At 29.1% G+C, this 41,416-nt stretch carries 36 protein-coding genes and 1 tRNA gene (1 of these 37 cut by a window edge); 21 read left to right on the forward strand and 16 right to left on the reverse strand.

Features of this window, described 5'->3' with window-relative positions:
• From DS884_RS11915 to folK, 4 genes are all read left to right on the forward strand, one after another.
• Nucleotides 1–95 carry the end of a hypothetical protein gene (locus tag DS884_RS11915; protein WP_093870260.1) on the forward strand. Its footprint begins 586 nt before the window's first position, so 95 of the gene's 681 nt are visible here — the last part of the coding sequence; the start codon falls outside the window, past its left edge; its stop codon occupies nt 93–95.
• Between the two features lie 81 nt (nt 96–176).
• The gene (locus tag DS884_RS11920) at nt 177–719 is read left to right on the forward strand and encodes an RNA polymerase sigma factor (protein WP_113786905.1); all 543 of its coding nucleotides are present in this window, start codon (nt 177–179) and stop codon (nt 717–719) included.
• Nucleotides 712–1,914, forward strand: coding sequence for a hypothetical protein (locus DS884_RS11925; protein ID WP_113786906.1), 1,203 nt, complete (start codon nt 712–714; stop codon nt 1,912–1,914). Before DS884_RS11920 ends, DS884_RS11925 begins: the two co-directional genes overlap by 8 nt.
• A 575-nt stretch (nt 1,915–2,489) precedes the next feature.
• Nucleotides 2,490–3,620 carry a 2-amino-4-hydroxy-6-hydroxymethyldihydropteridine diphosphokinase gene (gene folK / locus DS884_RS11930; protein ID WP_113786907.1) on the forward strand — a complete coding sequence of 377 codons (1,131 nt, stop codon included), beginning with the start codon at nt 2,490–2,492 and terminating at the stop codon, nt 3,618–3,620.
• A 28-nt stretch (nt 3,621–3,648) separates the two neighbouring features.
• On the opposite strand, the gene gldC is transcribed toward folK, so the two are convergent.
• Together gldC and gldB are read right to left on the reverse strand one after the other, a co-directional pair.
• Complete coding sequence (gldC, locus tag DS884_RS11935; RefSeq protein WP_093870256.1) at nt 3,649–3,987, reverse strand: gliding motility protein GldC; 339 nt, start codon at nt 3,985–3,987, stop codon at nt 3,649–3,651.
• Nucleotides 3,987–4,946: a gliding motility lipoprotein GldB gene (gene gldB / locus DS884_RS11940; protein ID WP_113786908.1), complete on the reverse strand. Its 960-nt coding sequence runs from the start codon at nt 4,944–4,946 to the stop codon at nt 3,987–3,989. Before gldB ends, gldC begins: the two co-directional genes overlap by 1 nt.
• A gap of 92 nt (nt 4,947–5,038) precedes the next feature.
• Here gldB and nadE point away from each other — a divergent pair, with 92 nt between their 5' ends.
• A complete protein-coding gene (nadE, locus tag DS884_RS11945) occupies nt 5,039–5,827 on the forward strand; it encodes an NAD(+) synthase (RefSeq protein ID WP_113786909.1) in 789 nt (262 codons plus the stop codon).
• A gap of 237 nt (nt 5,828–6,064) precedes the next feature.
• On the opposite strand, the gene dnaG is transcribed toward nadE, so the two are convergent.
• Nucleotides 6,065–8,044 (reverse strand): DNA primase, encoded by a 1,980-nt coding sequence (gene dnaG / locus DS884_RS11950; protein ID WP_113786910.1) that lies wholly within the window; start codon nt 8,042–8,044, stop codon nt 6,065–6,067.
• Nucleotides 8,045–8,173: 129 nt separating this feature from the next.
• Here dnaG and DS884_RS11955 point away from each other — a divergent pair, with 129 nt between their 5' ends.
• Nucleotides 8,174–9,481, forward strand: a complete 1,308-nt coding sequence (locus tag DS884_RS11955) for a leucine-rich repeat domain-containing protein (RefSeq protein ID WP_113786911.1) — start codon at nt 8,174–8,176, stop codon at nt 9,479–9,481.
• A gap of 71 nt (nt 9,482–9,552) precedes the next feature.
• Here the strand turns inward: DS884_RS11955 and clpX are convergent, their stop codons facing one another.
• From clpX to DS884_RS11975, 4 genes are all read right to left on the reverse strand, one after another.
• Nucleotides 9,553–10,791, reverse strand: coding sequence for an ATP-dependent Clp protease ATP-binding subunit ClpX (gene clpX, locus DS884_RS11960; protein ID WP_093870251.1), 1,239 nt, complete (start codon nt 10,789–10,791; stop codon nt 9,553–9,555).
• A 79-nt stretch (nt 10,792–10,870) separates the two neighbouring features.
• The gene (gene clpP, locus DS884_RS11965; protein WP_093870250.1) at nt 10,871–11,530 is read right to left on the reverse strand and encodes an ATP-dependent Clp endopeptidase proteolytic subunit ClpP; all 660 of its coding nucleotides are present in this window, start codon (nt 11,528–11,530) and stop codon (nt 10,871–10,873) included.
• A 124-nt stretch (nt 11,531–11,654) separates the two neighbouring features.
• Nucleotides 11,655–12,986, reverse strand: coding sequence for a trigger factor (gene tig / locus DS884_RS11970; RefSeq protein WP_093870249.1), 1,332 nt, complete (start codon nt 12,984–12,986; stop codon nt 11,655–11,657).
• Nucleotides 12,987–13,126: 140 nt separating this feature from the next.
• A complete protein-coding gene (locus DS884_RS11975; RefSeq protein ID WP_113786932.1) occupies nt 13,127–13,474 on the reverse strand; it encodes a phage holin family protein in 348 nt (115 codons plus the stop codon).
• Between the two features lie 444 nt (nt 13,475–13,918).
• Here DS884_RS11975 and DS884_RS11980 point away from each other — a divergent pair, with 444 nt between their 5' ends.
• Together DS884_RS11980 and DS884_RS11985 are read left to right on the forward strand one after the other, a co-directional pair.
• Nucleotides 13,919–14,482 (forward strand): Crp/Fnr family transcriptional regulator, encoded by a 564-nt coding sequence (locus tag DS884_RS11980; protein WP_113786912.1) that lies wholly within the window; start codon nt 13,919–13,921, stop codon nt 14,480–14,482.
• Between the two features lie 63 nt (nt 14,483–14,545).
• Nucleotides 14,546–15,124: an NAD(P)H-dependent oxidoreductase gene (locus tag DS884_RS11985; protein ID WP_113786913.1), complete on the forward strand. Its 579-nt coding sequence runs from the start codon at nt 14,546–14,548 to the stop codon at nt 15,122–15,124.
• A 16-nt stretch (nt 15,125–15,140) separates the two neighbouring features.
• On the opposite strand, the gene DS884_RS11990 is transcribed toward DS884_RS11985, so the two are convergent.
• On the reverse strand, nt 15,141–15,512 hold the full coding sequence (locus DS884_RS11990; RefSeq protein ID WP_113786914.1) for a hypothetical protein: 372 nt from the start codon (nt 15,510–15,512) through the stop codon (nt 15,141–15,143).
• A gap of 144 nt (nt 15,513–15,656) precedes the next feature.
• Here DS884_RS11990 and DS884_RS11995 point away from each other — a divergent pair, with 144 nt between their 5' ends.
• On the forward strand, nt 15,657–15,914 hold the full coding sequence (locus tag DS884_RS11995) for a hypothetical protein (RefSeq protein WP_113786915.1): 258 nt from the start codon (nt 15,657–15,659) through the stop codon (nt 15,912–15,914).
• Between the two features lie 140 nt (nt 15,915–16,054).
• Here the strand turns inward: DS884_RS11995 and DS884_RS12000 are convergent, their stop codons facing one another.
• Entirely contained in the window at nt 16,055–16,825 is a 771-nt protein-coding gene (locus DS884_RS12000) for an alpha/beta fold hydrolase (protein WP_113786916.1), read from the reverse strand.
• 34 nt (nt 16,826–16,859) lie between these two features.
• Nucleotides 16,860–17,576, reverse strand: a complete 717-nt coding sequence (locus DS884_RS12005) for a pyridoxine 5'-phosphate synthase (protein ID WP_093870243.1) — start codon at nt 17,574–17,576, stop codon at nt 16,860–16,862.
• An 82-nt stretch (nt 17,577–17,658) separates the two neighbouring features.
• Here DS884_RS12005 and DS884_RS12010 point away from each other — a divergent pair, with 82 nt between their 5' ends.
• The 8 genes from DS884_RS12010 to murI all read left to right on the forward strand — a co-directional run bounded on the left by DS884_RS12010 (nt 17,659) and on the right by murI (nt 25,629).
• The gene (locus tag DS884_RS12010; RefSeq protein WP_093870242.1) at nt 17,659–18,318 is read left to right on the forward strand and encodes a CBS domain-containing protein; all 660 of its coding nucleotides are present in this window, start codon (nt 17,659–17,661) and stop codon (nt 18,316–18,318) included.
• A gap of 31 nt (nt 18,319–18,349) precedes the next feature.
• Nucleotides 18,350–19,246, forward strand: a complete 897-nt coding sequence (locus tag DS884_RS12015; protein WP_113786917.1) for an NAD kinase — start codon at nt 18,350–18,352, stop codon at nt 19,244–19,246.
• Nucleotides 19,247–19,353: 107 nt separating this feature from the next.
• Entirely contained in the window at nt 19,354–20,034 is a 681-nt protein-coding gene (locus DS884_RS12020) for a DUF6089 family protein (RefSeq protein WP_113786918.1), read from the forward strand.
• Between the two features lie 4 nt (nt 20,035–20,038).
• On the forward strand, nt 20,039–20,791 hold the full coding sequence (locus DS884_RS12025; protein WP_113786919.1) for an isoprenyl transferase: 753 nt from the start codon (nt 20,039–20,041) through the stop codon (nt 20,789–20,791).
• Complete coding sequence (gene bamA, locus DS884_RS12030; RefSeq protein WP_093870238.1) at nt 20,784–23,351, forward strand: outer membrane protein assembly factor BamA; 2,568 nt, start codon at nt 20,784–20,786, stop codon at nt 23,349–23,351. Before DS884_RS12025 ends, bamA begins: the two co-directional genes overlap by 8 nt.
• 62 nt (nt 23,352–23,413) lie before the next feature.
• Nucleotides 23,414–24,205 (forward strand): OmpH family outer membrane protein, encoded by a 792-nt coding sequence (locus tag DS884_RS12035; protein ID WP_093870237.1) that lies wholly within the window; start codon nt 23,414–23,416, stop codon nt 24,203–24,205.
• Nucleotides 24,206–24,244: 39 nt separating this feature from the next.
• Entirely contained in the window at nt 24,245–24,754 is a 510-nt protein-coding gene (locus DS884_RS12040) for an OmpH family outer membrane protein (protein WP_093870236.1), read from the forward strand.
• A gap of 80 nt (nt 24,755–24,834) precedes the next feature.
• On the forward strand, nt 24,835–25,629 hold the full coding sequence (murI, locus tag DS884_RS12045) for a glutamate racemase (RefSeq protein WP_113786920.1): 795 nt from the start codon (nt 24,835–24,837) through the stop codon (nt 25,627–25,629).
• Here murI and DS884_RS12050 read toward each other — a convergent pair.
• Complete coding sequence (locus DS884_RS12050; protein WP_093870234.1) at nt 25,626–26,600, reverse strand: type IX secretion system membrane protein PorP/SprF; 975 nt, start codon at nt 26,598–26,600, stop codon at nt 25,626–25,628. The genes murI and DS884_RS12050 overlap by 4 nt on opposite strands.
• Before the next feature lie 183 nt (nt 26,601–26,783).
• Nucleotides 26,784–27,623: an AraC family transcriptional regulator gene (locus DS884_RS12055; protein WP_093870233.1), complete on the reverse strand. Its 840-nt coding sequence runs from the start codon at nt 27,621–27,623 to the stop codon at nt 26,784–26,786.
• A gap of 145 nt (nt 27,624–27,768) precedes the next feature.
• Here DS884_RS12055 and DS884_RS12060 point away from each other — a divergent pair, with 145 nt between their 5' ends.
• From DS884_RS12060 to DS884_RS12075, 4 genes are all read left to right on the forward strand, one after another.
• On the forward strand, nt 27,769–28,698 hold the full coding sequence (locus DS884_RS12060) for a dihydrodipicolinate synthase family protein (protein WP_093870232.1): 930 nt from the start codon (nt 27,769–27,771) through the stop codon (nt 28,696–28,698).
• Between the two features lie 77 nt (nt 28,699–28,775).
• The gene (locus tag DS884_RS12065; RefSeq protein WP_113786921.1) at nt 28,776–30,380 is read left to right on the forward strand and encodes an aldehyde dehydrogenase (NADP(+)); all 1,605 of its coding nucleotides are present in this window, start codon (nt 28,776–28,778) and stop codon (nt 30,378–30,380) included.
• Between the two features lie 91 nt (nt 30,381–30,471).
• Nucleotides 30,472–31,479 carry a 4-hydroxyproline epimerase gene (locus tag DS884_RS12070; RefSeq protein WP_113786933.1) on the forward strand — a complete coding sequence of 336 codons (1,008 nt, stop codon included), beginning with the start codon at nt 30,472–30,474 and terminating at the stop codon, nt 31,477–31,479.
• A 3-nt stretch (nt 31,480–31,482) separates the two neighbouring features.
• Nucleotides 31,483–32,730: an NAD(P)/FAD-dependent oxidoreductase gene (locus DS884_RS12075; protein WP_113786922.1), complete on the forward strand. Its 1,248-nt coding sequence runs from the start codon at nt 31,483–31,485 to the stop codon at nt 32,728–32,730.
• A 72-nt stretch (nt 32,731–32,802) separates the two neighbouring features.
• Here DS884_RS12075 and DS884_RS12080 read toward each other — a convergent pair.
• From DS884_RS12080 to DS884_RS12095, 4 genes are all read right to left on the reverse strand, one after another.
• Nucleotides 32,803–32,875 (reverse strand) — tRNA-Met (locus tag DS884_RS12080).
• A gap of 101 nt (nt 32,876–32,976) precedes the next feature.
• On the reverse strand, nt 32,977–33,603 hold the full coding sequence (locus DS884_RS12085) for a 4'-phosphopantetheinyl transferase family protein (protein ID WP_093870229.1): 627 nt from the start codon (nt 33,601–33,603) through the stop codon (nt 32,977–32,979).
• A gap of 70 nt (nt 33,604–33,673) precedes the next feature.
• Nucleotides 33,674–34,612, reverse strand: coding sequence for an ornithine carbamoyltransferase (locus tag DS884_RS12090; protein ID WP_199488207.1), 939 nt, complete (start codon nt 34,610–34,612; stop codon nt 33,674–33,676).
• A gap of 146 nt (nt 34,613–34,758) precedes the next feature.
• Nucleotides 34,759–41,409 (reverse strand): non-ribosomal peptide synthetase, encoded by a 6,651-nt coding sequence (locus tag DS884_RS12095; protein WP_233487153.1) that lies wholly within the window; start codon nt 41,407–41,409, stop codon nt 34,759–34,761.
• Nucleotides 41,410–41,416: the final 7 nt, after the last annotated feature.

A 41,416-nucleotide genomic window follows, 5' to 3' on the forward strand; every position in this document is an offset into this window, starting at 1 on the left:
ATATATACACAGGAACACTAGATGAAATGACATTAAGAGGTACATATAAACATGTGTATCTTTCACCAGGTATATGGAATGCTGTAAAACTATAAATCATTTCTCTATTTAATATTATTTATATTGTATCTCTTCTTAATTAAAATTACATATATATATGTTAAAGAAATAAAACATTGGAATTAGAAAAATTAATTAATTCTTGTATAAAAAAAGAGCATCAAGCACAGAACGCACTTTATAAACTATATAAAGATGTATTATTTGGTGTATCCTTAAAGTATTGTATAAATAGAGAAGAAGCACAAGACAATCTTCAAGATTCATTCATTGAAATTCTAAATAATATAAAAAAATTTAATAACAAAGGATCTTTTGAAGGTTGGATGAAAAGAATTACAATTAATAAAGCTATTGACAAATACAAAAAAAACATAAAATCAAACACTCCTCTAAAAGACATACATTTAAAAGCTAATATAGAAATACCTCCAATAAAAGAAATACCATTGTCCATCATATTAAAATTCATTCAAGAATTACCAGATCAATATAGAATCTGTTTCAATTTATATGAACTAGATAATTACTCACATAAAGAAATATCTACAATGCTTTCTATATCAGAAGGAACTTCTAAATCTAATTTATTTAGAGCAAAAAAAGTATTAATAAACAAAGTTCTAAACTATAAAAAAACAAACAATTCACATGAATAATAATAAAGAGATAGGTGCTGTTTTTAAAGATAGGTTAGAAGGCTACAAAGATACTCCTGATGATTTTGTTTGGGCAAATATTACATCAGAACTTAATCAAAAAAAGAAAAACTGGACAAAAAGAATAATCATCATATTAATTTTAGTAAGCTTGTTAGCGTTAACAATACATTTAAAACTAAAGAAAACAGCTTTAAAATCGATAGATAAAACAGAAAAACTCAACAATAATAATCCACTTAAAATCATACAAAAAGAAAAAGCACTAGCCAGCTATATAAGCATAGAAGACAAGAGAAAAGGGAAAGAAAATAATTTAGCTTCTAAAAAAGCTAAACATAAAAGTATTGATAAGAAAGTTGCTCTAACACATGAAACAACACTAATATTTAAACATGGTATTAATACTAAAAAAAGTTATACTAAGCTTAAAGCCATGGGTATAAAACCATATAAGAACACAAACTCTATTTACATACTAAATAAAAACACCTATAAAAATCAATCAAAAAAAAGTAAAAGTAAAATAAGTATCACTGCAAATTTTGGAGTTAACCACTTTAGTTCATTAAGTAATTTAAATGATATTTATAGCAATAAACTTGGATCAAATACAACAAATAATTCCTTCTCCTATAACTATGGAATGTATTTTAATTACAGAATTAACAATAATATTTTAATAAGGCTTGGTATACAAAAGCTAAGATTAAAAAACAGTATCAACAACATTCAAACAAAAAACATCAACAATCAAATTTCAACAACTCTAAAACAATCTGGAATATCATTCATTAGCAACAATAATGATATTTTTAATTTTATTGGCAATGATAATTTATTTAATATAACTCAAGAGCTTAACTATTTAGAATTTCCATTAGAAATGAAGTATCAAATTTTAAAAGGGCGTTATAATTTAAGTACCATAATTGGATACAGCATGATATATCAAGAAAACAACACCATATATATAAGTACTTCTAAAAATGAAAAACTCGATATTGGTTATAACAATTTATTTAATGATAAAGCGAGCTCATTAAACCTAGGAGTTTCTTCAGAGTTGAATTTATTTAAAAATACTTATTTAAATTTGGAATTAAATTATAAAAAGTACTTCAACTTACAAAATAAATCAGCAGGCCTACCTTACAGTATAGGTCTGCAAATTGGCTTTAACTATAAATTTTAATTAATTTTTTTACTTTAAAAAAATTAAAAAGCTAAAAGGCTACCAAGAATTGGTAGCCTTTTGAATTAAGAGATTTTTTTATAAATCAAGATCTAATTCCCCAATTACGATCTTAGCAAAAAACCTTACTCTATTAAGAAATTCAATTATAAAACAATTAAATTTTACTTTACCCTACCTAAAAAGCAATTTTTTTTAATCTAAATAAACTTAAATTAGTTTAGTAGAGATTAGTTGTTTTTTTATTTCTCTGTATGCTCGTTTTTTTTGCCCATTAGAGATTTTAAAAGGCAAGGATATAATTAACCCGATTAATTCAAGTAATTGCGATATTTTTTTCATTATTTTCATTCTTACTTCCATTTAAATTAGTAAAACAGTTAAAAACTAATTATAGTAGTATAACTAATTAAAAGTGTTTTACCCTACTTTTATAAAGTTAGCATAATGGTATTTAAGCATTACTTATTAATTGAATCAATTAGAATAAAAATCATACTTTAATATTCTAAAAAAATAAAACTCTTCTTTATCTCTATATTCTTTTATATTTTATTTTTCTTTGCATTCTACAAATGAAAATACAACGAATTACATACCTTTCATTAGGAACTAACCAAGGAGACAAGTTAAAAAACCTTCAAAATGCAATTGATGTAATTGCAAATAAAGTTGGATCAGTACTAAAAGTTGCTTCTATATATGAAACTCCTTCCTGGGGGTTTAGTAGTAATAACTTTTATAATACTAGCATTAAAGTCTCTACCTATCTACCTCCAGAAACATTAATAACAACACTTCTCAAAATCGAGAATGATTTAGGTAGAGTAAGGAATGATAATAATGGATATTCTGATAGAGTTATTGATCTTGACATTCTTCTTTTTGACGATGAAATTATTTTTTCAAAAAACTTAATAGTTCCTCATCCAAGAATGTTAGAGCGAAAATTCGCCCTTGCTCCACTGGTAGAGATTGCAAAAAATGTAATTCATCCTATTGAAAAAATAAAATTAACTGATTGTTTAAATAACTGTTCAGATACTTCAGATATAAAGACTATTCCTGAAAAGCTAAACAGACCTATACCAATTACCGAAAAATATAATTACATAGCTATTGAAGGTAACATTGGAGCAGGTAAAACATCGTTAACAAAAATGATGGCAGATGAATTTAATGCAAAAATAGTATTAGAACGTTTTGCTGACAATCCGTTTTTACCTAAATTTTATAGCGACAATGAACGATATGCTTTTCCTTTAGAAATGAGCTTTTTAGCAGATCGTTATCAACAACTTTCAGAAGATTTAGCTCAGTTTGATTTATTTAAAAACTTTATAGTTTCAGATTATTATATCTTTAAATCATTAATTTTTGCTCAAATTACTCTTCAGAATGACGAGTACACTTTATACAGGAAGATGTTTGACATGATGTATAAAGAAATTACAAAGCCAGATCTTTATGTTTATTTGTATCAAAACACAACACGTTTACTACAAAACATAAAGAAAAGAGGACGTGATTATGAACAAAATATAGAAGCAAGTTATTTACAAAAAATCCATGACGGTTATAGTAATTTTATAAAAACTCAATCAGATCTTAATATTTTAATTATTGACGTTTCTAATTTAGATTTCGTTAATAATACAGAAGATTATGAATTTATAATTAACAAAATAAAAAACCATACTTCATAAAAAAAAGCAACTTAAAAGTTGCTTTTTTTTATTTCTTTACTAATTCCAATTTTTCTGCAAAATAATCGCAAAAATCTCTCATAGTAGCACTCATTTTCTCATCATTTGTAGCTCTTTCAAATGATCCTGCCATAGATACTAAGGTTTGATGAAAAAACTGCTTCATTTCATCAACTGGCATGTCTTTAGTCCACAAATCCATGCGTAAAGTGTCTTTTTTCTTATGATCCCAAACAGATAACATAATTGCTTTAGATTCTTCATTTTTAATTCCACCGTCTTCAGCATTCCATGAAATTTCTTCAGGGATTCTATTTTCGTCTAATCCTACTGTAAATGCTATTTCTGATTTATGTACTACACTCATTATCTCCTTGGTTTATATTTAGATTTTTTAAAGATTTCCTCTTCGCTTGTTCGTATTAACTGATGCAAAGATACATCATTCTTATCCATATATGACCTAACAATTTGCCATCCAATCCACTCTCCTATCCTTCCTGGTGACAAGTTATCTTCCTCTTTATAAAATTTAGAAAATGGAGCTATTTCCAAAAATCTTCTGTCCAAACTTTTATCGGTACTAAACAACAAATCTTTTTCTATAAAATACTGCCATATTTCTTCTTCATTATTTTTTGCCCAACTATATTTCAACGCATTATAACCTATCTTTATTCTATCATCAATCATAGGCACATAGGCATCTAATAAGTACATCTTTTTTCCTTTGCCTACCATCTTATCTACAAAAGTTCTTCCCTTCCCTATCAATACTTGTTTATTTATAATAGAATTAGCAACATCTATTATTATTCGATCTTTAGTATTATTTTGCTTAATATATGCTGGATATTCTCCATAAAACTCATGTTTTTCTCCTAAATAAGAATCTAATGAAATTAACATCAAACTATCAGCATACACAACTCTATGATCATAATCAATATTTGTAAGCATGGTAACTACCTTAGGACTCTTAAATTTCGTGTTATAATATTTTACATACTTAAACAATAACGCTAACTCATTTTTTAAAACATCTATATTATTGTACTTTTTTTGAACTTCAACAAATAATTCTTGTTCATCTTTATCTTTCCTTTTCTTTAACCAAACACTATCATGTACACCAAAAGGAAATAAAAAAGGATAATATTGTTTCAACTCATTTAGCTGTTTTCCATGTGAATTGTAAAAATCTACATCAAACCTATCAAGCTTAAAATTTATTGAAATATTAGACACATCAACCTCATCTTTACTTCCATTTTTACAAGAAAAAAACAACACTGTTATCAAAAAAAGGGCTAAAAACTTTTGCATTAACTTTAGTATATTTACATTCAAATTTACAACGTCGAAATTACTAAAATAGTTTCACCAAGTAAAAACTTATACACACAAATACTTATAGAATGGATACACCTAAAGTTGCTGAGCATATTATTAAATGGTTAAAAGATTACGCTACTAATGCAAAAGTTAGTGGTTTTGTTGTTGGAATTTCAGGAGGAATAGATAGTGCAGTAACATCTACCCTATGCGCTGAAACGGGTTTAACAACATTGTGTGTCGAACTACCAATACACCAAGCTACTTCTCAAGTAAATAGAGCTAATGAACATATAAAACAACTAAAAGAACGATTTAAAAATGTTAGCGAAACTGAAGTTAATTTAACAAGTACTTTTGAAAATTTTAAAACAGTAGTTCCACAAATCACTTCATCTCCTAAAGTAGATTTAGCACTGGCAAATACACGTGCTCGTTTACGTATGACTACGTTATACTATTTTGCTGGATTACACGGTTTATTAGTTGCTGGAACTGGTAATAAAGTAGAAGATTTTGGAGTAGGTTTTTTTACTAAATATGGTGATGGTGGTGTAGATTTAAGCCCCATTGCAAATTTAGTAAAATCAGAAGTTTACAAACTTGCTGAATATTTAGAAGTTCCAACATCAATTCAAAAAGCACAACCTACAGATGGCTTATTTGGAGATAGTAGAACCGATGAAGATCAAATTGGAGCTTCATATGATGAATTAGAATGGGCTATGGACATGCAGGAAAATGATAAAATTAGCACTGATTTCACTGGTAGAAAGTTAGAAGTATACAAAATATACACCCGACTTAACCGAATAAACCAGCATAAGATGATACCTATACCTGTTTGTGAGATTCCAAAAGACTTAAAGTAAATTTGCAGATACCATCTGCTGCTTTATTCTCTTGTACGCTCGTTTTTTTTGACCATTTGAAATTTTAAAGGGGAGTAAAATAATTAGCCTAATTAATTCGAAAATTTGTAAAAATTTTCTCATGATTATTTGTTATGATTAGTTTTCTTTATTCTTTTCGAGGGCAATTTACAAAAAAAAAGATAAAACGTATTTTTTTACACAAAGGAAAAACACCTTTTATCTTTTTTTAATTTTTTAAACTACTCTATTAAGTTTTTCAAAAAGAAGTTTTTTAAGCTCTGTATAATTACTAATCTCTTCTAAGTCAGGAACTGCTTGCTTTTCTTGTATATCCTGAAGTATACCCTCTATTTTCTTTTCTATTAACACTCTTCTTAAATTCAAAATAGCATCAGTAACTAATTTTGGCAATATTTTAGCAGTTTCGGTAACAAAAACTTCTTTTCGTTCCCAACTACTTAATGTATATTTTTCTTCATCCATTAAAATATTAGTTACTAAACTCGAGATATTAGTATTTTCATGCATTATTAGCTGATCAATTACTATTTTTTCTTTTTGATTTAATTGATGTACTAATTCATAATAGGTTAACCTAAACAATTCATTTGAAAATTCAATTTCATCTTCTTGTAAATTCAGGTACAATTCATTTGATACTGAATTTTGGTATTCTTCTTTTTCTAGCATAGGTCTTCCATGCTTATCAACAACATCTACCCAGTTAATAAAATCAATCACCTCGTTTCCATACAACAACAAAATTCGTATAATTTCTTTTTCTAGAATTGTTAATTGATCTATTTTTTGAGCACCTTTACCTGAAGCTTTCCCTTTAACAAGCTCCATTTTTGTTTTTTCAGAAGCTCGTTGAGTAGATTGAGTAGAGTTTTTACTTGCTCCTTTATTTATTAACTGAGCTAACTCACTAAATAAAACTCGTTCGGAAATATCCATAATTCTGGCACATTCTTGTACATACACCTCTCTCTGGATACCATCTGGAATTTTAGAAATACTAGTAACAATATCTCGAATTAAACCTGCTTTTTTTACTGGATCATTTTTTGCCTCCTCCATTAAAAGAGACACTTTAAATTCAATAAAATCTTGTGATTTTTCTTCTAAGTAACTTTTCAACTCTGCTGTAGAATGTGCTTTAGCAAAACTATCAGGGTCTTCACCTTCAGGGAAAGAAACAACTTTCACATTCATTCCTTGCTCCAAAATTAAATCTATACCTCTAAGAGAAGCTCTAATTCCTGCAGCATCTCCATCAAAAAGAACCGTTATATTTTTTGTTAATCTATTTACCAATCGAATTTGATCGGGAGTTAATGCTGTACCAGAAGAAGCTACTACATTTTCAACCCCTGACTGGTAAAAAGAAATAACATCAGTATACCCTTCTACTAAGAAACAATTATCTTGCTTTGCTATTTCTTTTTTAGCATGATAAAGTCCGTATAAAATTTTACTTTTATGATAAATTTCACTTTCTGGTGAGTTTAAATATTTAGCTGCTTTTTTATCATTAGTAAGTATTCTTCCTCCAAATCCTAAAATTCTACCAGACATACTATGAATAGGAAACATTACTCTCCCTTTAAAACGGTCAAACTTCCTATCTTGAGCACCACCTTCTTTTACTATTGTTAATCCTGTAGATTTTAAATATTTTAAATCATAGCCTTTAGCTAATGCAGCTTTTGTAAAATTATCCCATTCATCTTTACAATATCCTAAGTCAAATTTTTCGATAATATCTTCTCTAAAACCTCTTTCTTTGAAGTAAGACAAACCTATTGCTCGTCCGTTTTGACTATTCATTAATAAATCATGAAAATAATCTTTTGCAAATTTTGAAACTAGAAACATACTTTCACGTTCATTCATTTGCTCTTTTTGCTCATCAGACTGCTCAGTTTCTTCAATTTCAATATTATACTTTTTAGCTAGCCATCTAATTGCTTCAGGATAAGTATAATGTTCATGCTCCATTAAAAATGAAATAGCATTCCCTCCTTTTCCTGTACTAAAATCTTTCCATATTTGTTTTACTGGAGATACCATAAAAGAAGGGGTTCTTTCATCTGTAAAAGGACTTAATCCTTTAAAACTACTTCCTGACTTTTTTAATTGCACAAACTCTCCTATTACCTCTTCTACTTGGGCAACTTCAAAGACTCTGTCGATTGTTTGTTGAGTAATCATATAGTATAAATATGGCCTGCAAAGATACTAGTTTTACCTTTTCATGTCTTTAAAAATTAAGCGAGTTGACACTTTAATTTTTTTAAAGCATATTAAATATATAAATTTGACCCCAAATTCTATACATTTATGAAATTAATTAATACTTTTTGTATTTCAATCTTATTTACAATCAGTTTATTTTCGCAGGAAACAATTATAATACCTGATATTGGTTTTGAAGAGGCTTTAATAGATTTAAACATTGATACTAACGGTTTAAATGGAAATATTTTAGTTAGTGATGCACGATATGTTGTAAACCTAAATATTAATACTCCTTTGGATAATAAATTATTACCTAATGTTAATTCTAAAATAAAAAGTTTATCAGGTATTGAACACTTTCCAAACTTAAAACGTTTAGATTGTTATGGTAATGAAATTACTAAACTAGACCTTTCTAAAAACACTGAAATTACTTTTTTAAACTGTAGTGATAACAAAATTGAAACTTTAGATTTAAGCAACAATCCAAATTTATTTTCTGTAAGTTGTGACAACAATAAATTAATCTCTTTAAAACTTGGCGATAAACCTACTATGAGGGATTTATATTGTAATGACAATAAACTTACTGAACTAAATATTAAAAATTGTACTGCTTTAGAAAACTTTGATGCAAGTAATAATAAGCTTCAAAAAATTCTAATTAACAAAGAAACCTATTCTAAATATTCAGAAGGTTGGTATAAGGATAGCTCAGTAGCTTATCTTGAAAACATGGAAGCTAGCGCACCTATACAAATTACTAAAGTAGAAAGTACTCCTAAAACGACTAGCACACCAAAAACTATTACGACTGAAAAAAGTAATCAATCTACTGAAACAGCGGCTAACTATTATGAAAAGTTTCAACTATCAGTAATTACAGAATATGACAAATTACTTTTAGCTCCTTCTCATCTTGATAACAAGAAACTTGAAGTTCAACAAAAATATAGTTTAGATGGTAGTCAATTTAGTCAATGGATAGCTGAATATTCAAATTTAACTAACACTAACAAAACTGTTATAAAAACGAATACTGCTGTTTATTTTTCAAAGTTTAAACATTTAGCCGTTAATGAATATGAAAAATTAGTTTTAAACCCTTCGTATTTACAAAGTAAAAAAGAAGAAATACAACAAAAATATAATTTAAACCCTGGTGATCTTACTAAATGGATAGATCAGTTTGGTACTCCTTCTTTAAAAGCAAAAACAGCACCTCAAAAAGAAAGTACTGAAAGCTATTATTTGAAATTTAAAAAATCTGTTGTTGGTGAATATGAAAAATTAGTTTTAAACCATTCATATACACAAAGTGTTAAAAGTAAAATACAGCAGAAGTATAACATAACTGCTGCTCAGCTTTCAGAATGGATAGTTAAACATAGTAAAGTTAAAGCGCTTTAAAAAGCACATTTTTTAACATAAAAAAGCCTCATTTTTAATAAAATGAGGCTTTTTTTTATTGTTTTTTTTACTTAAGAAGCTGCTCTTAATTTTGTTAAAGCATTTTTAGTAAGTTTATTTTCTGCATACGCTACGTCAACAATAAATTCTTTGTCATCTGTACTTGGAAGCTCAAACATGGCATCTGTTAAAATAGCCTCACATAATGATCGTAAACCACGTGCTCCTAATTTATATTCAACAGCTTTTCCTACAATAAACATTAATGCTTCTTCTGTCATAGAAAACTCTACATCATCCATCGCAAATAACTTGGTGTATTGTTTAATAATCGAGTTTTTAGGCTCTGTTAAAATAGCACGTAATGTTTTAGCGTCTAACGGATTCATATAACTTAACACTGGCAAACGACCTATAATTTCAGGTATTAAACCAAAGTTTTTTAAATCTGAAGGAATAATGTATTGTAGTAAATTACTTTCATCAACCTTATCTTCATCTATAGAAGCACTGTACCCAACAGCTTGCATATTTAAACGCTTACTTATAATTCTATCAATTCCAGAAAAAGCTCCTCCTGCTATAAATAAAATATCTTTAGTATTAACTTCTATAAATTTTTGTTCAGGGTGCTTTCGTCCACCTTTAGGTGCAACATTTACAACAGCTCCTTCTAAAAGCTTTAATAAAGCTTGTTGCACACCTTCTCCTGAAACATCTCTAGTAATTGATGGATTATCTCCTTTACGAGCTATTTTATCTATTTCATCAATAAAAACAATTCCTCGTTCAGCTTTTTCTACATCATAGTCAGCAGCTTGTAATAAACGACTTAAAATACTCTCTACATCTTCTCCTACGTATCCTGCTTGCGTTAAAACAGTAGCGTCTACTATTGAAAATGGAACATTTAACATTTTAGCAATTGTACGTGCTACTAATGTTTTACCTGTTCCTGTTTCACCAACTAAAACAATATTTGACTTTTCAATTTCAACTTCATTCTCATCATCTTTAGTTTGCAATAATCTTTTGTAATGATTATATACAGCTACAGACATTGACTTTTTAGTTTGACTTTGACCTATGATATATTCATCTAAAAAAGCTTTAATATCTTTTGGCTTTTTTAAGGTTAAATCACTTGATAAGCTACTCGTTTTAGCTTCTGCTACTTCCTCTTCAACTATTCCATGAGCTTGTTCAATACACTTATCACAAATATGTGCATCTAAACCTGCTATTAATAAATCTGTTTCTGGTTTTTTTCTACCACAAAAGGAACATTGTAAGTTTTCTTCTTTCGACATTATTCTTGCTTTATTGTATTGTTGTCGTTATTTAAATAAGAATATTACTATACTTCTTTATTTATAATAACTTCAGAAATTATTTTCTAGTTAAAATTTCATCAACCATTCCATATGCTTTTGCTTCATCAGCTTTCATCCAATAATCTCTATCAGAATCTTCATGAACTTTATCAAAAGGTTGCCCAGAGTGGTGAGAAATAATATTATATAATTCTGTTTTTAATTTTCCTATTTCTTTTACTGTTATTTCCATATCAGAAGCTTGCCCTTGAGCCCCTCCTAATGGTTGGTGAATCATGATACGTGAATGAGGTAAAGCTGAACGTTTACCTTTTTCTCCAGCACACATTAATACAGCTCCCATAGATGCTGCCATACCTGTACAAATTGTAGCTACATCTGGTTTTATAAACTGCATCGTATCGTAAATTCCTAAACCAGCATATACTCCTCCTCCTGGAGAATTAATATATATTGAAATATCTTTAGTAGCATCCACACTTTCTAAAAATAATAATTGCGCTTGAATTACATTCGCTACTTGATCATTAATACCAGTACCTAAAAATATAATTCTATCCATCATTAAACGAGAAAAAACATCCATTTGCGTAATGTTTAACTGGCGCTCTTCCATAATATATGGCGTTAAGCTACTAGTTACTTTACCTAAGTATGTACTATTTATTCCATGATGCTTTGTTGCGTATTTTTCAAACTCTTTTCCGTAATCCATTGTAAAATGTTTTTCTGGTTATAAAGATGTAAATATAAGAACATTTACATTAATATTATAGCCATCTTTTGTAACAAAAAAACCTGAACAATATGTTCAGGTTTTTAAACAATGCTATTGTTTTTTATTTTTTATCTACGTTGTAAACTTCTTTAATGAAATCTTCATAAGATACTTCTTTAGTATCAAATTTCATATTTCCTTTAAAGAAAGTTACTAATTTTTGAGACATTAATTGTTCTTGTAAACGACGTGCTTCATCTTGATTAGATAAAATTCTTCCTGCGATTTCATCTAACTCTTTTTCTTCAGGATTAGCATTACCAAACTGAGCCATTTGAGTTCTTATAAAACCTTTAGCATAATCAGTTAACTCTGCATAATCTAATTTAATATCGTTATCTTTCATAATCTTTCCTTCGATTAATTGATAACGTAATCCTTTTTCAGACTTTTCATATTCAGCTACAGCTTCTTCAGCAGTTAATTGCTTTTCACCTGCAGTTTGTAACCATTTTTGTAAAAACTCTTTAGGTAAATCAAACTTAGTATTTTCTACTAAAGTTTCAGTTACTGAGTTTAATAATTGTTGATCTGCTTGTTGTTGAAATTGCTTTTCTGCGTCTTCTTTAATTTTATCTTTTAAATCAGTAACAGTTTTAACACTTCCATCAGCAAAAAGTTTTTCAAATAACTCTTGATCTAATTCTGCTTTTTCTGTAACATTAATTTCTTCAACAGTAAATGTTACTTTTACATCTAAGTCATGTGCTTCATCATGAGAAACTCCTAAAATTTGCTCTAACTTATGGTCATCAGCAAAAAGCTTTTTAGTTTCTAATTCAACAACATCACCAACTTTGGTTCCTATTAATTTTTTTTCGTTTTTCTTTCCTTTTAAATCGTTAACTAAAAAAGTAGCTTTTTTGTTAATTTCTTTTTCTTCGTTAACAAAAGTTCCTGTAACATTTGAATGCTCTTCTGCTACTTCTTGAGTTATAACATTACCGTAACGGCTTTGAATATTCTCAACTTCTTTTTCAATTAATTCATCAGTAGCAACAATATTATATTGCTTTACTTTTTTAGATTTTAAATCTACATCAAATTCTGGCGCTAACCCTAACTCAAATTCGAAAGAAAATTGTTCAGAATCCCAAGAAAAGTTTTCATTTACTTTTGGTAATGGATTACCTAAAATATCTAACTTCTCTTCTACTAAAAATTTATTTAACGATTCTTGTAAAAGCTTGTTTACTTCATCAATCATTACAGATTTACCATATTGCTTCTTTACCATTCCCATTGGTACATTACCTTTCCTAAATCCTGGAATGTTAGCTGTCTTACGGTAATCGTTTAATATTTTTGTTACTTTTTCTTTATAATCGTCTGCAACAATATCAACTTTTACAACTGCATTTAATGCATCTACGTTTTCTTTTGTTATGTTCATCTTAAAATCTGTTTCTTTAAAATCGGGTGCAAAATTACTACTTTTCTTATTGAGAACCAAGTCTTTTAACCATAAGAATAAAGACTTGCTGTTTATTTTTCAAGACTTATATCTTGATATTAAATTTTTAATTTACTTTTTTATTTTTTTTCTTCTTTCATTAGAGAGAATAAAAACGATCTAAAAACTGACAATAATACACTAAATATTAATGCCGTAAAAAATCCACTTACTACAAAACCACTTACTAATTTACCTGCCAAAATTATAATTATTGCATTAATAACAAATAAAAACAACCCAAGAGTTATTATAGTTGCTGGTAACGTAAAAAATATAAGAAGAGGTTTTACAAACATATTTAATAATGAAATTGTTATGGAAACAATAAATGCTGTTACATAATTAGTAACTGTAATTCCTGGTAAAATTGCAGCCAACACAATTACCGCTATGGCTGTTAGTAGTAATTTTAAAAATATTTTCATTTTTTCTTTTATCAATGTTAATACAGTAGAACTTATAGAATACTAATATTGCACTTCTTAAAGTCATCTACTATTGTTTAATTATAGTCCATAATCATACCAAATAATTTTTACTGCTCTTTTGGCAGTTTTTTATTATGACTAAAAAAATTATTAGTTTTTGTAATATTCTTTCTTTTAAGAATACCAATTATAATATATCCTCAAAATTAAATTAATTCAAAAAAGAAAATTATGTATTATTTTATTTTACTATTAGTTTCAATATTTTTCATTTTTAAATCAGAAAAAGCTAAAACCTCAAAAAAAATATATTCTTCAATCTATATTTGTTTAATATGTATAACTTTTTTATATAACTCTGGTGAAGTTATAGGTCAGTTTATTTACAATATAATACACTAAATCATCTATATTTGTTTAGATAAAGTAACATTTTTGTAAATGAAAAAACATCTTGAATCATATAATATTCTTACAAATCAAGAAATTGAAACATTTTTAAATTTAGTTACCTACAAAAAATTAAGTAAGGGTGATTTTTTTATCAAAGAAGGTGCTATATGTAAAGAAGTGGCTTTTGTAATATCCGGTATTTTCAGGTCATTTTATTACTCTTCTACCGAAGAAGAAGTTACTTACTGTTTTTTATCAGAAAATTCATTTATTACTGCATATTCATCTTTTATCACACAAACAAAAACAACAGAAAGTATTCAGGCATTGACAGATATTGAATTATATTCAATATCAAAAAACCAACTTTCTAAACTTGAAGAATCAAGTACTAACTGGTTGCGCCTTTTTAAGCTTTTTGCTGAACAGGAGTACATTAATTTAGAAAAAAGAATTTTTCTTTTGCAAAAAGAAAGTGCAGAAAAACGATACAAGGAACTACTTAACACTCATCCAGACTATCTTCAATCAATCCCATTAAGCCATCTTGCTTCTTATTTAGGAATTACACAAAGACATTTAAGTAGAATAAGAAGGTCTGTTCATAATTAGACAAATGTCCTTTTTTTAATTTTAAAGCATACGTTTCTTTGTTATCAAACAATAAAGAAACAAATGAAACAGATTTTACTCATAAATGGACATCCTGACAAACAAAGTTTCAATCATGCTTTATGTGATTCGTATAAAAAAGGGACAAAAAAAACAAATGTAATAATTGATCAAATTAACATAGTAGATTTAAATTTTAATTCAAATTTAAAATTTGGCTACAGGAAAAGAACAGAACTGGAACCTGATTTAATAAATGCGATTAATAAAATTAAAAAAGCAGATCATATTGTTTGGTTTTTTCCTTTATGGTGGGCAGGCTACCCTGCTATTATGAAAGGCTTTATAGACAGGGTTTTTTTGCCTGGTATAACTTTTGAACCTGTAAATGGAAAACCTTTTCCTAAAAAACTTTTAAAAGGAAAAACAGCAAGAATTGTAATTACCTCAGATACTCCTAGTTGGTATGACTATTTATTTATGAAAAGACCAGCAATTAATCAATTCAAAAAAGGAACTCTTCAGTTTTGCGGTATAAAACCTGTTAAAATCACTTATTTATCCGTTATTAAAAATTCAACAGAAAAACATCGAGATAAATGGCTTAATAAACTATATAGCTTAGGTGAAAAATTAAAATAACTACTAAAATAACTTTTTAATTAATTATACTTTTCACTTGATTTGAAAGTACACTTCTCACCTCATTGTCTTCTAAAAGTAACTCAATGAGGTGCTCTTTTATTTGATATTGTAACTTTTGATTTTTATAATCAGATTCTGGCTCTCTCGTTATATCATTTAAAATCATACTCCCTTTTCCAGTTAACAACCATGTTGGATTTATATCAGGGAAAGAATTTAGAATTTTGTTTAACACATTACTTTTAAATGAGGCTTTTCTTCTTATAGCTGTACCTATCGAATTATTAGACACCTCAATCCTATCTTCAAAAGACTTAATATTCAGATTATTATAATCAATAATCTGCTCTACTCTTTTATATGTCTGATCAATAAAATCACTCATTAAAAATAACTTTTTTCTAAATTTATTTTAATTTTGTTTTTCTAATTAGAATTTTGTTTGTAGATTTGTAGTATCATAAGTACAAAACACGTACAAATATAAATTAAAAGTGCTGTATTTTACTAAAAAACAACTGTAGTTTTTATGATAACAACAATGCAACGAAAAGAATTAGAAAAAATTAAACCTCCCAAATACAGGGAAAGAGTTAAAGAATACCTAATGGAGAATGATTATGATTTTTCATTAGAAACTATACAGAAAGTATATTCTGGAAAAAGAAACAACTTGGTAATAGCTAAGGCTATCACAATAGTTTTTAACAATCATATGAATGAAAAGCTATTAATCAACAACTCTATAAGTAATATAGCTAATCAAATTAAAAATAACGCAGATTGAAGGTATCCCTTGAATTTTCCTCTTAAAGCAGATACGGAGGGGCGCTAACGGGGTGGGTTATTTAATTTTCCTGCCTCGTTTTTTTTAGTGAAAATCATCAACTAACAAAATTCTAAAAACGCACTTTTCTCATCGCTTAATTAATCCAATAAAAAACCTATTACTTCTTGATAAAAATCATTTGGATTTTCAGCATGCAACCAATGCCCAGCATTTTTTATTGTTTGAATTATAGATTTTGGAAAATGAGCCATTATTAAAGGTTCATCTTCTTTAGAAATATAACCAGAGTTCTCTCCTGATAAAAATAATGTTTCACCTTCAAAAACAGTAAACGAAGGTAATGCTACTCCTACTTCATTATTATTCTCCGTTAACGATTTCAAATTAAAACGATAATCTAATTTTCCTTTCTCTTTCCAATAAAGACTTTTTAATAAAAACTGACGAACTCCAGCTTGCGGTATTAATTCTGCTAATTTCTCATCAACCAATTTTCTAGAATTCTGAATAGTAAAATCAACGGAATTTAATGCTACTAAAATATCATTATGATGTGGTGGGTAAGTTTTTGGTGAAATATCAGCTATTATTAATTTATCAACTAACTCATCATATTCAGTAGCAAACAACATTGCAGTCTTCCCTCCCATGGAATGCCCTAATAAATGTAGCTTTTCTATTTTATGATATTCAATATAAGCTAGTAAATCTTCTACCATTAATTCATATTCAAAAAAATCTGAATGAAAGCTTCGTCCATGGTTTCGTTGATCTATTAGATGTACTTCAAAACCGTCATTAGCCAGTTTATTAGCGTGACTTTTCCAATTATCTCCCATACCAAAATAGCCATGCAAAATAATTAACGGTATTCCCTCTCCTACAATTCGTGAATGTAAAATTTCCATACTTATGAAATTATGGTAAAAAACTTCATTTAAACTAACTTTGCAATTTATGTAAATACATATTTACAACATTCTGAATACCTAAATATATACTCTCAGAAATTAATGCATGTCCTATAGAAACTTCTGCTAAATTTGGAATGTTTTGTTTAAAAAACTGAATGTTTTCTAAATTTAAATCATGTCCTGCGTTGATTCCTAAACCTAAATCATGAGCTAAAACCGCAGCTTTAGTATATGGCTTTATAGCTTCAGTATTCCCTTTTTCAAATCCACTAGCAAAATCTTCTGTATACAACTCTATTCTATCTGCTCCAGTTTTTGCCGCTGCTTCTATTAATTTTGAATCTGTATCTATAAAAATAGAAGTTCTAATTCCTTCTTTTTTAAATTCTGAAATTACTTCTTGTAAATATGATTGGTGCTTAACAGTATCCCATCCTGCATTAGATGTAAGTACATTTTCTCCATCCGGAACTAAAGTTACTTGCGTTGGCTTAATTGCTAACACCAAATCCATAAACTGCTTAATTGGATTTCCTTCAATATTGTACTCAGTAGTAACGATAGACTTTAAATCATAAGCATCCTGATAACGTATATGTCGCTCATCTGGCCTTGGGTGGATAGTTATTCCTTCAGCACCAAAATCTTGAACATCTTGTGCTACCTTAAGTAAGTTAGGTACATTACCTCCTCTTGAGTTACGTAATGTTGCAATTTTATTTATATTTACACTTAACTTTGCCATTACTGTTTAAGTTTTATTTTAAGCTATATATTATTATGAGCAAAAGTAATTGATTAAATCATTTTAACCTATATTCGTACTAATGAATATTAACGATTTTATATTAAACGAAATTAAAGAGCTTGGCTTAAAAGATACGGTAAGTAGTGCTCAAGATTTATTTAAAAATTTACCTATAACACATATTCCAGTTATTGAAAACGGAAAACTTATAGGTTGTTTACCTGAAAGTGATATTCAAACTATTGAAAATAAAAATGGTAGTATAAAAGAATATGACTACCTACTAGATCATTTTTACACTAATGAAAGAGCTACCTTACTTGATTTAGTTACTTTATTTGCTGACAATGATTGTAATTTAATTCCTGTTTTAAACAACGAGTTAAACTATGTAGGATATTATGAGCTAGGTGATATTTTAGATGCATTTGCTGATAGCCCTTTTTTACATTTAGAAAGTGAAACTTTAATTATTCAAAAAGGGAAAAGTGAACACTCTATGAGTCAAATTTCTCAAATAGTTGAAAGTAATAATGGAAAATTATTAGGTATGTATATGTCTCATGAAGGGCAAGATAACATCCAAGTAACATTAAAAGTATCATCAACAGAAATAAATGAAATCATTCAAACTTTTAGGAGATATGATTACACTGTAGTAACACAACATGATGATGATTTTTACATTGAAGAACTTAAAGATAGAGCTAGATATTTGAGAAAATATCTAGACATGTAACTTTCATAATTATAACTAACATTATCAAAAAGTGAAAAAAGTAGCCATATACGGACAAGCGTATACTATTTCTGCTGAAAAGGAAATAAAAATTTTGCTTGCTGTTTTAAAGAAATACAATATTGTTGTTTTTTTTGAACAAAAATTTTACGACTTGTTAATTGAAAACAAATCACTTGAAAAAAAATACCCAACCTTTTCTCACTTTAATGATTTGTCAGATTCTTTTGATCTATTGTTTACTATTGGAGGTGACGGAACTTTTTTACGAGCAATTACATATGTTCGTAATTTAGATATCCCTATGATGGGTATAAACACTGGTAGATTAGGCTTCTTAGCTACCATACAAAAAGACCAAATAGAAGAATCTATTGAGCTTTTACTAAAAAAAGAGTATTCTATTCAAGAAAGAACTCTTTTACAAATTGAGACCACTCCTACAACAGAAGAGTTTTCAGAATTAAATTTTGCTTTAAATGAAATAACAATCGCGCGTAGAAACACAACTTCTATGATTGGGATAAAAACTTACTTAAATAATGAATATTTAACAAACTATTGGGCAGATGGTTTAATTATATCAACACCAACAGGATCAACTGGCTACTCTTTAAGTTGCGACGGACCAGTAATCTTACCAAACTCTAAAAGTTTAGTTATTACCCCCATTGCTCCTCACAACCTAAATGCCCGACCAATGGTAATACCCGATAACACCTCAATTCAACTAGAAGTTAGCGCAAGAGAAAAAGACTATTTAATATCTTTAGATTCTAGAATAACTACTGTAGATCAAAAAACAACAATCCGAATAAAAAAAGCTCCTTTTACTATTAAAAGTATTCTACCAAAAAATCAATCCTACATAAAAACACTTAGAGGTAAACTATTATGGGGAGAAGACACAAGAAATGAAGCTTTATAAAATATACTATCCACAATAAATCTTCAAAAAAAAAGTTAATCAAAAAAGACAGATTATTAACTTTTTAAAGCAAATTCAATTCCCTATATTTGCACGCTATTTTTATAATGAAAAAACAAATTTTATTCATATTATTTTCAATTGCTTCAATTGTTTCACAGGCTCAAAGCCATGAAATAGGGGTCTTGTTAGGGGGCTCAAACTTCATAGGTGACATAGGAAGAACTAACTATATTTACCCAAATAAAATAGGCGGTGGTATAATATATAAGTACAATTTGAATCCTAGAATAGCACTTAGGGGTACTTATACATACATCCCTGTATCTGCTAAAGATAGTGATGCTGAGAATGCATTTAGACAAAATAACGGAAGAACTTTCTCTAATAACATACACGAATTTGCAGCTGGTATTGAATTTAATTTTTATGACTACAACATAGGTGATCACCGAACTAGTTATACTCCTTATATTTTTGCTGAAGTAGCTACTTTTAACTATAAAAGTCCAGCTAGAGCAATTTCTAACAACATTATTGAATTAAAAAACAAATTCTCTTATTCAGCCCCAGTAGGTATAGGTATAAAAGGATTACTAGTTAATAATCTAGCTATTGCTTTTGAAATAGGTGCTAGATTTACTTTTGCCGATGATATAGATTATAGCACTCCTGACATAAGCTCTCTTAATTTTGGAGGTAATGGAAATGATTGGTATGTCTTTTCTGGTTTATCAATAGTTTATACCTTTGGCAAACCACAATGTTATAACGGATTAACCGAATAAAAATATGGAAGAAAAACTACGAAGCATTAATTTACATAAGAAACCTAATCATATAGCCATTATAATGGATGGTAATGGTAGATGGGCTAAAGGTAAAGGGATGCAACGTGTTTTTGGGCATAGAAATGCCTTAACTGCAATTAGAGAAACTGCTGATACAGCTTCTGATTTAGGCGTAAAATTTTTAACATTGTATGCTTTTTCTACTGAAAACTGGAATAGACCAAAATTTGAAGTAGATGCATTGATGAGCCTATTAGTAACTACTCTTAAAAAAGAATTACCTGAGTTCATAAAAAAAGATGTTAAAATCAATTCAATAGGAAACATAAGTAGTTTGCCTAAAAATGCTCAGAAGGTTTTAGCACATGTAATTGAAAGCACAAAAAACAATAAGAAAATAACATTAACATTTGCCTTAAGCTATGGATCAAGGGAAGAAATTGTTAATGCTATCAAAAACATATCTAAAAAAGTTGTTAATAACGAGCTAGATGTTGAAAAAATTAACGAAAAAGTTATAAATAATCATTTATATACATTTAATTTGCCCGACGTTGATTTAATGATACGTACAAGTGGGGAACAAAGGATTAGTAATTATTTACTGTGGCAAATGGCATACGCAGAACTTTACTTTACTGAAGTACTTTGGCCAGATTTTAGAAAAGAGCATCTATTTGATGCAATAATAGATTACCAAAATAGGGAAAGACGATTTGGAAAAACAAGTGAACAGATTGAAAGCGATGAATAAATATTCATATTTAATAGCATTATTTATTACTACTTTTATAACAGTAAATGCTCAAAGTCAAGACATAATAGTTAAAGACAGTACCAAAACAAATGGTGTTATTCCTTACGAAAAAGGAAAAGATTATATACTAGGAGGCATAACTGTTACTGGACTTCAAAAATTCAGCGAACAAACTGTTAGAATTTATACTGGTCTAGTAAATGGACAACCAGTAAAACTTCCAGGTGATAAACTTACAAGTGCTATAAAAAAACTGTATGAAAGTAAACAATTTAGTGAAGTAGATGTATACTTATCTAAGTTAGATGGAAATACAGTATACCTTCAATTTGATGTAACTGAACTCCCACAACTATCAAATGTAGTTATTACTGGTGTAAGCAAATCAAAAGCAAAAGATATTAGAAAAGAGACTGAGTTAAAAAAAGGTATGATGGTAACTGACAACCTTATTGTAACTACTCGTAATTATATTAAGAAAAAATATACAGATAAAGGGTATTTAAAAACAAAAGTATCATTAGAAACTAAAAAAGATACTTCTGATGTAAATGCCATTAGTATGAAAATTTTTATAGATAGAGGTAATCGTATAAAAATTAAAGAAATTAACTTTACTGGTAACAAAGCTATGTCAGCTGGTGCTTTAAGAAGTGCTATGAAAAACACCAAGCGTAAGTTTTTTGGTCGTTTTTGGAAATCATCAAAATATATTTTAGAAGACTATAAAAAAGATCTTGAAAATATACTTGAAAAGTATAGCGAAAAAGGATATAGAGATGCTAGAATATTATCAGATAAAGTAACCTGGAATGATGACAATACTATTAACCTTGAAATAAAGTTAGAAGAAGGTCGCCAATATCGTTTCGGAGATATTTTATTCGTAGGAAATAAAAATTATACTGATTCTCAACTACAAAACTTATTACGTATTGAAAAAGGAGATGTTTACAATGGAAAAGTATTGAAAGAACGTATTTCTGGAGATGGTACACCAAGCTCTCAGGATATCCAAACACTTTATCATAATAATGGGTATTTATTTTCTCAAATAAACGCTGTTGAAACTAAAGTTAAAAATGATTCAATTACAGTTGAAGTTCGAATTAGAGAAGATGAACAAGCAACAATAAAAAAAGTAACTGTTGTTGGAAATGATAAAACTAATGACCATGTTATTTTTAGAGAATTACGTGTAAAGCCAGGAGACTTATTTAGTCGTCAAAACATTATACGTTCTATCCGTGAAATTGGTCAATTAGGATTCTTTGACACCAATGTTACTCCTAATGTTACTCCTAATTATCAAGATAAAACTGCTAATATTGAATTCTCTGTCGCTGAAAAAGGTGGTAGCCAGATAGAATTACAAGGCGGTTATGGTGGTGGCTCATTTATTGGTACTTTAGGTTTATCTTTTAATAATTTTTCTATAAGAAACATTTTCAATAAAGAGGCCTATAAACCTTTACCTATGGGTGACGGACAAAGTCTATCACTACGTTTACAAGCAAGTAGAACTTTTAATACATATAGTTTTTCTTTTACTGAGCCATGGTTAGGTGGTAAAACTCCACAATCTTTATCGTTTTCTGTATATCTGTCAAATCAATATAGGTATAACTTTACTACCAACTCAGTTAATAAAGATGAAAGCTTGAGTATTATTGGTGCTTCTATTGGTTTAGGTAAACGTTTAAAATGGCCTGATGATTACTTTACATTATCTCAAAACATTAGTTACCAACGTATAGACTTACAAAATTACGGATACAGAGTAGGTTCATCAAATGCAGTTTTAAGTGAAGGTGATTTAAATAACTTAGCTTATACAGCTGCTTTAAGCCGTAATTCAACAGGACCTAGTTTAATTTTCCCTACTTATGGTTCAGAGTTTACTATTAGAGCAAAAGCAACGCTTCCTTATTCTTTAATTAATGGTAAAGATTATACAAGACCTTCTGATTTAATTCAAGGATCTCCAGAAGAACAAGCATATTTTGCTGATAAATATAAATGGTTAGAGTATTATAAACTTTCTGCAAAAGGAAAATGGTATACTGAATTAGCTAAAAAATTAGTATTAATGTCTAATTTTGAAATAGGGTATTTAGGAAGTTATAATAGTAATTTAGGCTTAACACCAGTTGAAAGATATTTTGTAGGTGGTGATGGTATTGCTCAAGGGCAATTAGATGGAAGAGAAACAATTGGTTTAAGAGGTTATGAAAATAATAGAATATCATCTATTGATGGTGGTTCTATATATAATAAATTTCAGTTAGAAGTTCGTTATTCAATAACAGATAAACCATCTGCATCTATTTATACTTTAGGTTTTTTAGAGGCTGGAAATTCATATGACAATTTTAGCAATTTTAATCCGTTTAGGTTAAAGCGTTCAGCTGGAGTAGGTGTTCGTATCTTTATGCCTGCTTTTGGGTTATTAGGAATCGATTTCGCACATGGATTTGATCCTTTACCTGGGTTAGAAGGTATAAACGCTTTAAAATCTGGTTGGCAAACACATTTTATTATTGGAAGACAGTTCTAAAACCTTACATTTGTAATGTGTCTGGTTTTTGGCACGGTTTTTTCTAAACACATTATACAAAGATGAAAAAAAACATTTTATCAGTAGTTCTTTTACTTTTAGTCGCAACCTCTTTTGCACAAAAAAATCAACGTATTGCATATATTGATATGGAATATATTCTGCAGAATATTCCTGAATATATTGAAGCTCAAAATTCATTAAATGCAAAAGTTGATAAGTGGAAAAAAAAATTAGATAAAGAGGCTCGTAATATTGAAGTTTTGAAAACTGATCTTGTTAATGAAAAAGCCATTTTAACTAAAGATTTAATTGAGGAACGTGAAGAAGATATTAAGATAAAACAAGAATCACTCAGAAGGTTAGAATCTTTATATTTTGGTCCAAACGGTGATATGTATAATTTTAGAAAGCAATTAATAAAACCCGTACAAGATCAAGTATATAATTCAGTACAAACTATTGCTTCTAGAAAGAAATACGATTTTGTTTTTGATAAATCTTCTGATTTAGTAATGCTTTACTCTAACAAGAAACACGACATTAGTAATCTTGTAGTAAAAATGATCAATATAGATCAAAAAAAGCAAGCTAAAAAAGATAAAATAGCTGCTAAGAAAGAACTATTAAAAAATGGTGACTTAAGCGAAAAACAACAGCAAATAGCCGCTAAAAAAGCTGCTTTGAAACAAAAGAAACTTTCTGAAAGAGAAGAAAGAATAAAGAAAATTGAAGAAAAAAGAAAAGCGCGTTTAAAAGCTAGAGCAGAAAAAAGAAAACTATTAAAAGAGAAAAGAGATGCATTAAAAAAAGCGCAAGAAGAAAAGAAAAAACAACAAGAAGAAAACAAATAAATCAAGAATAAAGACAATAATTAAATTAAAACAACAGAGATGAAACATTTAAAAACGTTATTATTAGTTGCAATTTTTACAGTTGGATTAGGTGGTGTAGCTAACGCACAAAAAACTGCACATATAAATACTGATAAATTATTAGCTGAAATGCCTGCAACCAAAGCAATGAAAGCAGAGCTTGAAAAGTTAAATAAAACGTACCGTGATGATATTGAAACAATGTACAAAAAACTTGAAGCTAAATATAAAAAATACGACGCAGAAGGGAAAAGCCAAACTTTAGAAGTTAATCAAAAGAGAGCTGCTGAAATTCAACAAGAAAGAGCTAAAATTTCTCAAGCTGAACAAGCTGCTGGAAAAGAAATGCAAAAAAAATATCAAGAAAAAACTATTCCAATTTTAAAGAAAGCAGAAGATGCTATTAAAGCTGTAGCTGCTGAAAAAGGAATTATTTATGTATTTGATGCTGCTCCAGGTAAAGGATTAATCGTTTACGATAAAGGTGAAAATATTTACAATGCTGTAAAAGCTAAATTAGGTTTCTAATACATTGTAGTACTTAATTTAACAAAAGATAATTTTTAAAACCTGCTTTAATAAAGCAGGTTTTTTATTTTTGTAATATCATGAAAGCACAATCTCAAAATCCAATAGGCATATTTGATTCAGGTGTAGGAGGAACTTCAATTTGGAAAGAAATTCAACTTTTAATGCCTAATGAAAATACTATATATCTATCTGATAGTAAAAACGCCCCATACGGTTATAAATCAGAAGAGAAAATAATTGAATTGTCAATTAAAAATACTGAATATTTATTAGAAAAAAATTGTAAAATCATAGTAGTTGCTTGCAATACTGCTACAACAAATGCTATAAAAATATTAAGACAAAAATATGATGTCCCTTTTATTGGTATAGAACCAGCAATAAAACCAGCATCACTTCAAACAAATACTAATACTATAGGTATTTTAGCTACTAAAGGGACATTAAATAGTGAATTATTTGAAAAAGCATCATCTAATCTAGAAGATAATATCACGGTTATAGAACAGGTTGGTGAAGGTTTAGTAAATTTAATTGAAAAGGGAGAAATTAATTCTCCTGACATGAATAAATTACTTACTAAATATCTAACACCAATGATTAAAAAAAATGCAGATTGCATTGTTTTAGGTTGTACTCATTACCCATATTTAAAAGATTTAATTAAAAAAATTGTAGGTAATAAAATAGAAATAATAGACTCAGGACTTGCAGTTGCTAAACAAACAAAGCATGTATTAAGTAAGCATAAATTACTATTACAAAGTAATAATACTCCTACTTATCAATTCTATATTAACAAAAATAAATCTACACTTAGTTATTTTTTAAAACAATATCCTAATAGTATTATTAAAGAATTGGATTTTTAAAAACTACCATTTATATTTGGACAAGCAGAAGCTCTTCTTTTTCTACATAAGATATCTATACCTAGTGATATTTGATGAAAATTACCATTAGAAAAAGTAATATCACCAGTTTGTTTTGTGTATGTATATGCTATCATGTATTTTTTGTAATTAACTCCAACTATTGGTGTAACGTAATGAGCATCACCAAATACAGTACCATCAAAACTTCTTCTATAAGAAATTGCTGCCCACAATTGAGTGTTTGAGAATTTCTTATAAGCTTTTAAGTTAATATCAGCAATCTTCTCTCCTGTTTGATCTTTGTATTGAAACATAAAAGAAGGTTCAAACTGTACATTATTTTCATCACCAAAGAAATAACCAGCTCCCAAAATATAATTTCTAAGGTTAAATGATTCAAAATTTGAATTCAATTTATTTTTTGCAGATAATAAAATATTCTTTACTGTAAAATATGATGAAAAGCCTTTATAATGGTATGCCATACCAAAATCTGCATTAAAGTAAAAACTACTTTCTACAACCTGACTTACTGCAGGATCGTTAAAAAACCCCGTTTGATCTACTTCATTTTGAACCGCTGAAAATGATAAACCAAATGAAACTTGATTAAATAAATTCTCGTTTCCTAAATCTAAATGATATGCATAAGTACCTTGAACAGCTTTTTGAGAATGATATCCATTTTTATCATTAAATAGCACAAATCCGTAACCTGCTTTTGAATTATCTCCAGCTCTACTGTGAAAACTTAATGTTTGTAACTCAGGAGAATCTTTAACACCAACCCATTGTTGACGTGCAGTTAATCTTACTTTACCACACTCTCCGATTCCAGCAGAAGCAGGGTGAATCAGAAAGACATTATCTGATAAATAATCTGAATAAATCGGTAAAGTTTCTTGCGCTTTAGTGTGCAAACTCACAAAAAAGATAATCGATAATAAGGATTGTATATATTTTTTCATTAAAATGTAGATAGGACCCCAAATATAAACAACAGAGTCATAAAAATTTGTTAATTTTTTTTAAAAACAAGATTTATTTTCACAAAATACTAGATATGTTTCTAATTAAAGAACCTCAATATTAAAAAGCCCCCAACATAATAAACAGTTAAAATATATATTTCCCTACTTTATTCTAAATATTTAGTAATTAGCTCGATAATCAGACGGAGTAAATCCTTTTATCTCTTTAAATTTTCTATTAAAATTAGATATATTTTTAAATCCAGATTTTTCAGATATTTCTGTTATTAAATATTCTTTATTTTGCAATAATTTACATGCTTTTTCAACTCTAATTTCATTAAGAAATGTAAAATATGTTTTATTTGTTCTTTGCTTAAAATATCTACAAAAAGCATTGGGAGTCATATTTGCTACTTCAGAAACCTCCTCTAAATCTATTTTTTTACTATAATTATTTAAAGTATAATCCATAACCTTTCCCATTCTTTTCCCTTCATTATCTGTATACTTTTTTGTGTACAAAAAAGTGGATAATCGCTCAATATCTGACTTTAAAATAAGCTTAATAATTTTAAGGAAGATTATAAATCTTTCAAAATCATCACTTTTAGGTAAATCTTTAAAACAACTAATTAATTCTTGACTATTGTTCTTAATCTTAAAACTAGTTTTAGCATTATTAAAGAAATATTCTAATTCTTTAAAGTCATCTAAATCAAAAAAAGCATTCCCAAATGATTCTTTTGTAAAAAAAAGCGACATCATAAATGATTTTTTAATGATAGAACTATCGCTTTTAAAAACATGAGGTTGATTTCCTCCTATAACCAAAATAGTATCATCGCAATAATCATTTACAGCATCTCCTACTATTAGAGCACCTTCTCCCTTTACTATATAACAAATTTGAATTTCTTCATGCTGATGTAGTTTATCATAAAAAGAAACTCCTCTATCTTCTTGATAAATAAGTCCTATGTTTTTTGCTTTTGGTATTTTAAAAGGTAATACTTTCATGAGGGTTATTTTTATCAAATCTATTAAATATACACATTATAACCACACAAAAACAAATAACAAGGTAATATAGTATCAACAAGAGATAATAGAATCACGTTTCAATTTTCTTTTTCAATATAAATTTGTAAAAAAAACAATTATAATGAGCATTCAATGGAAAGGCGTTATGCCAGCAGTAACAACAAAATTCACAAATGACGATACACTAGACTTACAAATGTTTGAAGTAAACATTAAAGCTCAGTTAGAAGCTGGTGTAGACGGAATCATTTTAGGTGGAACTTTAGGTGAAGCTTCAACTTTATCTGATGAAGAAAAACGTTTATTAGTTAAAGAAGCAGTTCGCATAGTAGATGGTGCTGTACCAGTTGTTATGAATATAGCTGAACAAACTACAAAAGGAGCTATTGAAGCTGCAAAAAAAGCGAAAGAAGATGGAGCATCAGCTTTAATGATGTTACCTCCTATGCGTTATAAAGCAGATGCAAGAGAAACAGTTGAATTTTTTAAGCAAACTGCTAATTCAACAGATTTACCTATTATGGTATACAACAACCCTGTTGATTATGGAATTGAAGTTACATTAGATATGTTTGAAGAATTATTATCTTCTTGCCCAAATATTCAAGCCGTAAAAGAATCTACAAGAGACATTTCAAATGTTACAAGAATAAAGAATCGTTTTGGAAATAGATTAGCTATTTTAAGTGGTGTTGATACTTTAGCTTTAGAAAGTTTAGTTTTAGGAGCTGATGGTTGGGTTGCTGGTTTAGTTTGTGCTTTTCCTGCAGAAACAGTAGCTATTTATCAATTAATAAAAGCTGGTCAATACAATGAAGCTGTAGCCATTTATCGTTGGTTTTTACCTTTATTAGAATTAGATATTAATGCTAAATTAGTACAAAATATTAAATTAGCTGAAGTTGCAACTGGTATTGGAACAGAAAATGTAAGAGCACCAAGATTACCTTTAATAGGTGAAGAGCGTAAACAAGTACTAGAGATAATTGAGAACGGAGTAAAAAACCGTCCTACATTACCTGATTATAAAAGCTTAGAATTAGCTATTTAACAGATAAGTTGGGGTATAATTACCTCAACTTATAATTATTTTATTTCACAAAAAAGCTTCATTTAAAAAAATAAATTATGATTTCAACCATCACAAAAAGAGTTACAGGAAAGAACCAAATAGGAAATAAACTTTCTGCGGAAGGAAACGTAACTCATAAAACATTCAATCCAAAACTTAATATAGAAAACGATTCTAATTTTTATGAAGCAACTATAGAAGAAGTAAATGAAGCTGTAGAATTAGCCAATGAAGCTTTTGAAGAGTATAAAACTTTTTCAGGCGCTAAGAAAGCAGCTTTTTTATATGCAATAGCTGATGAAATCATGGCATTAGGAGATGATTTAATTCAAACTTATTGTTCAGAATCAGGATTACCTGAAGGACGTGCTATAGGAGAAAGAGGTAGAACAATTTTTCAATTACAATCATTTGCTAAATTGGTAGAAGAAGGTTCATGGATTGACGCTACTATTGACACTGCTATACCAGATAGACAACCATTACCTAAAGCTGACATAAGAAAAATAAACATTCCTATTGGTCCTGTTGTTGTATTTGCCGCTAGTAATTTTCCTTTAGCTTTTTCAACTGCAGGAGGAGATACCGCTAGTGCTCTTGCTGCTGGATGTCCAGTAATTGTAAAATCACACTCTATGCATTCAGGTACTGGTGAGCTAGTAGCTAGTGCTATTATTAAAGCAGCAGAAAAAACTGGAATGCCAAATGGTGTATTTTCAAACATTACCGGAAGCGGAAGAGTTGTTGGTGTAGCTCTAGTTGAACACCCAAATGTAAAAGCTGTTGGTTTTACAGGTAGTATTGCTGGAGGTAGAAGTTTGTTTAACAAAGCAGCTAGTAGAGAAACACCGATTCCTGTATTTGCTGAAATGGGAAGTATTAACCCAGTTATTACTTTACCAGAAGCTTTAAAAACAAGAGGGGAAGAATTAGCTAAGACTTATGCTTCTTCAATTACATTAGGAACAGGTCAGTTTTGTACAAATCCTGGTTTAATTCTAGGAATAGAAAGTGACGATTTTTCAAAATTCATTACTAATTTATCTAATGAAATAGTAAAAATAGACCCTACTTGTATGCTACATCCTAATATTAAAGAATCATACGATGCTAATAAAGAGAATATAATTAGTCAAGACAAAACGCATACTGTTGCCAACTATGCAAATGATACAGAAGCTAATTTTGCAAAACAAGCATTAGCGGTTGTTAATGGTAGTGATTTTATAGAAAACCCGAACCTTCACCAAGAAGTTTTTGGCCCGTTTTCCTTAATAGTAAAATGTAAAGACAAAAAAGAACTAGAAAAAGTTGTGTCGAATCTGGAAGGGCAACTTACTGGAACAATTTTAGGAAATAATTCTGAAATAAATGAGTATAATTATTTACTTTCGCTCTTAAGTAATAAAGTAGGACGTATTATTTTTAATGGAGTTCCTACTGGTGTTGAAGTTTGTTCTTCAATGGTGCATGGAGGCCCTTATCCTTCATCAACAGACCCTAGGTTTACATCTGTTGGAACAAGTTCTATTAAAAGATGGGTAAGACCATTTAGCTATCAAAATTGGCCAAATGAATTATTACCTGAAGAACTAAAGAATGAAAATTCATTAGGTATATCAAGGTTAGTTAACGACAAAATTACTAACGGAAAAATTTAATATACTGACCTATACTCCTCACTAAAGGAAAAGCTTAGAAGGGTGTTTTTCCTTAAGGGGAGTTAGGTTGGGGTTAAAAAAGATATATTTAATGAGAAAAACTTTTTTTTGTGTAGATGCACATACATGTGGTAACCCAGTAAGAGTTGTTGCTGGTGGCGGCCCTAATTTAAAAGGCTCAAATATGAGCGAAAAACGTCAACATTTCCTTAAAGAATATGATTGGATTAGGAAAGGTTTAATGTTTGAACCTAGAGGTCATGATATGATGAGTGGTTCAATACTTTTCCCTCCTCACAATCCGGAAAATGATTTTGCAATTTTATTTATTGAAACTTCTGGCTGTTTACCAATGTGTGGACATGGAACTATCGGTACAATAACTATAGCTATTGAAGAAGGGTTAATTACGCCAAAAATTCCTGGAAAAATAAAAATGGAAGCCCCTGCTGGTTTAGTTGAAATAGAATACCAACAAACGGGTAAAAAAGTTGATTGGGTTCGATTAACAAATGTAAAAAGTTATTTAGCTGCCGAAGGATTAACGATTGAATGTCCTGAATTAGGAGAAATTACTTTTGATGTTTCTTATGGAGGAAATTATTATGCTATTGTAGATCCTCAAAAAAACTTTAGTGGTATTCATGATTTTACAGCTTCAAAAATAATTCAATATTCACAAGTTGTTCGTGATAGAATTAATAAGAAATATCCTGACATGTTTATTCATCCTGAAAATGATACCATTAGAGATGTAACTCATATGTTGTGGACTGGTAATCCTATTGACCCGACTTCATCAGGCAGAAATGCAGTTTTTTATGGTAATAAAGCAATTGATAGAAGCCCATGTGGAACAGGAACTTCAGCTAGAATAGCACAACTTCATGCCAAAGGTAAATTAAAACAAGGTGAACAGTATATTCATGAAAGTTTTATTGGTAGTAAATTTATAGGTTGTGTAGAAAAAGAAACAACTTTAAATGGTAAAAAAGCAATTATACCAAGCATCCAAGGTTGGGCTAAAGTTTATGGTTATAATAATATAATAATTGACGATGAAGACGATCCATATGCACATGGATTCCAAGTTATATAGTTTATGAATAAAAATATATTAGTTGTAGGTGGTGGTATTATAGGTTTATGCTCTGCTTATTATTTACAAAAAGAAGGTCATAATGTTACTATTATTGACAAGTCAGATTTGTTAAGTGGTGCTTCGCATGTAAATGCAGGGCTTATTACTCCAAGTCATATAATTTCTCTAGCTGCTCCTGGAATGATTAACAAAGGAATTAAATGGATGTTTAGTTCAACAAGTCCTTTATCAATAAAACCTAGATTAGATTTTGATTTTATACGTTGGTCTTGGTTGTTTAAAAAAGCCTCAACTCATCAGAAAGTTGAAAAATCTATACCAGTAATAAAAGATATTAATCTTTTTAGTAAAAAATTATATAAAGACATTAAAGCTTCATCTGATTTTGATTTTGATTATCAAAATAAAGGATTGATGATGTATTATCAAACTGAAAAAACTGGTGAAGAAGAATGGAGGGTTGGGGAAAGAGCTATTAAAGAAGGATTAAAAGTAGAGAACTTAACTCTCGAAGAAGTACAAAAGCTTGAACCTAATGTTGATTTAAATATAAAAGGAGCTGTTTATTATCATTCAGATGCTCACATGACACCTTCAGAATTTATAAAACAAATGAAAAACTATTTAATAAATTCAGGAGTTACTATACTTTCTAATGAAGAACTAATTGATATAACAACCTCAAATAACAAAGTTTCTTCAATAAAAACTAATAATAGAGAAATTATAGCTGATGAAATGGTTTTAGCAACGGGTTCTTGGACCCCTATAATTGCAAAAAAACTCGATTTAAAAATACCTGTTCAGGCTGGAAAAGGTTATCGTATTAATGTTGAAAAAGATACAGGAATCAATATTCCTTCAATATTAATGGAAGCAAAAGTAGCAGTAACCCCAATGAAAGGATATACTCGTTTTGCTGGAACAATGGAAATAGCTGGAATAAACGAAAAAATCAATACTAAAAGAGTTTCAATGATTGCCAGAGCTTCTGAAGATTATTATAAAGGTTTAAAAATTGATTCTTCAGACATTAAAAATGCTCGTTCAGGTTTACGTCCATGCTCTCCAGATGGATTACCTTACATCGGTAAATTATCAAATTTTAAAAATGTAACTGTTGCCACAGGACATGCTATGATGGGTTGGAGTTTAGGTCCTGCTACTGGTAAAATAGTTTCTGAGTTAATTTCTGAGCAAAAAACGAGTTTAAATTTAACTCCATTTAATGTTGAACGTTATAATTAGAAAAAATAAGTTTATTTAAGAAATTTTATTAATACAAAAAGCCTCATAATTATATGAGGCTTTTTTATTTAGTAGCGGGAACTGGACTCGAACCAGTGACCTTCGGGTTATGAGCCCGACGAGCTACCTACTGCTCTATCCCGCGATTTTCGGTTGCAAATATACAATGTTTTTACAGAAAGACAATGTGTTTTTTTGTTTTTATTTTACAAAAAACCAAAAACAGTTAACAATCAAGCCTTAAAATTAAAAACAAAAGTTAATCACATTCATTTTTTCTATTTTAGTTTGAGACGCAATATGAGCAATATACCCATTGTTAATATCTACTTTAGATAAATAATATTTTTCATCATCTAATTTCGTTGACGAGCTTAAGGTGTTAATTGTATTTAGAGGTATAGTTAGCCCTCTACCATCAGCTTTTACAATAGCTTCTTTTCTTGTCCAACATGTATAAAACTTGTTATAACTATCTATTTCTCTCTTTTCTTCTGGAGAAAAAACAGTATTAAAACCATCTAATTTAATTGGTTTTACTTTTTCTATATCAATACCTAAATTTACTTGTTCATCATTACTAATTGCACACACAACGTATTCTTCTGAGTGAGAAATATTAAATGAGAAAGAACTATTTTCAAAATACGGCTTACCATGTTCAGTCGTCTTTATAGATTCTAAAGAATTATCGTAGCCAAATTGAAGCATACACTTTTTCAAAAGTAGCTTCCCATATAAATACGTGTAAGCATCTTGCCAGCGACGAAATTTACTTAACCTTTCTTGCATTTTTTTAGGCAATAACTCGGCTAATTTTTTATATTCATTTTCAGGTAATTTTTTACATGAAGTATAATAAATTGATGTCATAAGAATAAAATTAAAGTTAATAATTACTTAATGCATGTTCTAGTTTACTTACATCTTAAAACAGATAAAACTATCTCATACACCATTCCAAAACAGCTTTTGCACTATGTGCTTTATTTTCGGCTTGTTGAAAAACAATACTACTTGTGCCATCTATGACAGAAGCCTCTACTTCTTCTCCTCTATGAGCTGGAAGATCATGCATAAAAATAGAATTTGAATATTTTGACATTACTTCTTGAGTTACAGCAAAAGGGTCAAATATCTCTCTCCAATTTGCATCAGGTTTTGTAGTTCCTGTTGTTTGCCAACGTGTAGTGTATATTACATCTGCATTTTTAGGCAACTTTTTCATATCATGAAATTCATTAATAACAGTGTTATTTTTGGCTGCTTCGTTTTTTGAATACTGCAATACATTTGCTGGTATTTGATAATTTGGTGGAGTAAAAAAACTCAACTTAATATTAGAAAACTTAGCTAAAGCTAATGCCAACGCAACTGCTGTATTATTCCCCTCTCCTAAATAGACTATTTCTAAACCTGATAGCTCACCAAAATGACACATTAATGTTGTCAGATCTGCTAAAGCTTGAGTTGGGTGTTCATCTTCTGTCATTGCATTAACGATAGACATTCTTTTTTGATTTGCAAAAGCTTTAAGTACATTTGGACTACCTGCTGTTCTAACAACTAAGCCATCTAACATACGTGAAAGTACTTGTAAAGTATCACTCATACTTTCACCTGTGTTTATTTGTAAATCATTAGGTCCATAAGCAATAACATTAGCTCCTAACCGAAGTGCAGCAGTTGTAAAAGAGGTTCTTGTTCTTGTAGATGTTTTGGTAAAATAAACACCAACTACTTGATTTTTTAATTGATACCCTAACTCAACAGTACCATTAGAGTATTCTACTCCTCTATTAACTATATCTAACACTTCTTGCTTTGACAAGTTTTTTAAAGATATTATATGCTTTTTCTCATTTATTATTGTAAGACTCATTTTTTTGTTTTTTATTTTTTTTATACTAAATTTTATTAATCACTAGCTATTAATCGATTAGTAACACTATTAATAATGCTATTTTACTCTTGTACTAAAAAAGCTTAACTTTCATAAAGTTTACAAGGTATTTTCCATCAGTATGATTATTCCAATGATACTAATGTTAATTCAAAATGTTTATTTATAAGGTTTGATAAAGGCATTACCCTAGGTGCTTTCATAATAGAAAAATGATCCCCTGGAATATTACTAATATTGATGTTTACAAATACGCTTTTAAGTTTATCAATATTTTGATTATTTATAGATTGTGATGGACATATATAAAGTGTGTTTGCTTTTACTTGCTTGTTTATCCAATTATTATCAGAAGAAGCAACTAATAAACGAATTTTACTTGTTGCCGTAAATAGCTCTTCTTTAGTTTTATTAATATAATCTGGAATAAGTTGTTTGATACTTTGAGGAATTAAATCCTGCATTTGATTACTTGTTAAAGCTTTAAAGGGTTCTGAATTAAACAACTCGTCTTGCAAACCTTTAAGTGAATAAAATTCTTGTTTATTTATAGGGTTAAAGCTAAAAAGCGAACTAAACAACTCTAACTCTGAATCAACATTAAACAAAGTTTCTTTTGCTGGTTTTTCATACCCTAAATAAGAATCTATTATAATTAGTTTTTCAACTTTCTCATTATATGTTTCAAGTTGTAATGCTATCTTAGTAGCTATCTCTCCACCTAAACTCCATCCCAATAAGTTATATGGGCCAGTAGGTTGAATAGATTTTATTTTTTCTATATATACTGAAGCAATCTCATTAATACTTGGAGCTGATATTATATCGTAATCATGCTCAAATTTAATTCCATAACATTGATACTCTTTAATATTTCTAGTTAGTTCAAGATAACCGTCTACTTCACCACTACCGTCATGAATAACAAAAAGTTTATCTTCTGTTTCTCTTTTATTTAAAGGTATAACATCAACTACTTTTATATCTTCATTCTTTTTCTGCTCAATCTTAAGAGATAAAGAAGCAATAGTTGGAGCTAAGAAAATTTCAGAAAGCTGAAATTCAGCATTCATGTACTTGCTTATTTTATGCTTCATCTCCATAGCTAACAATGAATGTCCTCCTAGTTTAAAAAAATCCGAAGTAATACTAATCTCGCTTTCTTTAGCCCTTAAAATTTCTGACCAAATACTTAGTAGTTTCTTTTGAACTTCATTATTTGGTGCTATATACTCACTTCCTATAGTAAAATTAGGACTTGGTAATAATTTCCTATCTATTTTCCCATTCGAATTTACAGGAAAATTATCCACTTTAATATATGTGGTAGGTATCATATAATTCGGAAGTTTAGAAGACAGTATGTTCTTAATACTACTTTCCTCTATATTAATATTTCCACATAAATAGGCGACTAATTGTTTACTCTCTCCTTCACCTGAAGCAATAACTAATGATTTATTAATAGATTCAATCTTTTCTAATTGATATTCTATTTCTCCTAGCTCAATTCGTAGCCCCCTTATCTTAATCTGATTATCTATTCTACCTAGAAAATCAATAGTACCATCTTCATTCCACTTTGCTAAATCTCCTGTAGCGTAAGCTCTTACTCCTGGAATAACTGGATTCTCTATAAACTTATTTTCTGTTAACTTATCATCGTTTAAATATCCTTTAGCTAATCCTTTTCCTGAAACATATAATTCTCCAGATACTCCTATAGGACATAATTGTTTCGCTTCATTTAATATATATACTTGCCTATTATTTATTGGCTTACCAATACATGAAGTTTTTTCAAGTGAATCTATCTCATGATAAGTAATACAAACTGTTGATTCTGAGGGTCCATAGGTGTTAAATATTGGATAATGATTTATTAAATTATCAATATGCCTTGGTAATAACACATCTCCTCCACTTACAATAAACCTTAAGCTTTGTAAATCATCTGAATACTTATTCAGTACATCAAGAACAACTGGCACAGTAGTTAATACTGTTGCTTTTGTTTCTTTAATACCATGAATAAGAGCTTCTATATCTCTTCCTCCTTCAGGCATAATTACTAGAGAAGCCCCTGTTAGTAAAGCTGGAAAAATTTCTTCTACTACCGTATCAAATGAAGGTGAAGCTTGCTGAATAACCTTATCTAAAGGTGTTAATGAAAAATATTTCTTAAAAGTAATACTATAATCTACTAACGAGTTATGTTCTATAATTACTCCTTTGGGTTTTCCAGTACTTCCTGAGGTAAAAATAATATATGCAGTATCATTTCCTTTTATTGATAGTAAAGGATTAATCTCTGGCATTTTTTCAATTTTGACTTTATCTATTATCAAATCTATAACAGATACTGATGTTTCCAGATTTACTAAATCAGTACTTAAATTAGTAAGTATATACTTCATCTCTGAACCATCAATCAACATTTTTAATCTATCCAAAGGATTATTAGGGTCAAGAGCAATATATGTAGCACCTGATTTTAAAACTGCTAAAAAACTAATAATCATTTCAGGTGAACGTCCTAAATAGACACCTATTCTATCTCCCTTTTTAACTTTAATTACTTTAATAAGGTAATGAGTTAGTTGATTAACTTTTAAGTTTAAATCTTGATAACTCATTGTATAACCTTTATAATATAATGCTTCTGCCAATGGGTTTAATAAAACTTGTTTTTCTATTAAATCAACAATAGTTCCTTTAATGTTATAATTTATTTCTGGCGCATTAAACTCTTTAATTATTTGGTTGCTTTCTTGATTTGAAAGAATATTGATTTTTGATATTTCAATTTCCTTATCTACTAATATTTCTGCTATTATTTTTTCAAATCCTTTTGAAAACCTTTCTATTGTTTTTTCTTTAAACAACGATAGGTTATAACTAAAAAATACACCACAGCCTTCCTCTTGCTCTACTACATCTAGTTCTAAATCAAACTTTGCTACGTTATAATCCGCTTCATAACCTACAACTTTTAATCTTTCTGATTCTTCTACATAAGTTTTCTCTTGATTGTATGAATAAAAAACATCAAATAATGGATTACGTCCACTATCTCGTGAAACATCTAATGCGTCTACCAATTCTTCATATTGAAACAACTGATGATCAAATGCCATTAATGTATCTGTTTGTAATCCTGATAAAAAATCTAGAAAATTAGTTCCTGAAGTTACTTGGTTACGAAGAGCTAAGGTATTCACAAACATCCCTACAACATCTTCTACATCGGCATGGAGACGTCCTGCTGTTGGGGTACCTATAACAATATCTTCTTGATTTGATAACTTACTTAGTAAAATAGTGTAAATACCTAAAAACAATGTATACATTGTTACTCCTTCACTTGCTGCTATTTTACGTAACTCTTCACTTTGTTTTTTATTTAGAATTAGCGAATGAACTCCTCCTTCATTATTTCGAACTTGACTACGCGGATAATCTGTAGGTAATTCTAATGCTGTTAATTCTTCACGATACTTATCTAACCAATATTTTTTATGATTTGATACTAAATCTTGATAACTTTCACTTTGCTGCCATACTGAATAATCTATATACTCAATACTTAAATTCGGTAAAGATTCTCCATAATACAATGACCAGATATCACGAGTTAAAATTCCATTAGAAACTCCATCATTAATTATATGGTGCGAATCTATCATTAACAAATAATCTTCTCCTGTAATATCTATCAATGATACACGATATGGTAAATTTTCAGCTAAATTGAATGGTTGCACAAATTCAGACACATAGTTTTTAATATCACTTGCAGCACCTTGTTTATAATCTATTTCAAAGTTTACATCTTTTAAAACCTGTTGCACTGGATGCCCATCTATCAACTCAAAAACAGTACGTAAAATTTGATGACGAGACACTAATTCTTTAAATGCTTTATCTAACTGTGAAACATCTAAATCTCTTCCAACTCTATAAAATGTTGGCATATTATAACTGGTACCATCTTTTTCATATTCATACAAGAAATACATACGTCGTTGTGCCGATGATAATGGATAAGATTCACTCTCTAATGCCTTTGGTATAGATTCAAATTGAACATGATCTTTTTCTAAAATATAAGTTGATAACTCTAAAATAGTACGATAAGAAAATAAATCTCGTAATGATACTTCTACATTAAATATCTTATTCACCTTATTCAATAAAGTAATTGCCAATAATGAATGACCTCCCAGTCTAAAAAAGTCTGAAGTAATACTAACTTCATTTTCTTCAAGATCTAAAATTTCAGACCAAATATGTACTAATGATGTTTCGGTTTCATTAGTAGGAGCAACATACGCTTCCTTATCTATTAGATTTGGTATAGGTAATGACTTTCTATCTATTTTCCCATTAGCATTCAATGGAAAACTATCTAAATAAATATAACTTAAAGGAACCATATAATCTGGTAACATTCCTGATAATAACAATATTATATCTTGCTCTTCAATCACCTCGTTGCAACATAAATAAGCTACTAACTGTTTATTTACACCTGTCCCATGAGCTAAAACTAATGCTTGATTTATACTTGGTACTTCTTCTAACACAGATTCAATTTCACCTAATTCAATTCTATAACCTCGTATCTTTACCTGATGATCATTTCTTCCTAAATACTCCAAATCTCCTTCAGGTAACCATTTTACTAAATCTCCTGTTTTGTATAAATTCCCTTTTCCAAAAGGGTTCCCTAAAAAACGTTCTTCCGTTAATGTCACATTATTAACATAACCCTCCGCTAAATGAACACCTCCAATATAAAGTTCTCCAGTAGTTCCTTCTGGTAATAAGTTTAAATCTTTATCTAAAATATAAGCTTGAGTATTAGCTATAGGACGTCCTATAGGTACATTCGTATTTAATTTTTTTAACACCTCATAAGCCATAGATACTACCGTTCCTTCGGTTGGTCCATACTCATTAATGAATCTTGATTTTCCTAAAAATTTATTAGCTAATGAAGGAGTACATTTTTCTCCACCTGATATAACAATTTTAAGAAATGGTAATTCGTCTATTGGTAAATTTTCTAAAAACGATGGAGTACTATGTAAATAAGTTATTTTATTTTCTAAAAGATAATTCTTAAAAAGAGTTGGATCTAAAAGAACTTCTCTACCAATTAAAACCATTTTACCTCCAGAAGTTAAAGCTAACCAAATTTGCTCTACAGAAGCATCAAAATAATAGGGTGAAAATTGAAGAATACGGTCAGCTGTACCTATATCAAAAAACTCTCTTTGAAAACAATTTAAATTTGTTATTCCTTTATATGCTACTAATACCCCTTTTGGATTTCCTGTTGAACCTGAAGTATAAATTACATAAGCTGCATCATCTGAAGTAACTACTGGTAATTCTTTCTTATTAACATTTAATTTCTTATCTAAAACACTACTGCTTAAACAACTATAGTTGGCTTTAATTTCTTCTGAAAGGTCGTTTAAATTACTTAAAACAAAAGAAACTTTACATTCCTCTAACATATGATGAGTTCGAGATAAAGGTTGATCTACATTGATTGGTAAATACGCTCCCCCTGCTTTCATTATACCTAAAATACCTGTGATCATTTCTAAAGAACGAGTCATCATTAAACTAACTATAGAACCTTTTAACACTCCTAAATTCATCAAATGAGTTGCCCATAAATCTGAACGAGCATCTAACTCTTGGTAAGTAAGATTTTTTCCTTCCATAACTAAAGCTATAGAATTTGGAAACTCTTCAACTTTAGAGCGAAACATATCTAAAACTGTTTCCTCTAAATCATAATTCACTTTGGTAGTATTTAAACCTAATAACAATCTATCTTTTTCTGAAGTTGATAGTATATCTATATCCTTCAGTTGCTTTTCTTTATTATCTAATACACTATCTATAATTTTATTTAGATAACCTGAAAATCTTGCAATACTTGAAGAGCTAAATAAATCTGTTCGATAATTAAGTGATAAAACTATTGATTCAGAATCTAAAACATCTAACATTAAATCAAACTTCGCTATAGTATAACTAACATCATGGCCTACTATTTTCAAACTCTCTGATTCTTCTATATCAGTTACTTCTTGATATTGATTGTATGAATAAAAAACATCAAATAACGGATTACGTCCACTATCTCGTGAAACATCTAATGCATCCACCAATTCTTCATACTGATACAATTGATGATCAAATGCCATTAATGTATTTACTTGTAGTTCTGATAAAAATTCTTGAAAGCTAGTTCCTGAATTTACTTGGTTACGTAGAGCTAATGTATTCACAAACATTCCTACAACCTCTTCTAAATCGGCATGATGACGCCCTGCTGTTGGAGTACCTACAACAATATCTTCTTGATTTGACAACTTACTTAGTAAAATTGAATAAATACCTAAAAACAATGTGTACATTGTTACTCCTTCACTTGCTGCTATTTTACGTAACTCTTCACTTTGTTTTTTACTTAGAGTTATTGAATGAACATCTCCTTCTGTACTTTGATCTTGACTACGAGGATAATCTGTAGGTAATTCTAATGCTGTTAACTCTTCACTATACTTATCTAACCAATACGTTTTATGACTCGATACTAAATCTTGATACCCCTCACTTTGTTGCCAAACTGAATAATCTATATAATCAATACTTAAACTTGGTAAAGACTCTCCATGGTATAATGACCAAAATCCTTTCATTAAAATCTCATTGGAAACTCCATCATTAATTATATGGTGTGAATCTATCATTAACAAA

Origin of the sequence: Tenacibaculum sp. E3R01 (assembly GCF_003318185.1) — a bacterium.
GTDB lineage: Bacteria > Bacteroidota > Bacteroidia > Flavobacteriales > Flavobacteriaceae > Polaribacter > Polaribacter halocynthiae.

Excerpts from the sequence above, each read along its gene's own strand:
- DS884_RS12005 (WP_093870243.1), bottom strand. The coding sequence starts at position 17,576 with ATGGCAAAGTTAAGTGTAAATATAAATAAAATTGCAACATTACGTAAC.
- DS884_RS11985 (WP_113786913.1), top strand. The coding sequence starts at position 14,546 with ATGAAACAGATTTTACTCATAAATGGACATCCTGACAAACAAAGTTTC.
- clpX (WP_093870251.1), bottom strand. The coding sequence starts at position 10,791 with ATGTCGAAAGAAGAAAACTTACAATGTTCCTTTTGTGGTAGAAAAAAA.
- DS884_RS12050 (WP_093870234.1), bottom strand. The coding sequence starts at position 26,600 with ATGAAAAAATATATACAATCCTTATTATCGATTATCTTTTTTGTGAGT.
- DS884_RS12065 (WP_113786921.1), top strand. The coding sequence starts at position 28,776 with ATGATTTCAACCATCACAAAAAGAGTTACAGGAAAGAACCAAATAGGA.
- clpP (WP_093870250.1), bottom strand. The coding sequence starts at position 11,530 with ATGGATTACGGAAAAGAGTTTGAAAAATACGCAACAAAGCATCATGGA.
- DS884_RS11975 (WP_113786932.1), bottom strand. The coding sequence starts at position 13,474 with ATGAAAATATTTTTAAAATTACTACTAACAGCCATAGCGGTAATTGTG.
- DS884_RS12035 (WP_093870237.1), top strand. The coding sequence starts at position 23,414 with ATGAAAAAAAACATTTTATCAGTAGTTCTTTTACTTTTAGTCGCAACC.
- DS884_RS11990 (WP_113786914.1), bottom strand. The coding sequence starts at position 15,512 with ATGAGTGATTTTATTGATCAGACATATAAAAGAGTAGAGCAGATTATT.
- tig (WP_093870249.1), bottom strand. The coding sequence starts at position 12,986 with ATGAACATAACAAAAGAAAACGTAGATGCATTAAATGCAGTTGTAAAA.
- murI (WP_113786920.1), top strand. The coding sequence starts at position 24,835 with ATGAAAGCACAATCTCAAAATCCAATAGGCATATTTGATTCAGGTGTA.
- DS884_RS12070 (WP_113786933.1), top strand. The coding sequence starts at position 30,472 with ATGAGAAAAACTTTTTTTTGTGTAGATGCACATACATGTGGTAACCCA.
- DS884_RS12060 (WP_093870232.1), top strand. The coding sequence starts at position 27,769 with ATGAGCATTCAATGGAAAGGCGTTATGCCAGCAGTAACAACAAAATTC.
- DS884_RS12020 (WP_113786918.1), top strand. The coding sequence starts at position 19,354 with ATGAAAAAACAAATTTTATTCATATTATTTTCAATTGCTTCAATTGTT.
- DS884_RS11955 (WP_113786911.1), top strand. The coding sequence starts at position 8,174 with ATGAAATTAATTAATACTTTTTGTATTTCAATCTTATTTACAATCAGT.
- DS884_RS12000 (WP_113786916.1), bottom strand. The coding sequence starts at position 16,825 with ATGGAAATTTTACATTCACGAATTGTAGGAGAGGGAATACCGTTAATT.
- DS884_RS12040 (WP_093870236.1), top strand. The coding sequence starts at position 24,245 with ATGAAACATTTAAAAACGTTATTATTAGTTGCAATTTTTACAGTTGGA.
- DS884_RS12095 (WP_233487153.1), bottom strand. The coding sequence starts at position 41,409 with ATGATAGATTCACACCATATAATTAATGATGGAGTTTCCAATGAGATT.
- DS884_RS11925 (WP_113786906.1), top strand. The coding sequence starts at position 712 with ATGAATAATAATAAAGAGATAGGTGCTGTTTTTAAAGATAGGTTAGAA.
- bamA (WP_093870238.1), top strand. The coding sequence starts at position 20,784 with ATGAATAAATATTCATATTTAATAGCATTATTTATTACTACTTTTATA.
- DS884_RS12055 (WP_093870233.1), bottom strand. The coding sequence starts at position 27,623 with ATGAAAGTATTACCTTTTAAAATACCAAAAGCAAAAAACATAGGACTT.
- gldB (WP_113786908.1), bottom strand. The coding sequence starts at position 4,946 with ATGCAAAAGTTTTTAGCCCTTTTTTTGATAACAGTGTTGTTTTTTTCT.
- DS884_RS12010 (WP_093870242.1), top strand. The coding sequence starts at position 17,659 with ATGAATATTAACGATTTTATATTAAACGAAATTAAAGAGCTTGGCTTA.
- DS884_RS11995 (WP_113786915.1), top strand. The coding sequence starts at position 15,657 with ATGATAACAACAATGCAACGAAAAGAATTAGAAAAAATTAAACCTCCC.
- DS884_RS12085 (WP_093870229.1), bottom strand. The coding sequence starts at position 33,603 with ATGACATCAATTTATTATACTTCATGTAAAAAATTACCTGAAAATGAA.
- DS884_RS12075 (WP_113786922.1), top strand. The coding sequence starts at position 31,483 with ATGAATAAAAATATATTAGTTGTAGGTGGTGGTATTATAGGTTTATGC.
- DS884_RS12025 (WP_113786919.1), top strand. The coding sequence starts at position 20,039 with ATGGAAGAAAAACTACGAAGCATTAATTTACATAAGAAACCTAATCAT.
- gldC (WP_093870256.1), bottom strand. The coding sequence starts at position 3,987 with ATGAGTGTAGTACATAAATCAGAAATAGCATTTACAGTAGGATTAGAC.
- DS884_RS12090 (WP_199488207.1), bottom strand. The coding sequence starts at position 34,612 with ATGAGTCTTACAATAATAAATGAGAAAAAGCATATAATATCTTTAAAA.
- folK (WP_113786907.1), top strand. The coding sequence starts at position 2,490 with ATGAAAATACAACGAATTACATACCTTTCATTAGGAACTAACCAAGGA.
- nadE (WP_113786909.1), top strand. The coding sequence starts at position 5,039 with ATGGATACACCTAAAGTTGCTGAGCATATTATTAAATGGTTAAAAGAT.
- dnaG (WP_113786910.1), bottom strand. The coding sequence starts at position 8,044 with ATGATTACTCAACAAACAATCGACAGAGTCTTTGAAGTTGCCCAAGTA.
- DS884_RS11980 (WP_113786912.1), top strand. The coding sequence starts at position 13,919 with ATGAAAAAACATCTTGAATCATATAATATTCTTACAAATCAAGAAATT.